The sequence below is a fragment of the Peribacillus sp. NJ4 genome (assembly GCF_030348345.1).
Taxonomy (GTDB): Bacteria; Bacillota; Bacilli; order Bacillales; family DSM-1321; genus Peribacillus.
In genome coordinates, this window is record NZ_JAUCFQ010000001.1 from 80,001 (window position 1) to 137,671 (window position 57,671).

53 protein-coding genes, 4 tRNA genes and 1 rRNA gene (2 of these 58 cut by a window edge) are annotated in these 57,671 nt (G+C 40.2%); 39 read left to right on the forward strand and 19 right to left on the reverse strand.

Going from position 1 to position 57,671, the window contains the following annotated elements:
* The 10 genes from QUF94_RS00425 to dnaA form a co-directional block, all read right to left on the reverse strand.
* A 16S ribosomal RNA gene (locus tag QUF94_RS00425) occupies positions 1-260 on the reverse strand (it extends 1,291 nt beyond the left edge of the window).
* Between the two features lie 488 nt (positions 261-748).
* A complete protein-coding gene (locus QUF94_RS00430) occupies positions 749-1,189 on the reverse strand; it encodes an HD-GYP domain-containing protein (protein ID WP_289314124.1) in 441 nt (146 codons plus the stop codon).
* Positions 1,190-1,540, reverse strand: coding sequence for a hypothetical protein (locus QUF94_RS00435; RefSeq protein WP_289314125.1), 351 nt, complete (start codon positions 1,538-1,540; stop codon positions 1,190-1,192).
* Positions 1,541-1,801: 261 nt separating this feature from the next.
* Positions 1,802-4,363, reverse strand: coding sequence for a DNA gyrase subunit A (gene gyrA / locus QUF94_RS00440; protein ID WP_289314126.1), 2,562 nt, complete (start codon positions 4,361-4,363; stop codon positions 1,802-1,804).
* Between the two features lie 97 nt (positions 4,364-4,460).
* Complete coding sequence (gyrB, locus tag QUF94_RS00445; protein WP_289318248.1) at positions 4,461-6,386, reverse strand: DNA topoisomerase (ATP-hydrolyzing) subunit B; 1,926 nt, start codon at positions 6,384-6,386, stop codon at positions 4,461-4,463.
* 77 nt (positions 6,387-6,463) lie between these two features.
* Positions 6,464-6,727: an extracellular matrix regulator RemB gene (remB, locus tag QUF94_RS00450; protein ID WP_289314127.1), complete on the reverse strand. Its 264-nt coding sequence runs from the start codon at positions 6,725-6,727 to the stop codon at positions 6,464-6,466.
* Between the two features lie 12 nt (positions 6,728-6,739).
* Entirely contained in the window at positions 6,740-7,858 is a 1,119-nt protein-coding gene (gene recF, locus QUF94_RS00455; RefSeq protein ID WP_053348304.1) for a DNA replication/repair protein RecF, read from the reverse strand.
* Between the two features lie 21 nt (positions 7,859-7,879).
* On the reverse strand, positions 7,880-8,092 hold the full coding sequence (gene yaaA, locus QUF94_RS00460; RefSeq protein WP_289314128.1) for a S4 domain-containing protein YaaA: 213 nt from the start codon (positions 8,090-8,092) through the stop codon (positions 7,880-7,882).
* Between the two features lie 220 nt (positions 8,093-8,312).
* The gene (gene dnaN, locus QUF94_RS00465; protein ID WP_289314129.1) at positions 8,313-9,449 is read right to left on the reverse strand and encodes a DNA polymerase III subunit beta; all 1,137 of its coding nucleotides are present in this window, start codon (positions 9,447-9,449) and stop codon (positions 8,313-8,315) included.
* A gap of 193 nt (positions 9,450-9,642) precedes the next feature.
* The gene (dnaA, locus tag QUF94_RS00470) at positions 9,643-10,992 is read right to left on the reverse strand and encodes a chromosomal replication initiator protein DnaA (RefSeq protein WP_289314130.1); all 1,350 of its coding nucleotides are present in this window, start codon (positions 10,990-10,992) and stop codon (positions 9,643-9,645) included.
* A 954-nt stretch (positions 10,993-11,946) separates the two neighbouring features.
* Between dnaA and rpmH the strand changes: the two genes are divergently transcribed.
* From rpmH to rsmG, 7 genes are all read left to right on the forward strand, one after another.
* Positions 11,947-12,081 carry a 50S ribosomal protein L34 gene (gene rpmH / locus QUF94_RS00475; RefSeq protein WP_034316183.1) on the forward strand — a complete coding sequence of 45 codons (135 nt, stop codon included), beginning with the start codon at positions 11,947-11,949 and terminating at the stop codon, positions 12,079-12,081.
* Between the two features lie 80 nt (positions 12,082-12,161).
* Positions 12,162-12,518: a ribonuclease P protein component gene (gene rnpA, locus QUF94_RS00480; RefSeq protein ID WP_063234313.1), complete on the forward strand. Its 357-nt coding sequence runs from the start codon at positions 12,162-12,164 to the stop codon at positions 12,516-12,518.
* 180 nt (positions 12,519-12,698) lie between these two features.
* Positions 12,699-13,487 carry a YidC family membrane integrase SpoIIIJ gene (gene spoIIIJ, locus QUF94_RS00485; protein WP_289314131.1) on the forward strand — a complete coding sequence of 263 codons (789 nt, stop codon included), beginning with the start codon at positions 12,699-12,701 and terminating at the stop codon, positions 13,485-13,487.
* Positions 13,484-14,104 carry an RNA-binding cell elongation regulator Jag/EloR gene (jag, locus tag QUF94_RS00490; protein ID WP_289314132.1) on the forward strand — a complete coding sequence of 207 codons (621 nt, stop codon included), beginning with the start codon at positions 13,484-13,486 and terminating at the stop codon, positions 14,102-14,104. The genes spoIIIJ and jag overlap by 4 nt, the downstream gene beginning before the upstream one ends.
* Positions 14,105-14,450: 346 nt before the next feature.
* Positions 14,451-15,836 carry a tRNA uridine-5-carboxymethylaminomethyl(34) synthesis GTPase MnmE gene (gene mnmE / locus QUF94_RS00495; protein ID WP_289314133.1) on the forward strand — a complete coding sequence of 462 codons (1,386 nt, stop codon included), beginning with the start codon at positions 14,451-14,453 and terminating at the stop codon, positions 15,834-15,836.
* A 21-nt stretch (positions 15,837-15,857) separates the two neighbouring features.
* The gene (mnmG, locus tag QUF94_RS00500) at positions 15,858-17,744 is read left to right on the forward strand and encodes a tRNA uridine-5-carboxymethylaminomethyl(34) synthesis enzyme MnmG (protein WP_289314134.1); all 1,887 of its coding nucleotides are present in this window, start codon (positions 15,858-15,860) and stop codon (positions 17,742-17,744) included.
* Positions 17,745-17,774: 30 nt separating this feature from the next.
* Positions 17,775-18,491 (forward strand): 16S rRNA (guanine(527)-N(7))-methyltransferase RsmG, encoded by a 717-nt coding sequence (rsmG, locus tag QUF94_RS00505; protein ID WP_289314135.1) that lies wholly within the window; start codon positions 17,775-17,777, stop codon positions 18,489-18,491.
* 165 nt (positions 18,492-18,656) lie between these two features.
* Here rsmG and QUF94_RS00510 read toward each other — a convergent pair whose 3' ends face one another.
* Positions 18,657-18,818 carry a hypothetical protein gene (locus QUF94_RS00510; RefSeq protein WP_289314136.1) on the reverse strand — a complete coding sequence of 54 codons (162 nt, stop codon included), beginning with the start codon at positions 18,816-18,818 and terminating at the stop codon, positions 18,657-18,659.
* Between the two features lie 77 nt (positions 18,819-18,895).
* Between QUF94_RS00510 and noc the strand changes: the two genes are divergently transcribed.
* The 4 genes from noc to QUF94_RS00530 all read left to right on the forward strand — a co-directional run bounded on the left by noc (position 18,896) and on the right by QUF94_RS00530 (position 22,410).
* Positions 18,896-19,756, forward strand: a complete 861-nt coding sequence (gene noc / locus QUF94_RS00515) for a nucleoid occlusion protein (RefSeq protein ID WP_289314137.1) — start codon at positions 18,896-18,898, stop codon at positions 19,754-19,756.
* 265 nt (positions 19,757-20,021) lie between these two features.
* Positions 20,022-20,783, forward strand: coding sequence for a ParA family protein (locus QUF94_RS00520; protein ID WP_289314138.1), 762 nt, complete (start codon positions 20,022-20,024; stop codon positions 20,781-20,783).
* Positions 20,776-21,636, forward strand: coding sequence for a ParB/RepB/Spo0J family partition protein (locus QUF94_RS00525; protein ID WP_289314139.1), 861 nt, complete (start codon positions 20,776-20,778; stop codon positions 21,634-21,636). Before QUF94_RS00520 ends, QUF94_RS00525 begins: the two co-directional genes overlap by 8 nt.
* A 72-nt stretch (positions 21,637-21,708) precedes the next feature.
* On the forward strand, positions 21,709-22,410 hold the full coding sequence (locus tag QUF94_RS00530; protein WP_289314140.1) for a DUF554 domain-containing protein: 702 nt from the start codon (positions 21,709-21,711) through the stop codon (positions 22,408-22,410).
* Positions 22,411-22,462: 52 nt separating this feature from the next.
* Here QUF94_RS00530 and yyaC read toward each other — a convergent pair whose 3' ends face one another.
* Positions 22,463-23,098, reverse strand: a complete 636-nt coding sequence (yyaC, locus tag QUF94_RS00535) for a spore protease YyaC (RefSeq protein ID WP_289314141.1) — start codon at positions 23,096-23,098, stop codon at positions 22,463-22,465.
* Positions 23,099-23,485: 387 nt separating this feature from the next.
* On the opposite strand from yyaC, the gene QUF94_RS00540 reads away from it, so the two are divergent.
* From QUF94_RS00540 to rlmN, 26 genes are all read left to right on the forward strand, one after another.
* Positions 23,486-24,322: a mechanosensitive ion channel family protein gene (locus QUF94_RS00540; protein WP_289314142.1), complete on the forward strand. Its 837-nt coding sequence runs from the start codon at positions 23,486-23,488 to the stop codon at positions 24,320-24,322.
* Between the two features lie 22 nt (positions 24,323-24,344).
* Positions 24,345-24,542 carry a DUF951 domain-containing protein gene (locus QUF94_RS00545; protein ID WP_289314143.1) on the forward strand — a complete coding sequence of 66 codons (198 nt, stop codon included), beginning with the start codon at positions 24,345-24,347 and terminating at the stop codon, positions 24,540-24,542.
* A gap of 166 nt (positions 24,543-24,708) precedes the next feature.
* Complete coding sequence (gene ychF / locus QUF94_RS00550) at positions 24,709-25,809, forward strand: redox-regulated ATPase YchF (RefSeq protein ID WP_289314144.1); 1,101 nt, start codon at positions 24,709-24,711, stop codon at positions 25,807-25,809.
* Between the two features lie 205 nt (positions 25,810-26,014).
* Positions 26,015-26,299 (forward strand): 30S ribosomal protein S6, encoded by a 285-nt coding sequence (gene rpsF, locus QUF94_RS00555; protein WP_034316153.1) that lies wholly within the window; start codon positions 26,015-26,017, stop codon positions 26,297-26,299.
* A 69-nt stretch (positions 26,300-26,368) separates the two neighbouring features.
* Complete coding sequence (gene ssb, locus QUF94_RS00560) at positions 26,369-26,899, forward strand: single-stranded DNA-binding protein (RefSeq protein ID WP_289314145.1); 531 nt, start codon at positions 26,369-26,371, stop codon at positions 26,897-26,899.
* Between the two features lie 47 nt (positions 26,900-26,946).
* A complete protein-coding gene (gene rpsR / locus QUF94_RS00565; RefSeq protein ID WP_230161608.1) occupies positions 26,947-27,186 on the forward strand; it encodes a 30S ribosomal protein S18 in 240 nt (79 codons plus the stop codon).
* Positions 27,187-27,430: 244 nt separating this feature from the next.
* Positions 27,431-28,378 (forward strand): YybS family protein, encoded by a 948-nt coding sequence (locus tag QUF94_RS00570; RefSeq protein WP_289314146.1) that lies wholly within the window; start codon positions 27,431-27,433, stop codon positions 28,376-28,378.
* A 38-nt stretch (positions 28,379-28,416) separates the two neighbouring features.
* The gene (locus QUF94_RS00575; RefSeq protein ID WP_289314147.1) at positions 28,417-30,387 is read left to right on the forward strand and encodes a DHH family phosphoesterase; all 1,971 of its coding nucleotides are present in this window, start codon (positions 28,417-28,419) and stop codon (positions 30,385-30,387) included.
* Positions 30,384-30,833 (forward strand): 50S ribosomal protein L9, encoded by a 450-nt coding sequence (rplI, locus tag QUF94_RS00580; protein WP_289314148.1) that lies wholly within the window; start codon positions 30,384-30,386, stop codon positions 30,831-30,833. Before QUF94_RS00575 ends, rplI begins: the two co-directional genes overlap by 4 nt.
* Before the next feature lie 140 nt (positions 30,834-30,973).
* Positions 30,974-32,338, forward strand: coding sequence for a replicative DNA helicase (dnaB, locus tag QUF94_RS00585; RefSeq protein ID WP_289314149.1), 1,365 nt, complete (start codon positions 30,974-30,976; stop codon positions 32,336-32,338).
* 288 nt (positions 32,339-32,626) lie between these two features.
* On the forward strand, positions 32,627-33,919 hold the full coding sequence (locus QUF94_RS00590; RefSeq protein ID WP_289314150.1) for an adenylosuccinate synthase: 1,293 nt from the start codon (positions 32,627-32,629) through the stop codon (positions 33,917-33,919).
* A gap of 296 nt (positions 33,920-34,215) precedes the next feature.
* Positions 34,216-34,291: transfer RNA gene (locus QUF94_RS00595), tRNA-Lys, on the forward strand.
* Between the two features lie 8 nt (positions 34,292-34,299).
* Positions 34,300-34,371 (forward strand) — tRNA-Glu (locus QUF94_RS00600).
* A gap of 23 nt (positions 34,372-34,394) precedes the next feature.
* Positions 34,395-34,470: transfer RNA gene (locus QUF94_RS00605), tRNA-Asp, on the forward strand.
* Between the two features lie 31 nt (positions 34,471-34,501).
* A tRNA-Phe gene (locus tag QUF94_RS00610) sits at positions 34,502-34,574 on the forward strand.
* Between the two features lie 406 nt (positions 34,575-34,980).
* Positions 34,981-36,399, forward strand: coding sequence for a peptidoglycan DD-metalloendopeptidase family protein (locus QUF94_RS00615; RefSeq protein ID WP_289314151.1), 1,419 nt, complete (start codon positions 34,981-34,983; stop codon positions 36,397-36,399).
* A gap of 279 nt (positions 36,400-36,678) precedes the next feature.
* Complete coding sequence (gene yycF / locus QUF94_RS00620) at positions 36,679-37,386, forward strand: response regulator YycF (RefSeq protein WP_034316131.1); 708 nt, start codon at positions 36,679-36,681, stop codon at positions 37,384-37,386.
* A 5-nt stretch (positions 37,387-37,391) separates the two neighbouring features.
* On the forward strand, positions 37,392-39,224 hold the full coding sequence (gene walK, locus QUF94_RS00625) for a cell wall metabolism sensor histidine kinase WalK (RefSeq protein WP_289314152.1): 1,833 nt from the start codon (positions 37,392-37,394) through the stop codon (positions 39,222-39,224).
* The gene (locus QUF94_RS00630) at positions 39,221-40,558 is read left to right on the forward strand and encodes a YycH family regulatory protein (RefSeq protein WP_289314153.1); all 1,338 of its coding nucleotides are present in this window, start codon (positions 39,221-39,223) and stop codon (positions 40,556-40,558) included. Before walK ends, QUF94_RS00630 begins: the two co-directional genes overlap by 4 nt.
* Complete coding sequence (locus QUF94_RS00635) at positions 40,545-41,339, forward strand: two-component system regulatory protein YycI (protein ID WP_289314154.1); 795 nt, start codon at positions 40,545-40,547, stop codon at positions 41,337-41,339. Before QUF94_RS00630 ends, QUF94_RS00635 begins: the two co-directional genes overlap by 14 nt.
* A 6-nt stretch (positions 41,340-41,345) precedes the next feature.
* The gene (locus QUF94_RS00640; RefSeq protein ID WP_289314155.1) at positions 41,346-42,140 is read left to right on the forward strand and encodes an MBL fold metallo-hydrolase; all 795 of its coding nucleotides are present in this window, start codon (positions 41,346-41,348) and stop codon (positions 42,138-42,140) included.
* A 254-nt stretch (positions 42,141-42,394) separates the two neighbouring features.
* On the forward strand, positions 42,395-43,615 hold the full coding sequence (locus tag QUF94_RS00645; protein WP_289314156.1) for a S1C family serine protease: 1,221 nt from the start codon (positions 42,395-42,397) through the stop codon (positions 43,613-43,615).
* A gap of 177 nt (positions 43,616-43,792) precedes the next feature.
* Entirely contained in the window at positions 43,793-43,954 is a 162-nt protein-coding gene (locus QUF94_RS00650) for a CxxH/CxxC protein (RefSeq protein WP_065310847.1), read from the forward strand.
* 122 nt (positions 43,955-44,076) lie between these two features.
* On the forward strand, positions 44,077-44,301 hold the full coding sequence (locus QUF94_RS00655) for a hypothetical protein (protein ID WP_289314157.1): 225 nt from the start codon (positions 44,077-44,079) through the stop codon (positions 44,299-44,301).
* Positions 44,302-44,361: 60 nt separating this feature from the next.
* Entirely contained in the window at positions 44,362-44,841 is a 480-nt protein-coding gene (gene rlmH / locus QUF94_RS00660; RefSeq protein WP_289314158.1) for a 23S rRNA (pseudouridine(1915)-N(3))-methyltransferase RlmH, read from the forward strand.
* A gap of 73 nt (positions 44,842-44,914) precedes the next feature.
* On the forward strand, positions 44,915-45,982 hold the full coding sequence (rlmN, locus tag QUF94_RS00665) for a dual-specificity RNA methyltransferase RlmN (protein WP_289314159.1): 1,068 nt from the start codon (positions 44,915-44,917) through the stop codon (positions 45,980-45,982).
* A gap of 78 nt (positions 45,983-46,060) precedes the next feature.
* On the opposite strand, the gene QUF94_RS00670 is transcribed toward rlmN, so the two are convergent.
* Positions 46,061-46,393: a heme oxygenase gene (locus QUF94_RS00670; RefSeq protein ID WP_289314160.1), complete on the reverse strand. Its 333-nt coding sequence runs from the start codon at positions 46,391-46,393 to the stop codon at positions 46,061-46,063.
* Positions 46,394-46,679: 286 nt separating this feature from the next.
* Here QUF94_RS00670 and QUF94_RS00675 point away from each other — a divergent pair, with 286 nt between their 5' ends.
* Positions 46,680-48,128, forward strand: a complete 1,449-nt coding sequence (locus QUF94_RS00675; protein ID WP_289314161.1) for a DEAD/DEAH box helicase — start codon at positions 46,680-46,682, stop codon at positions 48,126-48,128.
* Positions 48,129-48,507: 379 nt separating this feature from the next.
* On the opposite strand, the gene QUF94_RS00680 is transcribed toward QUF94_RS00675, so the two are convergent.
* Complete coding sequence (locus tag QUF94_RS00680) at positions 48,508-48,822, reverse strand: hypothetical protein (protein ID WP_289314162.1); 315 nt, start codon at positions 48,820-48,822, stop codon at positions 48,508-48,510.
* Positions 48,823-49,353: 531 nt separating this feature from the next.
* Here QUF94_RS00680 and QUF94_RS00685 point away from each other — a divergent pair.
* Positions 49,354-51,423: a catalase gene (locus QUF94_RS00685; protein WP_289314163.1), complete on the forward strand. Its 2,070-nt coding sequence runs from the start codon at positions 49,354-49,356 to the stop codon at positions 51,421-51,423.
* Positions 51,424-51,488: 65 nt separating this feature from the next.
* On the opposite strand, the gene pepT is transcribed toward QUF94_RS00685, so the two are convergent.
* The 5 genes from pepT to QUF94_RS00710 form a co-directional block, all read right to left on the reverse strand.
* Positions 51,489-52,724: a peptidase T gene (pepT, locus tag QUF94_RS00690; protein WP_289314164.1), complete on the reverse strand. Its 1,236-nt coding sequence runs from the start codon at positions 52,722-52,724 to the stop codon at positions 51,489-51,491.
* Between the two features lie 151 nt (positions 52,725-52,875).
* The gene (locus QUF94_RS00695; protein ID WP_289314165.1) at positions 52,876-54,357 is read right to left on the reverse strand and encodes an alpha-amylase; all 1,482 of its coding nucleotides are present in this window, start codon (positions 54,355-54,357) and stop codon (positions 52,876-52,878) included.
* A 372-nt stretch (positions 54,358-54,729) separates the two neighbouring features.
* The gene (locus QUF94_RS00700; protein WP_289314166.1) at positions 54,730-56,436 is read right to left on the reverse strand and encodes a CotH kinase family protein; all 1,707 of its coding nucleotides are present in this window, start codon (positions 56,434-56,436) and stop codon (positions 54,730-54,732) included.
* Between the two features lie 66 nt (positions 56,437-56,502).
* On the reverse strand, positions 56,503-57,195 hold the full coding sequence (locus tag QUF94_RS00705; RefSeq protein ID WP_289314167.1) for a DUF4956 domain-containing protein: 693 nt from the start codon (positions 57,193-57,195) through the stop codon (positions 56,503-56,505).
* A 36-nt stretch (positions 57,196-57,231) separates the two neighbouring features.
* Positions 57,232-57,671, reverse strand: the 3' portion of a protein-coding gene (locus QUF94_RS00710) for a polyphosphate polymerase domain-containing protein (protein ID WP_289314168.1). 244 nt of this gene lie beyond the right edge of the window; only the last 440 of its 684 coding nucleotides appear in the window; the start codon falls outside the window, past its right edge; its stop codon occupies positions 57,232-57,234.

Sequence of the window (57,671 nt, forward strand, 5' to 3'; positions counted from 1 at the left end):
CAACTAGCTAATGCGCCGCGGGCCCATCTATAAGTGACAGCCGAAACCGTCTTTCCATCTTCTCTCATGCGAGAAAAGAACGTATCCGGTATTAGCTCCGGTTTCCCGAAGTTATCCCAGTCTTATAGGCAGGTTGCCCACGTGTTACTCACCCGTCCGCCGCTAATCTCAGGGAGCAAGCTCCCATCGATTCGCTCGACTTGCATGTATTAGGCACGCCGCCAGCGTTCGTCCTGAGCCAGGATCAAACTCTCCGAAGAAATGTTTGACTTGCTCATTTTGCTTTTTTAATAGTGTGTGCTCACTTAAAATTTAACGTTGGCGCTTTGTTTTGTTCAGTTTTCAAAGAGCAATTTGTATCGTTCGTTTAGAAACAACTTTAATAATATATCAACTATATTATTTTTTGTCAACAACTTTATTCTTTCGCTGTCGACTTAGTTATTATATCTAGTATCAGAAATAAAAGCAAGAGTTATTTTAAAATAAATAAAATACATGAATCCATAGATAACAATAAATTTGGTTGTCCACCTAATAGCAAGAAAAAGCTTATCTTTTTAGGAGTAAACTTTTTCTTTAGCATTATAGTATTTCTTCTATATATAATTCACGATTTAACCCTTAATTGATTATTTGATCACTATCTTTCACCTTGATGATCGGTCTTGTTTACGAGCTGGCATCAATAAAAATGATTTCAGCGATGAATCCATTGTTTAGTTTGACCTTGTTTCCCATAGAAAAGTTAGCGAATCCTGATAACAGGGGTATTTACTACTCCAATATCAAATTTACCAAAGTCATCATGGAAGATCATTTCTAAAACCTTGAATGGTGACTGTTTCTTTCTATATGTCCTTTCTGAAGTCATGGCGTGAAAGACATCTGCAACAGCGATGATTTTTGAGAATAAGTTCATGGACTTTGTTTTCAACCTTTGGGGATAACCCGTTCCATCTAATCTTCCATGATGTTCTAGAACGGCTATCTTCACACTATCCTTAATACTTGAACTATCTTTTATCATTTTGTAGCTGAAAATAGGATGATTGTGAATCTCCTCATAATCCTCGGCAGTTAGACTTTCCGTTTTATTTAATAACCTAGGTGGCAGCTTTGCCATCCCGCAGTCTGCCAAACATCCGCCAATTGCGGCCTGGTAGACATCCGCCCTATTACATTTCATTTAATATTCAATATATCCTCCTATCAATCCAATTGAAATGGCATGATGGTATACATAGTCTTCTTTATTGCAATAGTGGTGCAGCATCAAAATGTTTCCTGGTTCCTCTAAAGCTTTGTCCATTAAAGGAACCAGGATTAAACGAATCATGGCCACATCGACTTTACTGCCCGCTTGCCAATTTTTAAATAATCGTTTATATGTTTGTACTGACTCAAGATACAAATCCATAAAATCCGATGACTCTTCCATTTCACCCAAATAAGGATCTATTACTTCTTTCGGTAAAAATTTCTTTCCATCAATCAAAGTTTTTTCAACACTTACCTCATGTATTAAAAAAGCTTGCAAAGCCTCAATTAACCCCTGGGCAATATTGTTTTTTCATACATTATTGGGCGGTCCGAAAGACCTCTAATCTCTTTCGAGAGTATGCAGCCTTCGATTAAATCCCTAAAAAAATTCAATTTATTAGCATTACAATCTTTAATTTACTTCAAATCATAAGAATTTTTACCCACACCCAAGCACTGTAGTATATTTTTTTGTAAAAGCATCTAATACAAAAAAAAAGACCCAGCATAATTGCCAGGGTCTTTTTTTATGGAAGAATTATTCTTCCGTATCTTTTTCAGTTACTTCATTTTCTTCGATTACAGTAGGTTCCGAATCAGAATCAGAATCCGTATCTATTGTTGGACCCTGTTCTGTATCCATATCTATTTCTTCTTCTTCTTCTTCTCTTCCAACGATGGCTACCGTAGAAACATATTCATTATCTGCGGATTCGAGTCGGATGAGCTTAACACCCTGTGTGTTACGTCCCGTTTTAGAAATGCCTTCGACTTCCATTCGGATTAATACACCAGCTGCTGTAATCAGCATCAAATCCTCATCTTCACCCGTTACTGTTTTCACAGCTATAAGTTCACCATTTTTCTCAGTGACATTACATGTTTTTATCCCTTTGCCTCCACGGCTTTGAATACGGTACTCTTCCGCAGAGGTCCGTTTTCCATAGCCGTTTTTCGTAACGATAAGGACTTCTTCATCATCTTCAAGAATTTCCATGCCGACCACTTCATCATTGGCCCTTAAGGAAATCCCTTTCACTCCCGCTGCAGTACGTCCCATTGTCCGTACATCCGTCTCAGGGAAACGAATCATCATCCCGGCTTTCGTTCCAATTATGATTTGCTTCTCTCCATTCGTAAGACGGACAGAAATCAATTCATCATCTTCACGTAAACCTAGGGCAATTAAACCGTTATTACGGATATTTGCAAACGACGACAAAGGTGTACGCTTCGATATCCCATGTCTGGTCGTGAAGAATAAATACCAATCGTCAGCAAATTCCTTCACCGGTATGATTGCATTGACCCACTCACCTTTATCGACTTCCAACAAGTTGATAAGCGGCAACCCTTTTGCCGTCCTACCATATTCAGGTATTTCATATCCTTTGGAACGATAGACCTTACCTTTGTTAGTGAAGAATAATAGAGTGTCATGAGTCGAAGTGGTTAACAAGTGACCGACAAAGTCATCTGTATTCGTTCCCATACCCTGTATCCCGCGCCCTCCGCGTTTTTGACTGCGGTACGTGGTTGCAGGCAAGCGTTTAATATAACCGTTATGCGTCAGTGTCACGATTATATTTTCCTCTGGAATTAAATCCTCATCTTCAAGGCTTTCAAAGCCGGCCAATGTGATTTCAGTTCTCCGTTTATCATCAAAACGTTCTTTAATTTCAAGAAGCTCTTCACGAATAATTTCAAGAACCTTTTCCTCATCAGCAAGAATGGCTTTATATTCTGCAATTATAGCCATTAAAGCCTGATACTCATCTTCTATTTTTTCACGTTCCAGACCTGTCAAACGTTGTAAACGCATATCCAGGATAGCTTGCGCCTGTTTCTCGGAAAGCGAAAATTGTGTCATTAAGCCTTCACGGGCAATTTCCGTCGTTTGGGAACCACGGATTAATGAAATGACCGCATCCAAATTATCAAGTGCAATGCGCAAACCTTCCAAAATATGAGCACGGGCTTCCGCTTTCCGTAATTCAAATTCAGTCCTACGCCGTATGACTACCTGCTGATGCTCTAAGTAATAGTGTAGGCATTGTTTTAAATTCAGCACTTTAGGCTGACCGTCCACCAAAGCAAGTAGATTGATTCCGAAGGTTGTCTGCATTGCAGTATGCTTATACAGGTTGTTTAAAAGGACATTTGCATTAACATCCTTTCGAAGCTCCATTACGATACGCATGCCATTACGATCCGATTCATCCCGTAAATCGGTAATGCCTTCGATTTTCTTATCTCGAGCAAGTTCTGCAATTTTTTCAATCAATCTTGCTTTATTTACTTGATAAGGGATTTCTTTAACAAGGATTACCTGTTTTCCATTAGGTTTTTCTTCAATCTCGACTCTCGCCCGTTGAATGATTGACCCTTTTCCAGTTTCATAGGCCTTCCTGATTCCGCTTCGTCCTAAAATTAAACCGGCGGTCGGGAAATCCGGACCAGGGATATATTCCATCAACTCTGGAATTGTAATTTCAGGATTCTTGCTTAAAGCCAATACGCCGTCGATTACCTCACCTAATTGATGGGGTGGAATATTGGTTGCCATCCCTACTGCTATACCTGATGAACCATTCACTAACAAGTTCGGGAAACGGGCTGGCATAACGGCTGGTTCTCTTTCTGAACCATCGTAGTTATCCTGGAAATTAACCGTATCTTTATTTAAATCGCGAAGTAACTCCATCGAGATCTTCGACATTCTTGCTTCTGTATACCTCATTGCGGCAGCTTGGTCTCCATCAACCGAACCGAAATTCCCGTGACCATCGACAAGCATATAACGATAGTTAAAAGGCTGCGCCATCCGTACCATCGTTTCATATACGGCAGAATCACCATGCGGGTGATATTTACCGATAACTTCCCCTACAATACGGGCTGATTTTTTAAATGGTTTATCCGAAGTCATTCCAAGATCATTCATTGCATAAAGAATTCTTCGGTGTACCGGTTTTAAACCGTCCCTTACATCAGGCAAAGCCCGAGACACGATTACGCTCATCGCGTAATCCAAAAATGATGTCCGCATCTCGGTACTTATATTTATTTCTTTTACACCTGATCTTTCATTTTCTGACATGGAGCCAACCTCCTATAAAAAGCTTATACTCTCATTTAGTTTTAACTGTACGTGCACTATGTAAAGAACAGGATGTAAAAAGCATCCTGTCAAAAAATCAGATATCGAGATTTTTTACATAAATTGCATTTTCTTCAATGAAGTTACGTCGCGGTTCCACCTTGTCACCCATCAACATCTCGAAAGTCTCATCTGCCTCGGCAGCATCTTTCAAACTGACTTGAAGTAGAGTTCTTGTATCTGGGTTCATGGTCGTTTCCCACAATTGCTCTGGATTCATTTCCCCCAGCCCTTTATAACGCTGCAGGTTAGGCTTTGGTGTACTTGGCATACTAGCCATGATTTCTTCAAGCTGCCGATCATTATAGGCATAATCCACTTTTTTCCCTTGCTGAATTTTGAAAAGTGGCGGCTGAGCAATATATATATATCCATACTCGATAATTTTTCTCATATAACGGTAGAAGAATGTCAACATCAACGTTCTGATATGGGCACCATCCACATCCGCATCGGTCATGATAACAATTTTATGGTATCTAGCCTTTTCAATATTGAATTCATCACCAATGCCTGTTCCAAGTGCTGTGATGATCGTACCTATTTCTTCATTGTGCAGGATTCTATCCAATCGTGCTTTTTCAACATTCAGGATTTTACCTCTTAGCGGCAAAATGGCTTGGAAATGGCGGTCCCTTCCTTGTTTAGCAGAGCCTCCCGCCGAGTTTCCTTCAACGATGTACAATTCGCTGATAGCCGGATCCTTAGATGAACAATCTGCCAATTTCCCCGGTAGATTGGATACTTCCAAAGCACTTTTCCTTCGTGTCAATTCACGGGCTTTCTTGGCTGCCATACGGGCTCTTGCTGCCATAAGCCCTTTATCTATAATTTTTCTGGCCACTGCAGGATTTTCGTATAAGAAAGAATCAAGCCGTTCCGAAAGGATGGAATCAGTAACCGTCCTTACTTCAGAGTTTCCCAGTTTGGTTTTCGTCTGACCTTCAAATTGTGGTTCAGGATGCTTAATCGAAATGATTGCCGTTAGACCTTCCCGGACATCTTCACCGGAGAAATTGGAATCGGCTTCTTTTAAAAGACTATTTTTCCGTGCATAATCATTGATGACACGGGTCAAAGCAGTCTTGAATCCTGATTCATGTGTACCGCCTTCATAAGTATGGATATTATTAGCAAAAGAAAAGACATTACTGATATAGCTGTCATTATATTGCAATGCTAATTCAACAGAGATTCCATCTTTCTCGCCTTCCATGAAAATCGGTTCCTCATGAAGGACCTCTTTTGAACGGTTCAAATGCTCGACATAAGATTTGATGCCGCCCTCATAGTGGTATTCCCTGATTTTCTCTTCCTCTTCACGTTTATCTTCAATGATCAGTTTCAAGCCTTTATTCAGGAACGCAAGCTCACGGATACGTGTGGCTAATGTATCAAAATCATATTCCAAGGATTCCGTGAAAATTTGACCATCAGGAATGAAGTGTACAGTCGTACCTGTATGATCGGTTTCCCCGATAACTTTCAAATCTTCTTTAGGAACCCCACGGTTGAATTGCTGATAATGGATTTTTCCTTCACGATGAACATAAACTTCCAATACGGTGGATAAAGCATTTACTACTGAAGCTCCCACACCATGCAGACCACCGGAGACCTTGTAACCTCCGCCGCCAAATTTACCGCCCGCATGAAGGACCGTCATAATTACTTCTACAGCTGGCCGTCCCATTTTTTCATGGATACCTACTGGAATACCCCGACCATTATCGACTACTGTTATGCTATTGTCTTCTTCGATCGTCACTTTGATTTCAGTACAGAAACCAGCTAGTGCCTCATCGATACTATTATCGACAATTTCCCAAACAAGATGGTGAAGTCCTTTTGCAGAGGTAGTACCGATATACATCCCCGGACGTTTACGAACTGCTTCTAAGCCTTCTAAAACCTGTATCTGATTCTCATCGTATGCCTGAGCTTGTACTTCTTTTTGTTCCATTGTCATACGTATCACCTACACTTTTCTTTTGGCATTTATCAATTTTTCAGGAGTAATTATTACGTTATGGCTACAATTCAAAGAATATCTATATCATCGATCAAGAACGATGGCTGCATTGAACGCTTTTTTAAAGTGGACGATGCAAGCGGTGAATAATAGACCTGTTTATCCGTCACCACAATCGATTTAACCGAGTTTTTTGCTAAATGGTAAGTTACATCAGACTTTTTCTCCAGAAATTCACTCATGATTGGAGAAGCCTGGAGCAGCTTCTTATCTAAAATGGCTATGACATCGTCCGTTTTCACAAGAATGTCTTCACCAATATGGAGATACATTCATTCACCTCATCATTTAACCTTTTTTATACTTCCTTGACTAACATAAAAGGTGGACGCTTCTCTTAGGGTTTGATGATCGATTCCATCAACGGAGGGTGTCGTCACAAATGTTTGCACTTTCCCTTGTATCGTATTCAGTAAATGGGATTGACGGAAATCGTCAAGTTCCGATAACACATCATCCAATAATAAAATGGGATACTCGCCGATTTCTTCATGGATCAGCTCAATTTCGGCAAGTTTCAATGACAGGGCAGTTGTACGTTGTTGTCCTTGTGAACCATATGTCTGGACATCACGGTCATTCACAAAAAAAACCAGGTCGTCACGATGAGGACCTACCAGTGTTACACCCCGTTCAATTTCCCTTGTTTTTATTTTATCAAATTTTTCTGTGTATACTTCTATCATTTTCGTCAAATCCATAGATTCTGATACATCAAGCGACGGTTTATATTGGATTTTCAATACTTCTAGATTTCTGGAGATCCCCGAGTGAATCGGCTCTGCCCATTGCTGGAGCTTTAAAAGAAACTCGTACCTTCTTTCGACAATTTTCGCTGCATACTGAATAAATTGGTCAGTTAACACGTCAAGCATTGTCGTATCCGTTTGTTTCCGGGTCTGCAGAAGCTTTAAGTAATGATTTCTTTGTTGAAGTATTTTATGATATTGGCTCATATCATGAAGGTATACGGGAGAAACCTGGCCAATTTCCATATCTATAAAACGGCGTCTGACTAAAGGACTCCCCTTTACAAGGTTTAGATCCTCAGGCGCAAACATGACCACATTCATATTTCCTACATATTGACTCAACTTTCTTTGTTCAATATGGTTGCACTTCGCCTTTTTCCCTTTTTTTGAAATGGTCAGCTCAAGTGGTATTGAGGTATTTCTCTTTCTAACTCTTCCTTCTATTTTAGCATACTCTTCATCCCAGCGAATAAGTTCTTTATCATTTGAGGTACGATGAGATTTTGCCATTGCTAAAACGAAAATGGATTCCATGACATTTGTTTTCCCCTGAGCATTTTCGCCGAGGATTACGTTGACTTTATTTTCAAAAGTCAGATTCAGTTCGGTATAGTTGCGGTAATTTCTCAAACTTATATTTTCAATATACATATTCCGCTCTTCCCTTATGTTTTAGCTTGTAATTGTGTAGGTGCCAAATCCAGGAATTTCTATTTTATCACCTGATCTTAATTTTCTGCCTCTTCTCACGTCTAATTCGCCATTAATGTAAACTTCGTATTCACTTAAGAACCATTTTGACATTCCGCCGCTTTGGATTAAATCGGCCAATTTCAAGAATTGTCCTAGTGTAATATATTCTGTGCTGATTTTTATGGAGTCCATTTCATGCTTCACTCATTTCCAAGTAGTCTTTTAATACTTCATTTTACTAAATTAATCCCATTAAGACAAAGTATAGCTTTTTCAGCTCTTGTTTTTAGCGGTTCTGAGTTCCGTACGGTATTTAAAAAACCCTAAAAACCCTTTGGGAACCTATGTTAAAAATAAAAAAATTAAAGGCCTGCTAAACAAGCCTTTAATTTTTTTGAAATATTATTTTTGCTTAATAAGTCCTTACCGGCAGAATTAATTGCAGCATGGAATCATCATGTAGTGGACGAATGACGAACGGTCGCATTGCACCGGTGAAATTAATTTTTATATCGGAACCTTCCAATGCCTTTAAAGCATCCATTACAAATTTGGCACTGAATGAGATTTTCAGATCTTCACCTTCAATGGCTTCTGCCTGAACCTCTTCAATTACTTTACCAATTTCAGGGGTATTGGAAGAGACTTCGATTATACGGCCTTCCAGGGTTGTCAATTTGACGACATTATTTCTTCCTTCTCTCGCCAATAAAGAAGCCCTATCGATAGCTTGGAGAAAATCTTTAGTATGAACAATCACATCCGTTTTACTATCTGATGGAATCAAGCGTGATGTATCAGGGTAATTCCCTTCAAGAAGTCTTGAGAAAAATAGTAAATTTTCAGCTTTGAAAAGTACTTGGTTGTCGGTAATGACGATCTCAATGAGTTCGTTTGTATCATCAAGGATTTTACTCAACTCATTCAGACTTTTACCTGGGATTACAACGCTATAAGTCCCTGTAATTTTATTTTCTATTTTGGCTGTTCTCATGGCCAGCCTATGGCTATCTGTTGCAATACAGGTCAATTCGTCATCTTGAACCTTTAAGTTTACACCTGTCAAGATGGGACGTGTTTCTGACGTGGACACTGCAAAACCCGTTTGGCGAATAAGGGTCTTTAAAAGATCCGTTGGAAGTTTGAAAATATTTTCTTCTTCAATGATCGGAAGATGTGGATATTCCTCAGGATCTAGTCCATTTAGATTAAATTCAGCTTTACCTGAGCGGATAATCGTTTGAAAGTTGTTTTCCACTTCAATTTCTACAGTATCCATCGGTAGCTTTTTGACAATTTCACTGAAAAAACGGGCATTCAGTACAATACCGCCGCTACTTTTAACTTCAACAATCTCATCTCCGTCAACTTCAGCTGGGATGAATGATTGGATGGAGATATCTGAGTCACTTCCTGTTAGAGTGACACCTTCACTAGTAACGCTTATTTTTATTCCCGTCAGAATCGGAATCGTCGTCCTTGATGTGACTGCTTTCATTACTTCTTGGACACTATGAACTAATCGATCTCTTTGGATTATAAATCTCATGTTTCATCCTCCAATTTTTTTATTGCCGAATAGGCATATTTATTAATAATTTTTATTAAAAAAGATAGTAGTAATAGTAGTAGGGCCTGTTGATATGTGGATAAGTCCACTCAACCTAAGGAAAAACAGTCTATCCACTTGTGGACAGACTGTGTGTAAGTAGTCGTCAGTTATACACAATATCCAGAATCGATTATACCCTCAGCTGGTCCTGTATTTCTTTAACCTGACGTTGAAGCTGGGTATCCGTTTGCATGAGTTTAGAAATCTTTTCATGCGCATGGATAACGGTCGTATGATCGCGACCTCCAAATTCATCTCCTATCTTAGGCAGGGATGAGTCCGTTAATTCCCTGGAAAGATACATGGCAATCTGTCTTGGAAAGGCTACGGATTTAGTCCGTTTTTTCGCCTTGAAATCCTCAAGTTTGACACTATAATGTTCACCGACCGTCTTCTGGATTTCTAAGATGGTGATTATTTTAGGCTTTGAGCTTGGGATGATGTCTTTTAATGCTTCAGCTGCCAAATCGGCATTTATATCTTTATTAATTAATGAAGAATAAGCGACGACACGAATAAGTGCACCCTCAAGTTCACGAATATTGGAATCGATTTGGTTGGCAATATAGAGCATGACTTCATTCGGGATATCAAGACCCTCAGCTTTTGCCTTTTTACGCAAAATGGCAATCCGCGTTTCTAGATCAGGAGGTGTGATATCCGTGATCAAACCCCACTCAAACCTGGAACGGAGGCGATCCTCAAGTGTAGGGATCTCTTTTGGTGGACGGTCACTGGAAATGACGATCTGTTTGCTTTCTTCATGCAACGCATTGAATGTATGGAAAAACTCTTCTTGGGTTTGTTCTTTTCCCGCAAGAAATTGAATATCATCAATTAATAAAACATCTACACTCCGGTATCTATCTCGAAATTCCCCAGCTTTATTATCCCGGATGGAGTTTATGAATTCATTCGTGAATTTTTCAGACGATAAATAAACGACCTTTGCATTTGGATTATGCTCAAGAACATAATGCCCGATTGCATGCATTAAATGAGTTTTCCCAAGGCCTACGCCTCCGTATATAAATAAGGGATTATAAGCTTTGGCTGGAGCTTCTGCGACAGCGAGAGACGCGGCATGGGCAAAACGATTGCCGGAGCCGATGACAAATGTATCGAAGGTATTTTTTGCATTCAGCATATGCTGTGGAAATGCAGCATGCTCTTTATCCCGTTTCTTAATCTTTTTAGGCTGAACAGGAACGGTAAAATCATCATCTTCTTGATTGGGGGGAATGATGAATTTTGCTTCCAATTCCTCACCTGTAAGCTCAAACAATACATCAGAAATAAGATGGGAATAGCGTTCTTCAAGCCAATCCCTGGCAAATTCATTGGGAGCGGTGACTGTTAATGTATCACCCTGCAGTAAATAGGCCTTGGTGGATTTAAGCCAAGTTTCAAAGCTTGGTTTACTGATTTTTTTTTCGATTTTTCCGAGCGCCTGGTTCCAGAGGCTATCGATATTATCCAAACTTATCCCTCCTTTGCAAAATATTTTTAATAATAGTTTCTAAAATGTATAGGCACAAATAAACTCATCGATTGCCGTCTTTATATAAATTTTGACAGCAAAGGTTCGGTGAGCTGTATAAGGGATTTTTGTGTTGTGTAATGTGAAGTCCCTAAAACTATATCTTGCGCTGTACAACCTTTGTACAGACTACATCTGGTAAGCCGGTGTAGATTTGGATGTTTATTCATCAACAGGTATTTTGAGAAATATATAATAAAGAAGAAAAAAGGGTTTTCGACAATATCCACCATCTGTGGACAGATTAATATACACAGGTCGAATAAGCTATCCACATGTTATACACAGTCTGTGGATAACCGTTACCTGTTGATAAAGTTATTCAGAGTGAAAACACAAATATAATATCAGAAATTCAGGCGTCTTGCAATGGGTTAGAAAACTTTATCCACAACTTACCGAGCCTGTGGGAAAAACTTTTCCACAGGCTATTGTTATGTGCAAAAGTCTATAAATTGGGTTGTGGATAGAAAAAAACATGTCGAATTTTATCCACAGACCATGATTATGAGTTGGATTAATTTAATTTTATTTTTGGATGAACTAAGTTGTTCAAGCTGGAAAACCTACATTGATAAAAATCGAATGATACATATTGAAGATGGTTTAGGTTCGTCCAAATTATGTCGAATGCTAGTCGGTCAATTGAAGATACCTCGGGAATCTCATATATTTATTCGTGGATGAATCGATGGAAATTTTCCTCTCCCCAAAAATTTCTATATCAGTTCGGAGCAAAATCATTTACAATAGGCTAGGTAGTAAAAAAAGACCTACTGGACATTGAGCATTAAAAAGAAATATTTTTTTGGATGAGGTTGACAAGTAGAAACCTCCATCTATATAATTGTAAAGACTGTCTTTAACTGTTATTCCTCAGGGAGGTGTCATATAATGAAAAGAACTTATCAACCGAATAACCGCAAACATAGTAAAGTTCACGGTTTCCGTGCACGTATGAGCACGAAAAACGGACGTAGAGTAATCGCAGCACGTCGCCGTAAGGGCAGAAAAGTATTATCTGCATAGACCACTGAAAAGTCTCAGTGGTCTTTTTTCGCAAAATAAGGGATTTACTGAGACTCAATTCATGTAATGAAGGTGTAAAAATGAAAAAAAAGTTAAGGATTAAGAAAGAGGATGAATTTCAGCTTGTTTTTAAAAAAGGTGAATCTTCTGCTAATCGGCAATTCGTTGTCTATGTCCTTGAAAAGCCAGGTCAGGATTATTTTCGGATCGGCCTTTCAGTCAGTAAAAAAATCGGGAACGCCGTTGTAAGGAACCAAATTAAAAGATACATACGGCAAGCGTTTTTGGAATTGAAAGAAGATATAGAAGAGGGTAAGGATTATATTGTGATTGCTCGAAAACCAGCGGCGGAGATGGACTTTTTCCAGGTGAAAAGCAGCTTGATCCACGTCCTGAAACGTTCTAAATCACTAAACTTTAAAATGAAAAAACAATAAAATCCCCTTTATATCGAATACTAAGCATTCCTCGGATCATGTAGTTACTTGAGAAAAGATAATATAGAAAATTCCTATTGGAACTGTAGAAAAATGCGGATTACTTATTCTTGAAATCTGCTAATAAACAGTTCACAATTGTTTCAAAAAAGATTGATTGCAGTTAGGAGGAAATTACGGTTGAAAAAACGAATATTACTCATTATTGGACTAGCCTCGATAATGATGCTGTTAGCAGGGTGTACGGAAATTAAAGAACCTATTACTGCGGATAGTGAAGGTTTTTGGAATTCATACATTGTCTATCCATTATCAGCCCTGATCATTTGGCTTTCTGAAGCATTTGGCGAGAATTATGGTTTGGGAATCATCGGTGTTACATTAATCATTCGCTTAGCATTACTTCCACTAATGATCAAACAGGTGAAAAGCTCGAAAGCAATGCAGGCCATTCAGCCTGAGATGAAAGAACTTCAAGCAAAATACAGCTCAAAAGATGCTGCCACACAACAAAAACTACAACAAGAAACAATGGCTTTATTTTCAAAATATAATGTGAATCCATTGGCGGGATGTTTGCCGATAGTGGTGCAAATGCCGATTTTGATCGGATTTTACCATGCCATCAGCCGTACGGAAGAAATTGCTTTACATAGTTTTCTTTGGTTTGATTTAGGTTCCCCGGATCCTTTTTATGTTTTACCGGTTGTTGCTGGTATTACGACTTTTATCCAGCAAAAAATGTCCATGGCTGGAATGAACTCCAATCCACAAATGGCGGCACAAATGACGATGATGCTTTACATCATGCCAATTATGATTGTTGTTTTTGCTATTAATTTCCCCGCTGCTCTTTCTCTTTACTGGGTAGTAGGTAACCTTTTTGGTATCGTTCAAACATATTTCATTAAAGGTCCGGATCTTAGAAAAGCAGCTGCGGAAAACGCGGGAGGGGCAAAGAAAAAGTGAAAAAGGTAACTGCTACAGGACAATCTGTCGAAGAAGCAGTAAATTTAGCTTTAGCTCAACTGAACAGCACTAAGGATCGCGTGGAGATAGAAATAGAAGATGAAGGCAAAAAAGGATTTTTTGGTTTATTTGGTGCAAGGAAGGCAATTGTCCATGTGACATTGCCTGCCGATCCCATTGAAGAGACACTTGAATTTTTGAAGAATGTCAGCGTGGAAATGGGAGTCAATGCAGAAATTGATGTCCACCGTAAAGGTAAGAACGTAACATTCCATTTATCAGGTGAGAAAATAGCATTATTAATTGGAAAAAGGGGTCAAACACTAAATTCCCTTCAGTATTTAGCGCAGCTGGTTGCAAATCGATATTCGAAGCAGTTTTTGAATATTACTGTGGATGCAGAAGATTATCGAAATCGCCGCAATGAAACTTTAATCCAATTGGCTGAAAGAATGGCAATTAAAGCCAAGAAAACAGGTAAGGCTGTTTCACTGGAGCCGATGCCTTCCTATGAACGTAAGGTCATCCATAATGCTCTCCTGCATTATCCAAAAATAAAAACAACTTCAAGTGGGACGGAACCATATCGCCATTTGGTCATTACTCCACTCAAATGAACCTTCTGCTTTAAAGCAGGGGTTCTTTTTTTTAGGACATAATATCGATGTGTGTCGAATATCTTTTTATATAAGGATAATTCAACAATAACTGACAACTCTTTTTATATTCCCATGATATAGAAAAGGGAATGGAATAAAGGGAGGCTGGCGATATTTGTTATTCACATGTGGATAAGTTAAAATGAATGTTACAGAATATGGATTCATTGCATGTGGATAACCCTTGAAAGGAAGGAGTATCTACTTTTTTTCATGAATATACTGTGGTATTGTAGTAATTTAGGGATTCGACGATTTTATTATCAGAAAAAAATAGAAACATCAATATATAAGAGGTGAAAGCATGGAATTCGATACAATCACCGCTATCTCTACTCCCTTAGGGGAAGGGGCAATCGCCATCGTTAGAATCAGCGGTGATGAGGCCATAGAAATAGCCGATAGGATCTTTAAAGGACCAGGTGGAAAAGGATTGCTTGAAGTGAAATCACATACGATTCATTATGGCCACCTAATCCAGCCTAAAACAGGTGAAATCATAGAGGAAGTCATGGTTTCGGTCATGAAGGGTCCAAAGACATTTACAAGAGAAGATGTAGTTGAAATAAATTGTCACGGTGGAATCGTTTCGGTCAATCGGGTATTACAGCTCATTCTCTCACAAGGTGCTCGTTTAGCAGAACCTGGTGAATTTACGAAACGGGCTTTTTTGAATGGCAGGATCGATCTTTCTCAAGCTGAGGCCGTTATGGATTTAATCCGGGCTAAAACGGATAAAGCCATGAATGTTGCATTAGGTCAAATGGAAGGCCGGCTTTCGAAATTAATCCAAAACCTACGTCAAGAAATTTTACAGACCCTCGCTCAAGTCGAGGTAAATATAGATTATCCGGAATATGATGATGTCGAAGAAATGACGCATCGTTTATTTTTGGAAAAAGGCAGTTATGTGAAGACTGAAATAGAGAAACTGCTTCACACGGCCCAACAAGGGAAAATCTTGCGGGATGGGCTTGCGACGGTTATCATAGGGCGCCCTAATGTTGGAAAATCTTCTTTGCTGAACAGCTTGGTTCATGAGAATAAAGCGATTGTCACTGATATCCCAGGTACAACACGTGATGTAATTGAAGAGTATGTCAATGTTCGCGGTGTACCGCTTAAACTTGTCGATACAGCAGGAATACGCGAAACGGAAGATATCGTTGAACGAATTGGAGTTGAACGGTCCCGTGCAGTATTAAAAGAGGCTGATCTAATATTACTTGTATTGAACTATTCTGATGATTTTACAACGGAAGATGAAAAACTATTCCAAGCGGTTGAGGGAATGGATGTTATCGTTATCATCAATAAAACCGACCTTCCACAGAAAATCGATTTGGCAAAGGTTAAGGAAAAGGCGGCATCCCATAAGGTTGTTTCCACTTCTTTACTTGAGGATAAAGGGGTCGATGAATTGGAAGAAGCCATCGCTTCACTATTTTTTGAGGGTTCTTTAGAAACGGGAGACCTGACCTATGTTTCCAATGCCAGGCATATAGCCTTGCTAGGACAGGCATTACAGTCAATCGAAGACGCAATCGAAGCTATTGAAATGGGTACGCCGGTTGATTTGGTTCAAATTGATTTCACGAAAGCATGGGAGCTTCTTGGAGAAATCATTGGTGAAAGCGTTCAGGATAATTTAATCAACCAATTGTTCTCACAATTTTGTTTAGGAAAATAAGCGTAAAAGGAGGAAAAGGATATGCAATACGAAGCAGGTAGCTATGATGTCATTGTTATTGGTGCTGGTCATGCTGGTAGTGAAGCTGGCCTTGCAGCTGCAAGAGTCGGAGCTAAAACGTTGATGATCACCATTAACTTGGATATGGTCGCCTTTATGCCATGCAATCCGTCCGTTGGTGGGCCGGCAAAAGGTATAGTTGTTAGGGAAATTGACGCTTTAGGCGGTGAAATGGGAAAAAATATCGATAAGACCCATATCCAAATGAGGATGCTGAATACTGCTAAAGGTCCGGCTGTTCGAGCGTTGCGGGCGCAGGCAGATAAATTTCTCTATCAACAAGAAATGAAAAAGACGATAGAAGACCAAGAAAATTTGACATTGATTCAGGGAATGGTAGAAGAATTAATTGTTGAAAATGACGTTTGTACGGGTGTAATCACTAAAACGGGTGCGGTGTATCGTGCGAAAACTGTCGTAATAACGACGGGAACATATTTACGCGGTGAAATCATATTAGGGGAACTGAAATATTCAAGCGGTCCTAATAATCAACAGCCTTCCATCAGGCTATCTGAACATTTAGAGCAGTTAGGATTTGATTTGGTCCGTTTTAAAACGGGAACACCACCACGTGTCAATAGTTCTTCCATAGATTACAGCAAAACGGAAATTCAGCCTGGTGATGAAGTGCCACGTGCATTTTCTTATGAAACCACAAAGTTCATCACTGATCAATTACCTTGCTGGTTAACGTATACGAATGAGGGGACACATCAGCTCATTGATGATAATCTACACCGTTCACCAATGTATTCCGGAATGATAAAGGGAACTGGACCTCGTTATTGTCCTTCGATAGAAGATAAAGTCGTCCGTTTTAATGATAAACCACGGCATCAAATCTTCCTGGAACCTGAAGGTCGCAATACAAAGGAAGTTTATGTGCAAGGTTTATCTACCAGTTTGCCTGAAGATGTACAAGTGAAAATCCTACAAACCATTCCAGGCCTCGAAAAGGCGGAAATGATGCGTGCTGGATATGCAATAGAATATGATGCTATCGTTCCTACGCAGCTTTGGCCTACACTGGAAACGAAAAAAATCAAAAATCTGTATACTGCTGGCCAAATTAATGGGACATCCGGCTACGAGGAAGCAGCAGGACAAGGATTGATGGCCGGTATTAATGCAGGATTGAACGCAATAGGTAAAGAAGAACTGATTTTAAGCCGTTCGGATGCCTATATTGGTGTTCTCATTGATGACCTTGTAACGAAAGGTACGAATGAACCATACCGATTGCTTACTTCACGAGCAGAATATCGTTTATTATTGCGTCATGATAATGCCGATTTGCGCTTAACGGAAATTGGATTCAATATCGGAATGATCCAAGAAGAACGCTACAATCGTTTCCTTTTGAAAAAAGAAGCGGTTGAAATGGAAAAGGAACGACTAAAATCAAATTTCATCAAACCGACTAAAGAGGTACAAGAAATCATTACAGCAAGTGGCGGCAGTGAGTTGAAGGATGGAATCCGTGCCTCTGATTTATTGAAACGGCCTGAAATGGATTATTCCCATATTCAAAAGTTGGCGCCAAGTGATGTCGAACTGAGCGATGAAGTGACGGAACAGGTCGAAATCCAGATCAAGTATGAAGGTTATATCGAAAAATCTCTACAGCAAGTCGATCGCCTGAAAAAAATGGAGAATAAAAAGATTCCAGAGAATATCGATTATGATGCAATTTCTGGTCTAGCAACGGAAGCACGTCAAAAATTAAAGCAGGTCCACCCGCTATCAGTAGCTCAGGCTTCAAGAATTTCCGGTGTGAATCCCGCTGATGTTTCCATTTTGCTTGTTTATTTGGAACAAGGTAAAATTGCCAGAGTATCTCAGTAATGGAAATACCCGAAAAGGATTGAAGAAAACATGAATATTGAACAGTTCCAACAAGCACTGCAGGAGAAAGGGATCGAGCTTTCTCCTCACCAGCTTGATCAGTTTGACACTTATTATCGATTATTGGTGGAATGGAACGAAAAGATGAACTTAACAGCCATCACTAATAAGGAAGAAGTTTATCTAAAGCATTTTTATGATTCAATCAGCGCATCCTTCTATTTCGACTTTAACAAGTCATATCGAATTTGCGATGTTGGGGCTGGAGCCGGATTTCCGAGTATTCCATTGAAGATTTGTTTCCCTGATATCCACGTATCGATTGTGGATTCTTTGAATAAGCGAATCTCTTTTTTGAATCACCTTGCTGAGTCCTTGCAATTAAAGGGAGTTTCCTTCTATCATGACCGGGCGGAAACCTTCGCCCAAAAACCGGAGCATCGCGAATCCTATGATATTGTCATGGCAAGAGCGGTAGCCAGGATGTCCGTTTTAAGTGAACTATGTTTGCCGCTTGTTAAGCCAAACGGGACGTTCATTGCCATGAAAGCGGCTAGTGCACAAGATGAAATGGATACAGGGAAAAAGGCCATTTTTACATTAGGCGGAGAAATTGAAGAAATTCATCCTTTCACATTGCCAGAGGAAAATAGTGAAAGAAACATCATTACTGTAAAAAAAGTGAAGAAGACTCCTAAAAAATACCCAAGAAAACCAGGGACACCGAATAAGCAGCCTATTGAATAACCTCTATTATATGGAGATGGTTTCATATTAAGCGTAAATGATTCGGATATATGGCTGGTACTTGCCCTAATTTTCTTTTACTATAAATGTATGACCTTATTATCAATATTGTATTTGCCAACAAGAAGGCAATTTTTCGGTACAATGTCAAACGTGTGCCAGATTTTACAGCTGGGCTAGAGAGTCGGCGATTTTTCTTTTTGATTCAGGGAAATAATCTTGGGCAAGCCGGCGATATTTATAATAACTGGCCGTCAATTCCTCATTATTGCCTTGATGACGCCAGTCGACATGTTTTTCACAGTGAAGGACCATATGTATAACCATGTCGGGAAATGTATGCAGGACTTGTCCTTTAAATAGAGAATATGTTATTTGGGAGTTTTAAAAGGTGGTGTAGGAAGATGAAGCATCCTTTTTCGCGGTTCTTTGGGTTTGGCGAAAAAGAAGAACAGCAACTAGAGATGGAGACACCTAGCAATAATAATGAAGAGATAAGAAAAATTTCCATTTCTGATATTGTGCCTAATCGATTTCAACCAAGGACCGTTTTTAATGACGATAAAATTGCTGAATTGGCTCAAACGATTCATACACATGGAATCATTCAACCAATTGTAGTAAGGGCTTATGGACAGGGGAAATATGAAATCATTGCTGGTGAGCGTCGTTTTCGAGCCATGCAAAAGCTTGGCTGGGAATTGGCACCTGCAATAATCAAAGATTTCACCGATACAGAAACGGCTTCCGTTGCGCTGATAGAAAACCTTCAGCGTGAAGAACTGACACCGATTGAAGAAGCTTTGGCTTACGGTAAACTATTGGAGCTGCATAGTTTAACCCAAGAAGCCCTGGCACAAAGACTGGGAATAGGACAATCTACCGTGGCGAATAAGCTTCGGTTGCTTAAGCTGCCCCAAGAGGTTCAAGATGCACTTCTTCAAAAGCAAATTACGGAACGCCATGCCCGCTCGTTGATACCGTTAAAAAGTCCTGAAAAGCAGCTTAAACTGCTTTTGGAGATCATTGAAAAGGGATTAAACGTCAAGCAGACCGAAGAGCAGGTCGTCAAGCTCTTAACGGGTACTGTGCAAAAGCCGAAACCTAAGCGGAAAGCGTTTAGTAAAGACATGAGGATTGCCGTGAATACTATACGCCAATCACTCAGTATGGTTACAGACAATGGAATAAATTTGGATGCAGAGGAAGAAGAATTCGAGGAGTATTATCAATTCACGATTAAAATACCTAAGAAAAAAACTTGATTCCCTATCCTTAACCCTGCTTGGTAGTCTCCGATTACCAAGCTTTTTTTATTTTGTCGCCAACACTGGCATTTGCCATCTCAAAAAGGTTTCAATTTTTCCCGGTATTTAATGCTGTTTTAGATATATTTCAATTTTTAAGAGGAATTTAAGAAAACGATTTCTTCCACTAACATTCATGATAAAATAGAAAGAAATAAATGGATTTACGGTAAAAGTTAATAGATATATAGCATGATGAAGATAGTTGAAAGCAGGTGAATTCGTGGGTAAGATTCTCGCCATTGCCAATCAAAAAGGCGGTGTTGGAAAAACGACAACTTCTGTCAGTCTAAGTGCTTGTCTTGCATACATAGGACAGAAAGTCTTAATGGTCGATATCGATCCGCAGGGAAATGCTACAAGCGGGGCAGGTATCGATAAAGCAGATGTGGAACAATGTATTTATGATGTATTGGTTGATGATGTCGAGGCCAGTACCGTCATCATGGAAACAAAGGTAGAAAATTTATATGCTATACCTGCGACCATTCAACTTGCAGGTGCTGAAATTGAACTTGTTCCAACCATCTCAAGGGAAGTCCGATTAAAAAGGGCATTGGAAGAGGTGCAAAGCCAATATGATTACATTGTGATTGACTGCCCTCCATCATTGGGTTTGCTCACGCTTAATGCATTAACGGCAGCTGATGCCGTTTTGATTCCTGTACAATGTGAATATTATGCCCTGGAGGGATTGAGCCAACTTTTGAATACGGTCCGTCTCGTCCAAAAGCATTTGAACCATGATTTGAAAATCGAGGGTGTGCTATTGACGATGTTGGATGCCAGAACAAACTTAGGTATCCAGGTTATAGAAGAAGTCAAAAAATACTTTCAGGATAAAGTCTATCAAACCATCATCCCCCGCAATGTCCGTTTGAGTGAAGCACCGAGCCATGGGGAACCAATAATTATATATGATCCAAAGTCACGAGGAGCGGAGGTCTATCTAGAACTGGCAAAGGAAGTGGTATCAAATGGCTAAAGGACTTGGCAAAGGACTTAACGCACTTTTCAACAATGGGGAGATCAGTAAAGATGAAATCGTGCGCGAAATCAAATTAAGGGAATTAAGGCCAAATCCTTATCAGCCCCGAAAGAGCTTCAGACTTGAAGCTATAGAGGAATTAAAGCAATCTATCATGGAACACGGGATATTACAGCCGATTATTGCCCGGAAAAGCATTAAGGGATATGAAATCGTGGCTGGGGAAAGGCGTTATCGTGCTGCCAAGGAAGCGGGTTTAAAGACAGTTCCGGTTGTTGTGAGGGAATTGAATGAACAGCAGATGATGGAACTGGCGATTTTGGAAAACCTGCAACGGGAAGATTTAAATCCGATTGAGGAAGCGGCTGCTTATCAAACACTTCTTGAAAAATTGGAATTTACCCAGGAGCAGTTGGCCAATCGCTTGGGTAAAAGCCGACCCCATATCGCGAATTATGTAAGATTACTGTCTTTGCCTGAAGGGATTAGGAATTATATCTCCGATGGGGAAATTTCCATGGGGCATGGCCGAGCATTACTGGGTTTAAAGAAAAAAGAGATGCTAAAGCCAGTAGTGGATAAAATCCTCAAAGAAGGAATGAATGTCAGACAGCTAGAGCAATATATACATCAATTGAATGATACCGTTTCACGTGAAACCAAACCTAAGAAACAAGAGAAAAAAGATATATTCATAAAGCAGCGGGAGTCAAGTCTGCGTGAAAGACTAGGAACGAGTGTAACGATAAAACAAAGTAAGAAAAAAGGGAAAATAGAAATCGAATTCTTTTCAAAAGAAGATCTAGAGAGAATTTTGGACTTGATCGATCAAGAGAACCTTTCCTCTTAGATTGCCTTTATGAAAAGATAGTGGCAACAGAAGTTAGATCTATTTTTCACTGTAGAAAATTAGGTGGATGAGATGGTATTATTAGGGGCTTTGGTGAATGGTGCCTGCATTTTAATCGGTTCGATTTTGGGAAGGTTTTTACAACATATACCTGAAAAGATAAAAGAAACGGTCATGAGCGGGATCGGTTTAGCCGTCATGGTCTTAGGCTTGCAGATGGGGCTGAAAAGTGATCAGTTCCTCATTGTCATTTTAAGTATTGTTGGAGGGGCAGTCCTTGGCGAATGGATGGATCTTGAGGCAAGGCTTAATTCTTTAGGCAATTGGATTGAACGCAGGATGAAAGCGACTGAAGGAACTTCGATATCTCAGGGGTTTGTAACGGCTACGCTCATATTTGGCATTGGGGCGATGGCCATTATCGGTGCCCTGGATAGTGGTATCCGGAATGATCATGACGTTTTGATAACAAAAGCGATCATCGATGGATTTACAGCACTGGTCCTCGCCAGTACGCTTGGCATAGGTGTACTTTTTTCAGCATTTCCAATCATTCTTTATGAGGGGTTTTTAGCAATTTTTTCAAGACAGATCAATACGATGATCCCAACCGCTTTAATGGATTCCTTCATATTGGAAATGACGGCAACTGGAGGAGTCATGATTTTAGCCATTGGTTTGAATATTATCGGTGTCACCAAAATAAGGGTGGCGAATCTGCTTCCAGGCATAATGATTACCGTCATTCTGGTTACTATCATGTATTATGTATAAAAAAGAAGGAAGGGGTAAACCCTTCCTTCTTTTTTATAATCAGAAATACCAATCAAAGGGATTTTTCTTGCTTGAATGACCATGTGAAAGGAGTGATGGAAGGTTTTACTGGATAATGATCTTGTGCTTCGGAAATTCCTTCGGCGATGGTTTTGGCCATCTTCAGCACCAGATTAAGACGAGTGTTTTGTAAAACCATGAACTCCATGAATCCACTTACATTCACGATTCCTGTAATATGGGCATTTCCAACGGAAGGAAGTTCTTTATTGACTCCGGCACCTGGTTTCACTGGTCCTTGACCGATTTGAACAATACCCACACTTTTCATTTTGCCTAAACAAGCGTCGATTCCGACAATAAAGGCATTGGTATGAATCTTTTTTATTTCATTTAATTTTTCCTGTAAATTCATCGCATGAATAGGGTCATCCAGAGTACCGTATACATGGAATGTAGAAGAACTGCTTCCAGCTTTTTCACTAAGCAGAGTGCCGACAAGTGGTCCGAGGGAATCGCCTGTAGAACGGTCTGTGCCTATACAGACGATGACGATTGGTTGAAGCTTTCCAGTTGGTAGAAGGTTGATTAATTCCTGGGAAATTTGTTTGGATGCATCCGTATCTTCATGCAGGATGCGACTCAATCTATTTTTATTATTATTAAATAGACTAGAATTCAGATTCATCGGCTCCACTCCTTTACTTTATTTGGTATTACAGTATACGGATAATAAGGGAAAAATATACGGTATTTAACGTAATGGATGAGGGAATTTTTTGTAGAACATGCAAACAGGTGAAGGGGAAATGGATTGACGTTCTTCCTCTACCAATTGCTTTCATTTATACATTCTAGTAAAAAAATACTTGATTAATTCGGAAAAAACTTCTAATTCTTTTACCTATATACCCATATTTTTTTTGTACAGAAACCCTTATTTATTGATAAAATAGAGAAAACTTCTCTTATTCAGGGTTATCTCACAGCAGTAGGGGTAGAGGACTACGTCTATATGGAAAAGTCATAGAGAAGATATAAAAGTTTTGCAGTTTGCATTAGGCAGGAGGAAAAGATGGATCGCATTTATGATAACGTTACAAAAGAGGTATTGGATGAAAAGGTATGGCTGCTGATGGGCGAGGGCATTATTAAAATCTTCCTTGTTCTGTTATTATCGCGTATTATTATTTCAATAGGAAAGACGGTTATAAGTAAATTTTTCGCGGTTCGCTTAAGAAGTCCTATTCGTGTTTCAGAGCGTAGAGAAACGACACTCATTAAGTTACTGGAAAATATTTTAACTTACGTTATCAATTTCATTGCCTTGATAATGATTCTTGAAATTTTCTCATTCGATGTAAAGGCCTTACTGGCTGGAGCTGGTATTCTTGGTTTGGCAGTTGGGTTTGGTGCTCAAAGTTTGGTCAAGGATATAATTACAGGGTTTTTCGTTATTTTTGAAGATCATTTCTCGGTTGGGGATTATATTAAAATAAATAATTTTGAAGGGGAAGTCATTGAAATCGGGCTTCGTACTACGAAAATTAAAAGTGGTGCAGGGGAATTGCACTTCATACCCAACGGCAGCATCATCCAGGTTACGAATTATTCCATTTTAAACAGTATGGCTGTGGTTGATGTGACCATACCTAACGATGGGTCGGTCGAGCTTGCTGAGAAGGTGCTCATTGAACTCTTAAGCAGTATGGAAGGCAAATATGAAGCCTTGATTAAAGCACCTGAATTTTTGGGAATCGAAACAATAAGTGCTGAAGAAATCGTCCTTCGGATTACAGCGGAAACAAAGCCGATGCATCACATCGAAATCAGTAGGATATTAAGAAAAGAAATAAGTGCTGCGCTTGATTTAAGTGGGATTAAATCTACGTACAATGGCAGCGAGTCATAGGAATTAGGGGGGGCTCATGGTTATGGAGGAGAAAGAATTTGGGCTTAAGGATGTAGTGGAAATGAAAAAGCCGCATCCCTGTGGAATAAACAAGTGGAAAATTATTAGGCTTGGTATGGATATCCGGATAAAATGTGAGGGTTGCGGTCATAGCGTAATGCTGCCTCGACGTGAATTCGCGAAGAAAATGAAAAAAGTTCTGCAAAAGCATGAGGAGTGATCATGCTTTTTTTTTGGAATGAAAGTAGTCCTGCCATCTCAATGATTTACTTGTCTTTTTAGGGAGCGAAATCTATAATTGGGAAAGGTTTAGGTAATTGGATGGTCTTTATAGAAGATCAGTCTTTTTCCATATGTACGAATTATCTTGAAGGAGTGAAATATAAATGGCTTTAACAGCTGGTATAGTTGGTTTGCCTAACGTAGGTAAATCCACTTTATTTAATGCAATTACTCAGGCAGGTGCGGAATCTGCCAACTATCCTTTCTGTACGATTGATCCAAACGTCGGGATTGTGGAAGTGCCGGATCACCGTCTGCAAAAATTGACTGAATTGGTTAAACCGAAAAAGACGGTTCCGACAGCATTTGAATTCACGGATATCGCCGGGATTGTAAAAGGAGCAAGTAAAGGAGAAGGACTGGGTAATAAATTCCTTTCCCATATCCGTCAAGTGGATGCCATTTGTCAGGTCGTCCGATGTTTCGCAGACGATAACATTACTCATGTTTCCGGAAAAGTAAATCCAATCGATGATATCGAAGTCATCAACCTTGAATTGATCCTTGCCGATTTGGAATCCGTTGACAAACGCATCGACCGTGTCGGAAAAATGGCCAAGCAAAAAGATAAAGGCGCAGTGGCTGAACATGAAATCCTTGTGGCTTTAAAAGAGGCATTGGAAGATGAAAAACCAGCCCGTTCAGTTGAATTCACTGAAGAACAGCAAAAAATCGTGAAGGGCATGCATTTACTTACAGCGAAGCCGACGCTTTATGTGGCGAATGTGAGCGAAGATGAAGTGGCTAATGCTGACGATAATGAATATGTTCAGCAAGTTCGTGAATATGCTGCTAAGGAAAATGCCGAAGTAATCGTAATTTGTGCCAAAATCGAAGAAGAAATTGCAGAGCTTGAAGGTGAAGAAAAGGAAATGTTCCTATCTGAACTTGGCATCGAGGAGTCAGGTCTTGACCAGTTGATCCGTGCTTCATATAATCTGCTTGGATTGGCAACATACTTTACGGCTGGTGTACAGGAAGTGCGTGCATGGACATTCCGGAAAGGTATGAAGGCCCCTCAATGTGCAGGCGTCATTCACACGGACTTCGAACGTGGTTTCATCCGTGCCGAAATCGTTTCTTATACGGATTTGCTTGAAGCGGGTAGTCATGGTGCTGCAAAAGAAGCAGGAAAAGTTCGTTTGGAAGGAAAAGAATACATCGTTAACGATGGCGATGTAATCCATTTCCGTTTTAACGTTTAAGATTCAACTCCAGTCTGAAAGATCCTACAGCTCCATATGTAGGGTCTTTTTTGAGTCTTTAATCATTAGATTTCAATTAATTGTAATAAGTCGAACCGTTCGTTGCAAAGCCTCTTTAACTATGCTATAATTTTATCTTGTGAGTAATTATAAATAATTGCTCCTTGCCCAATTGGGCCGCTTAGACCAAAAGGAGGTGACAGTGATGAGAAAATACGAAATTATGTATATCATCCGTCCAAACATTGAGGAAGAAGCTAAAAAAGCTTTAGTTGAACGTTTCAACACAATCCTTTCTGATAATGGTGCGGAAGTAGAAGCAAAAGAATGGGGTAAACGCCGTCTTGCATACGAAATCAATGATTTCCGTGACGGTTACTACATGCTTCTTAAAGTTAACGCTGAAAGTGCTGCGATTCAAGAATTCGATCGTCTTGCTAAAATCAGTGAAGACATTATTCGCCACATGGCTACTAGAGAAGAAGTATAATCACATTTTTAATATAAATTCTAATCTTGTTTCACATGAAACAGGCTTGAAACCTAGGGGTTGATTCTGATGATGAATCGCGTAGTTTTGGTAGGACGCTTAACTAAAGATCCTGAATTACGATATACACCTAATGGAGTTCCCGTAGCTACCTTTACTTTAGCTGTGAACCGTAGTTTTACGAATCAGCAGGGTGAACGTGAAGCGGATTTCATTAACTGTGTTGTTTGGCGTAAACCGGCAGAAAATGTAGCTAACTTCTTGAAAAAGGGCAGTTTAGCTGGCGTGGATGGACGTGTCCAAACACGTAATTATGAAGGACAAGACGGCAAACGCGTATATGTGACGGAGATTCTGGCTGAGAGCGTTCAATTCCTTGAACCACGAAGCAGTTCAGCGGGTGAAAGAAATGAAGGCGGTTCTTACGGTGGAGGTCAAAAAAGTTATGGCAATAATAATAACGGAAATGACAACAATTCGTATGGACAAAATCCTAATCAGAATCAACGGAGCAATAACAACTACACTCGTGTAGATGATGATCCATTTGCAAATGACGGTAAAACAATCGACATTTCAGATGACGATCTTCCGTTTTAAACAGCCGTTTAAAATGAAAATTGAAAAAGCAGGGAGGGAAATTTATTATGGCAATGGGTGGACGTAAAGGACGCGGTAAGCGTAAAAAGGTTTGTTATTTCACATCTAACGGAATCACTAAAATTGATTACAAAGATGTAGATCTTCTTAAAAAATTCGTCTCAGAACGCGGTAAAATTTTACCACGTCGTGTAACTGGCACTAGCGCTAAATATCAACGTAGATTAACGATTGCTATTAAACGCTCACGTACTATGGCATTACTTCCATATGTATCTGGTGAATAATAAAAAGGCACATTGAGGAGTTTTCCTTAATGTGCCTTTTTTATAAAATCGGCTCTTATGCCTGAAAACCGCTGAATTGCGGTTTTTTTATTTTCAAAAGTAATTCATATGGCCATTTTCCTTAGAAAAAGTAATCATATCCTAAAAAAGAATGTGATGTTTGAAATATCCTGGCCGTAACGGATACAATAAAAGATGGAGATAAGACATTAATTTTAATCTTAACAGGGGGGTGAAAACAAAGATGAATAGCGGAAGACGAATTGCGGAGGGTGGAGCCCTTTTGGCACTATATTGCATTTTATTGTTCATCACCATTCAAGTACCATTAGTGAGTATCTTCACCACTTTCTTTTTACCCATTCCATTCATACTGTTCACAGTCAAACAAAAGTTATCGTGGAGTCTGGGTTACTTATTTATAGCCTCGCTGTTGTCAATCCTCATTGGGACGCTATTGTCTGTTCCGCTTACCTTACTTATGGGGGCAACCGGAATTGCGATCGGTTATTTTTTGAAAAAGGACAAATCGATGGCAACTATGTTCATAAGTGCAGTACTTGTCTTCCTGGGAGGCATTTTATTAATATATGCAGCTTCAGTGTTGATAATGGATGTTAATTACATAGAAGAATCGATGGATATGGTTGAAGAGTCCGTTGAAAATACAGTGGGCATCATGGATTCTTTTGGCCAGGCACCGACGGAACAAGTCAAAAAGCAGGTGTATGAAACAGTCGATATGTTAAACACACTGATGCCAAGTTTGTTCGTTCTGATGTCAGTCATCATGGTTTTATTGATTTTCTTCGCTGCGCATCCAATTGTGAAGAGGTTCAGTGATAAAACGTTAAAATGGCCCCATTTTCGAGATCTGCGACTCCCGAAAAGTCTTTTATGGTATTATTTAATTACGATGCTTCTTGCTCTTTTTGTGAATACGGACAAGAACAGTTTTGTATATATGGCCATAACGAACATATTTTTCATCTTGCAGTTCTTCATTTTATTACAAGGATATTCCCTGATATTTTATATCGCTCATGTGAAGTCATGGGCTAAAGCCATACCTGTTTTAATCGTGGTTTTTTCTTTGCTGCTGCCGATTCCGATTATTACAACAGCCGTACGATTTTTAGGTATAATAGATTTAGGCTTTCCTTTTAGGGAGACAATCAAGAAAAAGGAATAGACTTTTTTGTAAAACAGATGCTTTTAGGAGCTGAAACTATGCCATCTTATTTGAAAGAATACTCGATTAAGTCCCCGTTGTATGGGATGCTGGCCGCGGGCGTTTTACTTTTGGGCGTACTGGCTTATTATAATTGGGTTATTGCACTTGTTGGACTATTGATTCTTGCTGGTTTATTTTATTTAACATTAAGAATGGTAGAAAAAAAGCAACGTAAGACAGAAGAGTATATAACGACTTTATCTTACCGATTAAAGAAGGTCGGCGAGGAAGCGTTATTGGAAATGCCAATTGGGATCATGCTCTTTAATGAGGATTATTACATTGAATGGACCAATCCATTCCTGGCTTCCTGTTTTAGTGAAGACTCCTTGGCAGGAAGATCGCTCTATGATGTCGCGGACTCGATCGTTCCATTAATTAAGCAAGAGATCGAGACAGAGACACTTACGCTCCACGATCGGAAATTCAAAGTGGTCCATAAGCGTGAGGAAAGGCTTCTTTACTTTTTTGATGTGACGGAGCAAGTTGAAATCGAGAAATTATATGAAGATGAGCGAACGGCAATTGCGATCATTCTCCTTGATAACTATGATGATTTGACACAGGGTATGGATGATCAGCGTAAAAGCAGCATTAATAGCCTGGTCACCTCACTTCTTGATAAATGGGCAAGGGATAATGGCGTTTTCTTTAAACGGGTTTCCTCGGAACGATTCATCGCTGTCTTTAATGAGCATATCCTTCAGCAGCTTGAGAAGGGGAAATTCTCGATTTTGGATGAAATCAGGGAAACGACAGCCAAGCAAAATGTACCATTGACCTTGAGCATCGGGGTCGGCTCGGCCGTGTCATCCTTACCGGAACTAGGTACGCTTGCACAGTCCAGCTTGGATCTCGCTCTAGGTCGGGGCGGTGATCAGGTAGCAATAAAGCAAGCGAATGGAAAAGTGAAATTCTATGGCGGTAAAACCAATCCGATGGAAAAACGCACAAGGGTCCGTGCACGTGTGATTTCCCATGCATTGAAGGATATAGTCCTTGATAGCGATAAAGTCATTGTCATGGGCCATAAAAACCCGGATATGGACGCAATCGGTTCAGCGATAGGCATCTTGAAAGTTGCCCAAATGAATGAACGTGAAGGCTATATTGTCATAAACACCCAGCAGCTTGATAGCAGTGTCCTCCGTTTAATGGAGGAAATCAAAAATAAAAAAGAGCTTTATGCCCGGTTTATAACTCCTGATGATGCATTTGAAATGATTACGGATGAGACATTGCTGGTTGTGGTCGATACACATAAACCTTCCATGGTAATTGAAGAGCGGTTATTGAATAGGATCGATAAAGTTGTAGTCATCGACCATCATCGCCGGGGTGAAGAGTTCATCAAAAACTCATTGCTCGTCTATATGGAGCCATATGCGTCTTCAACAGCTGAACTTGTAACCGAACTGCTTGAATATCAGCCGAAACGCAGCAAGATTGATATGCTGGAATCGACGGCGCTTCTTGCGGGTATCATCGTCGATACGAAAAGCTTCACCTTAAGGACGGGTTCACGTACTTTCGATGCAGCCTCTTATCTTAGGGCACATGGAGCTGATACGGTACTTGTCCAGAAATTCTTAAAAGAAGACGTGGACACCTATATTAAACGGTCAAAGCTCATTGAAGAGGTAATCTTTTATAAAAAGGGAATTGCCATTGCCTCGGCAAAAACCGATCAGGTCCATAATCAGGTGCTCATAGCTCAGGCTGCTGACACCCTATTGACCATGGATGGCGTTGTCGCTTCCTTTGTAATGGCTAAGCGATCTGATGATACAGTAGGCATAAGTGCGCGTTCTCTTGGTGATATCAATGTACAGGTGATCATGGAAATGTTGAATGGGGGCGGCCATTTGACAAATGCCGCTACTCAACAGGCATGCTCCATTGATGAAGCCGAAAGTCGATTGAAAGTAGCTATTGATGAATATTTAGAAGGGGGACAAAAAGAATGAAAGTAATATTTTTAAAAGACGTTAAAGGTAAAGGGAAAAAAGGGGAAGTTAAAAATGTTGCAGATGGATATGCGCATAATTTCCTGCTTAAACAAGGATTGGCTGTTGAAGCAAATAATACAAATGTGAAAACTTTGGAAGCACAGAAGAATAAAGAAGAATCACTTGCTGCCGAAGAACTGCAACATGCAGAAGAATTGAAAGTCCAACTGGAGAAATTAACGGTTGAGCTATCGGCCAAAGCCGGTGAGGGCGGGCGTTTATTCGGTTCCATCACGACTAAACAAATTGCATCAGAGCTTCAGAAGAAACATGGTATCAAGATTGATAAACGCAAAATGGAGCTTGCTGACGGTATCCGTTCTTTAGGACACACCAAGCTTCCAGTCAAGCTTCATCCTGAAGTCACTGCGACACTTACTGTGCATGTGAAAGAAATTAACTAATTTTAGTTGTTTCATATCTGTGAAAAATTGATAAAATAGAGGTAGACGAAAAATGTGATTGGGCATGTTGTCCTTTCACTTTTTTCTTTTTCACTAGAAACATATAAAAGGTATCCTCTTAGAATGGGAGGTTTTAAGATATGATAGAACAATTTCAGGATAGGATTCCCCCTCAAAATATAGAAGCCGAACAGGCTGTACTAGGTGCCATTTTTCTTGAGCCCTCTTCATTGACCGTTACATCGGAAGTTTTGATTCCAGAGGATTTTTACAGAAGCTCTCATCAAAAAATCTTTAATGTGATGCTTAAATTGAATGACGAAGGAAAAGCTGTCGATTTGATTACGGTGACAGAGGAACTGGCTGCGACCAAAAACCTTGAAGAAGTTGGCGGAGTTTCTTATTTAAGTGAATTGGCCGGATCGGTGCCTACCGCGGCCAATATTGAATATTATGCCCGTATCGTCGAGGAGAAGTCATTGCTTCGCCGTTTGATCAGGACAGCGACCAACATCGCCCAGGAAGGCTACAGTCGCGAGGACGAGGTCGAGGAGCTGCTCGGGGAAGCAGAAAAAACGATCATGGAAGTGGCCCAGCGTAAGAATTCCGGGTCTTTTCAAAATATTAAGGATGTATTGGTGCGGACGTACGATAACATAGAAGTTTTGACTACCCGTAAAGGGGATGTCACGGGAATACCGACCGGGTTTGCTGAACTGGATCGAATGACTGCCGGGTTCCAACGTAATGACCTCATCATAGTGGGCGCCCGTCCCTCGGTTGGTAAAACCGCCTTTGCATTGAATATCGCACAAAACGTTGCAACCAAAACGGATGAGAATGTAGCGATTTTCAGTCTTGAAATGGGTGCAGAGCAGCTCGTTATGCGTATGCTCTGTGCTGAAGGAAATATCAACGCCCAGAATTTACGGACAGGTTCCTTAACTGATGAGGATTGGCGTAAATTGACGATGGCGATGGGAAGCTTGTCGAATGCCGGCATTTATATCGATGATACGCCGGGTGTGAGGATTGGCGAAATCCGTTCAAAATGCCGTCGTTTGAAGCAGGAGCATGGCCTTGGCATGATATTGATCGATTACTTGCAGTTGATTCAAGGCGATGGTCGTTCAGGCGACAATCGTCAGCAAGAGGTATCCGAGATTTCACGTTCACTCAAAGCGCTCGCCCGTGAACTTCAAGTGCCCGTCATCGCCCTTTCCCAGCTATCGCGGGGAGTGGAGCAGCGCCAGGATAAGCGCCCGATGATGTCCGATATCCGGGAATCAGGGAGTATCGAGCAAGATGCTGATATCGTGGCATTCTTATACCGTGATGATTATTATGACAAGGAATCCGAGAATAAAAACATCATTGAAATCATTATAGCGAAACAGCGTAATGGTCCAGTAGGAACGGTTTCGCTTGCATTCGTAAAAGAATACAATAAATTCGTTAACCTCGAACGTCGCTTCGATGATGATTCGATGTCTCCCGGGGCATAGAGAACAGCCTGCCATTCATGGAATGGCAAGCTGTTTTTATTTTGGGAAAAAGAACGGGGCTGGTGATAATAATAAAAGAAATCAAAGGGCAGAATAATTATTGACAATCCAAAACCAATTTTAAAACGGAAAGGATTTTTTTATATTTACGAACAAATAATTTATTAAAATGTGTATTGTTCGGATTTTGTATTGACTTCCAGTTTGGATTATTGATAAAATAGGTTTGTTTGATAAGAACCGGTTAAAAATCGGTATTACGTGAACCTTTGGAGGTGCTTTATTCAGATGTCATCAGTTGTAGTAGTCGGTACACAATGGGGAGACGAAGGTAAAGGTAAAATAACAGATTTTCTATCCCAGAATGCGGAAGCCATCGCTCGTTATCAAGGTGGGAATAATGCAGGGCATACAATAAAATTTAACGGCGTTACCTATAAACTGCATTTAATTCCGTCAGGGATTTTTTATAGTGATAAAATTTGTGTCATTGGAAATGGTATGGTGGTTGATCCAAAAGCTCTTGTAGAGGAGCTTGCTTATTTACATAGTCACGGTGTAAGTACGGATAATCTTCGTATCTCAAACCGTGCACATGTCATTCTTCCTTACCATATCAAATTGGATGAAGTCGAAGAAGACCGTAAAGGCGCCAACAAAATCGGAACGACAAAAAAAGGTATCGGCCCTGCTTATATGGACAAAGCTGCTCGTAACGGAATCCGCATGGCAGATCTTTTGGATCGTGAGATTTTCGAGGAAAAATTGTCTCAAAATCTTGTCGAAAAAAACCGTATGTTTGAACGTTTCTATGAAACGGAAGGTTTCAAGATCGAAGATATCATGGAAGAATACTATGAGTACGGACAACAAATTCAGAAATATGTTTGTGATACATCCGTTGTATTGAATGACGCACTTGATGAAGGAAAACGGGTATTATTCGAAGGGGCACAAGGTGTCATGCTTGATATCGATCAAGGAACATACCCATTCGTCACTTCATCTAACCCGGTTGCAGGTGGGGTTACCATCGGTTCTGGCGTAGGCCCTACTAAAATCAACCATGTAGTTGGAGTATGTAAAGCATATACAAGCCGTGTGGGTGATGGTCCCTTCCCTACAGAATTGCATGATGAAATCGGTAACCAAATCCGTGAAGTTGGCCGTGAATATGGTACAACTACAGGCAGACCGCGCCGTGTCGGCTGGTTTGACGCTGTTGTCGTCCGTCATGCTCGCCGTGTCAGCGGGATTACCGATTTATCATTGAACTCGATTGACGTATTATCAGGTCTTGATACGGTCAAAATTTGTGTAGCTTATGAATACAAAGGCGAGATCATTCATGAGGTACCAGCGACCTTGAAAGCGATTGGCGAATGTAAACCAGTCTATGAAGAGCTACCAGGCTGGCCAGAAGACATCACAGGGTGCAAATCATTGGATGAGCTTCCAGAGAACGCACGCCACTATGTAGAGCGCGTATCTCAATTGGTAGGCATTCCTTTGACTACTTTCTCTGTCGGTCCTGACCGTAACCAAACAAATGTCGTGAGAAGCCCTTGGCGTCTAGCGTAATTCATGAAAAAGGAGCTGGCTTTTTTGCCAGCTTCTTCTTTCTTTATTAGGGTGCATGCATTCTGATGTCACGTTCGTAAGGCACGGGATACAGAATTAATGGAGTGAAACAGTAGTGAAAAAGGAAAAAGATAATAAAATTTTAATTTTATTTCAAAAAACTATTGCCTAAACTATATTAACCATGATATTATCAAAAGCGTCGTCACAATAGAACAAGCCATTAACAACAGCAAGCGAGTAGCTGCATTGGAGATGTTAAGTTTACATCCGGCGAAGTTACATTTCATTAGAACGAGCCATTAGCTCAGTTGGTAGAGCATCTGACTTTTAATCAGAGGGTCGAAGGTTCGAATCCTTCATGGCTCACCATTTTTTTCGGCCCATTGGTCAAGCGGTTAAGACACCGCCCTTTCACGGCGGTAACACGGGTTCGAATCCCGTATGGGTCACTTCTTTATATAAATGCTTTACTGGTCCCGTGGTGTAGCGGTTAACATGCCTGCCTGTCACGCAGGAGATCGCGGGTTCGATTCCCGTCGGGACCGCCATTTTATTTTTTTATTCTAAAATAGAATATTTGGCTCAGTAGCTCAGTCGGTAGAGCAAAGGACTGAAAATCCTTGTGTCGGCGGTTCGATTCCGTCCTGAGCCATCCTTTTTAAAAACGCCTTTCCTTTAAGGCGTTTTTTTGTTTTATATCAGACGTATTTTAAATGAAATCTTGTTAATAGATTGTTAACGATTTGTAACATACCAATTTTGGCCAATTTGTCATATAACTCGCTTTTAACCATACGGGGCTTATATCCACTCCTTTTTTCGTAATTTACCGAACTATCCTCATAAACATATTTATTGGTACTTGTTGTCACCATTTATACAGTTCTATTACATTATGAAGTCTATTTCTTGTTTTTTTTCTTATTATGGTAGAGTTATGAGTGGAAAAATCATTAAATCAGTCATATGTATATGGATATTTAAAATGGACTAATAAATCTCACAATAAATTCGATTAGTTTCTTAATTGGTGACTGAGCCGTTAAGGAGGACAATATATGTTTAGCTCAAAAGGTAAGGGGATCATCCTGTTGATGGTTTCCGTCATTTTATTGCTTGCAGGAAATCGGGCAACGGCTGCAGGGATATCGGAAACTAACACCATTCAGCATGTTTACATTAACGATGAGTTCGTCGGAAGTGTGACGGATGAAACGGAAATAGAGAAGGTCGTAGCCGAAAAGGTAGAAGAAGCACAGGAAGATTATCCTGACTTTACATTCGATAGGGAAACACAGCTGACGTTTGTACCTGAAGAGGTATTCGATGTAGAGGTTAAAGAGGATCAGGCTGTAAAGGGTATTCAAGATCAGTTGAATGTGAAGGCAGAGGCGTATGAAATCGATATAGATAATCAAGCGGTCGCCTATGTTGCGTCAAAGGATGATGCTGAGGACGTTTTGGAGAAAATCACTTTATTATATGTAAATGAAGAGGAATACTCCGAATATGAATCAATTAAAAAAGAAAGCGAAACGGATGCGGGAGCGTTAAAAGAACCGGGAAGCAGAATTCTGGACATCGAATTTTCAGTTCCCGTCACGTTTAAAGAAACAATGGTCGATCCAGATGAAATCAAGACCGTCGATAAAACCCTTTCCATGATTGAAGAAGGAAAGGAAGAAAAGACGATCTATGAGGCTAAGGAAGATGAGGATCTTGAATCAATTGCCACTAAGCATGATATGGACCTAGATCAACTGTTGGAGCTAAATCCAGGACAGGAAGAGGACAAAGGTATTAAAGAGGGAGAGCGTCTCTATGTGACCCAGCGTACGCCCTATGTGAACGTAATGGTAGAAAGAGAAGTTTTTAAGGAAGAGAGGATTCCTTTTGAAAAGAAAGTGAAGGAGGATGACGAACTTCCAAAGGGCGAACTCATTACTGAACAAATAGGCAATGAGGGGATTCGGGCATACACCTATGCAGTATCTGAAACAAACGGTAAGAAAATCAGCGAAACGATCGTAAAAAAGGAAGTCACGGAAAAAGCCAAAACAGAAATCACCAGAAAAGGCACGAAGGTCATTCCTTCACAGGGAAGCGGTACATATTCATGGCCTGCAGACGGGGGTTATATTTCCAGTAAGCAGGGCCAGCGTTGGGGGAAACTCCATAAAGGCATTGATATCGCCCGGCCAACCACCAGAACCATAACGGCAGCAGATCATGGAATAATCGAAACTGCCGGAAACTCCGGAGGGTATGGAAATAAGATAACGATCAATCATAATAATGGGTATAAGACAGTGTATGCCCATTTGGATTCAATAGATGTAAAAGCAGGACAAAAGATTGAAAAAGGCATGAAAATAGGCATGATGGGTTCAACAGGGCACTCAACCGGTGTCCATCTCCATTTTGAAATATATAAAAATGGGTCTCTTGTAAATCCGCTAAACTATATAAGTCAGTAATCGATGGAAGTCTTCGAAAAATATTCGAAGACTTCTTCTGCTTCATATATAGATGAGAATAATAGGAAAAAGGTGATTTAATGCCTATAAAATGATAAAGTAGAATAGATACAATTTGCTTTCATTCCGGTGTTCAGCCCCTTTTATTGGGTATATATATATAATTTTGTTGAATCAGGTTGTTAGATTGGTGCAAACAGAAGGAAAAGTGAATAAGGTCCCGGATAAGGACACGGTTTTTAATAGATTCAGTTTAGTTATTAAAAAGGAGATAAGTACATGGATAAGAAGATTCTGGTAGTGGATGACGAAAAGCCAATTGCTGACATATTACAATTCAATCTAAAAAAAGAAGGCTATGAAGTTTTTTGTGCTTATGACGGCAATGAAGCCCTCAAGATGGTAGAAGAGCGGCAACCTGATTTGATTTTACTTGATATCATGCTACCGCAGCGCGATGGAATGGAAGTTTGCAGGGAAGTAAGGAAGAAGTATGAAACGCCAATCATCATGTTAACGGCTAAGGATTCAGAGATAGATAAGGTCTTAGGCTTAGAGCTTGGAGCAGATGACTATGTGACAAAGCCATTTAGTACCCGGGAAATAATTGCCCGCGTTAAGGCGAACTTAAGACGTCAGCAAGCTGTCCCGGTCCCAGATCAAGAAAATGAACCGAAGGAAATTACGATAGGAACGCTCACTATCCATCCGGATGCCTATGTGGTATCCAAGCGGGGCGATACGATTGAATTAACGCATCGCGAATTTGAATTGCTTCATTACTTAGCGAAGCATATCGGTCAGGTCATGACAAGGGAGCACTTATTACAAACCGTGTGGGGCTATGATTATTTTGGTGATGTACGGACAGTCGATGTAACGGTCAGGCGTCTTCGTGAGAAGATTGAAGACAATCCAAGCCATCCTGGTTGGATTGTAACTAGAAGAGGGGTCGGTTATTACCTGCGTAACCCTGAACAGGAGTAGTCCTTATGAAAAAGGTTGGTTTTTTTCGCTCAATTCATTTTAAATTTGTTCTGATTTATGTTTTGCTCATTTTCGTAGCGATGCAAATAATCGGGGTATATTTTGTTGGGGAATTGGAAGAAAATCTTGTCGGGAACTTCACGAAATCAATAAAAGGTCACGTTAACCTTCTTACCTACAGTATTGGTGAAGAAATGGAAAAAGAGAGGGGAGAGGAAGATCCAACCCTCGAAGAAGCGATTTATACGATATTGAAAGACCGGGATAACTCATCGAATGATATTTCGGAAGTACGTGTCATCGACACCCGCAGCAGGCGTGTGATCGGAACTTCAGCCCCAAGTAACCAAGGTATCGTAGGAAAGAAGACAACGGAAGTCCTTATTAAAAATACGCTGATTTATGGAAAAGAAGATAGTGATGTTTTTCGAGATCAGAAAACCGGCAGGCGGCTCTGGGTCCTTTCGACACCCATTGAAGCAAATGGGGAGGTCATTGGTGCCGTTTATGTAATAGCAGAGATGGAAAATGTCTTTGAGCAGATGGATGAAATCAATAGTATCTTCATGACGGGCACAGCCATTGCCCTAGTGATTACGGCCATCTTAGGGATCCTGCTCGCACGAACGATCACCAGGCCCATGTCTGATATGAGAAAACAGGCCCTGGTGATGGCGAAAGGGAATTTCTCCAGAAAAGTTAGGGTATATGGCGATGATGAAATTGGTCAGCTTGCCGTCACTTTCAATAATTTGACCAAAAAGCTTCAAGAATCGCAATCAAGTACAGAAGGAGAGCGGCGTAAGCTTTCATCTGTCCTTGCCAATATGACGGATGGCGTAATTTCAACGGACAGGCGCGGTCGGGTGAACTTGATTAATGAACCGGCGGCACAATTATTGAATGTCTCGCGTGAAACCGTCATGAATCAACCGATCATTGAGGTTTTGGGTCTTGAAGAAGAATATAAATTCGAGGATTTACTGGAAGAGCGAGAGTCCGTGATCCTTGATTACAGCAAAAAAAATCGGCCATTCATTTTGAGGGGAAACTTTTCGGTCATTCAAAAGGAAACGGGATTCGTTAATGGCTTGATTACTGTTTTGCATGATATTACAGAGCAGGAAAAGATCGAGGGTGAACGCAGGGAATTTGTTGCCAACGTTTCACATGAACTGCGAACTCCGCTTACAACGATGAGAAGTTACCTGGAGGCATTGGCTGAAGGGGCATGGAAGGACGAGGAAATCGCTCCATCCTTTTTAAGTGTGACCCAAAATGAAACAGAGCGAATGATCAGGCTTGTTAATGATCTGTTACAGCTTTCGAAAATGGACAGTAAAGATTACAGGCTTAAAACAGGCTGGGTGAATTTCAATAAATTCTATGACCATATCATCGATCGTTTTGAAATGACGAAAAATGATGATATCACGTTTAAGCGTGATTTGCCTAAGGAAGCTTATTTTGTGGATATTGATGAGGATAAAATCACCCAGGTTCTCTATAATGTAATCTCCAACTCATTAAAGTACTCACCTGAAGGGGGTCAAGTGACTTTCCGTGTCAGGGCATCGGATGGCTTTATCATTGTGAGCATTACAGATCAAGGAGTGGGTATCCCGAAAAACGTCATTGATAAAATATTCGACCGCTTCTACCGTGTGGATAAAGCAAGGTCGCGGAACTTAGGCGGGACCGGGCTTGGTTTAGCGATCGCAAAAGAAATGGTCGTGGCGCATGGCGGGAAAATATGGGCGGAAAGTGTGGATGGAAAAGGAACTACCGTGTTCTTTACACTTCCTTACGAACAGGAAGAAGAGGATGATTGGTCATGAATTTTGAACGTGCAAAAAGCATCATACTGATTATTTTGGTTGGGACAAGCATTTTTTTGACTTGGAGCATTTGGACGTACGAGCCTGAATATGATAAATTTGGTGACCAATCGAATTATATAAAGATTAAAAGCGATGTCCAGATTGTTAGTGATGTCATTAAACCTGTCAGTATCCTTTTTCATGGAAATGGTCGACATTTCCAGACTTCCAATCCGGTAGAGATAAATAGAATGGAAAAAGAATTTTCGCAATGGAATTTTACCGGCGTAAAAGAGATATCCGTAAAAAGGCTGCAAAGGAAATTTGATGATTTTGTCCACGAAGATGGGTCGATTGAAATCGAATATTCCGATGAGGTTCCCATCTCCCTCTATAAAACGGTATTGGGTATTACGGATACGGAAGTGCCTGGATTTTCATTCGATAGAATCATCATTAAACAAAAGGATATCAGTGGTAATGAATCTGCCGTTTATTTTGTTTCCTACGATCAAGGGAAAATCTATCAAGGTATGGTCGACTCTAAAAGACTAAGGCGTTTTATGGATTTGTTTTATACGGGTTCTTACGATAGGCACCCTGAATATACGGCCGAAACCATAAACAGCAAAAGGACATTGTTCGTTCCTGAAAAACCAGTGACGATCAGCAAATTTCAATATTATATCGACTATTTGGATATTGGAGACCTTAAAAACGCTCTATTTAATAATCCGAAGTATGTACGACAGGAATCCGTTTCGGTCGGTGAGGAATACACGGATGGAACAAGACTCATGACGGTCAATAAAGAGAATTACCTAATTTCTTATATCAATCCGGCACAAAAGATCAAGTTATTTGGCAGTTCCAGTGACCTTCTCCAAAAAGGCATAGAGTTCATCAATGATCATGCTGGTTGGGAAGATAACAATTACCGCTTTGCCTATATGTCGGAGAATGAGCAACGAGTGGTATTCCGCTTATTCGTAAATGGTTATCCGGCCTTCAATGAATCCGGAATGACCGAAATCGAGCAAATTTGGGGAAAAGAAGAAATTTATAGCTACGAGCGCCCATACTTTTCACTTGCCTCAGTCCTTCCGTCTGAAGGGTCGGAAATGACTTTAAAAAGTGGTAGAGAAGTCTTGAATCAGTTGAAATCGAAAGATAATATCGACTTCAAGAGCGTGGAGGACATCTCGATTGGCTATAAACTGCATAAATCCCTTGATTCCAAACTTGTCACACTAGTTACGCTTGAACCCACTTGGTATTATCGTATCGGCGATAAATGGTTTATTGTGCCTTTTGAAGAAGATGCGGGAGGCGATCAAAGTGGATTGGAATAATACAAAGTCAATATTCATCATGGTTTTCTTCGTTTTGAATATTTTTCTTCTTTATCAATTTCTGGAAAAGATAAATGACTACCAAATTGAAAATTTCACAGAGTCCACAACGGAAGAACTCTTGAAGGAAGATGAGATTTCAATTGAAATCCCACTTCCGAAACAAAAGAATGATCAATTCCTGATTGCCAACAGCAAGACTTTCGAGAAGAAAGATATACAGTACCTGAAAAATCAAAAAGCAAAAATCATAGATGATAAGAAGCTTGTAGGTACATTTAAAACACCAGTTGGCATGAAAGCGGAAATTCATGCAGCAGACGTTGATATATTCCTGAAGGAGTATATATTAAATGGAAATGAGTATCGTTTTTGGAGCTATGATCAAATCAACCAGACCATCACCTGCTATCAGGTGGCAGATAAAAAGATGTTTTATAATAATAGTAAGGGGAAGGTCACTCTATATCTGAACAAGAAGGGTGAAATCGTTTCCTATGAACAGATGTATTTAGAGGGAATTGAAAAATTCAATAAACCTAAAGAATTGAAATCTGCCTTAAATGCTATTGGAGCATTGTATAGAAATGGTGATATTAATCCCAAAAACACAGTCACGAATGTAGAACTGGGTTTTTATAATTCGCTGCAGACGACATCTGTGTCACATTTACTTGTACCAACATGGTGGGTGGTCATTGATGATGAAACGGATCTCTTCGTGAATGCTTTTGATGGAGAGGTCATTGAATTGAATACAGAAGAAAAAATACTGGAGTGAGTATAGATGACTATGCATTTTAGTGTTCTCGCAAGCGGGAGTACAGGAAATGCCTTATTCGTGGAAACGGAGGATCAATCATTCCTTGTCGACGCCGGTTTAAGCGGTAAGGCCTTGGAAGCATTGTTTCAGGATATAGGCCGTGATATGTCGAAGTTATCCGGTATCCTTGTTACCCATGAACACAGCGACCATATTAAAGGACTTGGCGTGGTTGCCAGAAAACATAAACTCCCGATATATGCTAATGCAAAGACATGGAATGCCATGGATCGATCAATCGGTGAAATTGCAACCGAACAAAAGTTCACATTTGAAATGGAACAGGTCAAAACATTCGGAAGTCTTAATATAGAATCTTTCGGCGTTTCACATGATGCGGCAGAGCCGATGTTTTACGTCTTTCATCATGAAGATAAGAAACTCGTGGTCATTACTGATACAGGGTACGTAAGTGATCGCATGAAAGGAATCATCTCGAATGCCGATGCATATGTATTCGAAAGTAACCATGATGTGTCCATGCTCAGGATGGGAAAATATCCATGGAGCATTAAGCGCCGGATTTTAAGTGATGTCGGACATGTTTGTAATGAAGATGCCGCCCTTGCAATGAGTGAAGTGGCCGGTGATAAGACCAAGCGGATTTACTTGGCCCACTTAAGCCTTGATAACAATATGAAGGATCTAGCGAGAATGTCGGTAGAACAGACGTTAAAGACAAAGGGGATCATCGTTGGTGATCAATTTTCCTTATATGATACTGACCCGAAAAGACCAACTGAACTTGTTACCTTATAAAAAAAAGGAATGGATGAGGGATACCTTGTTCATTCTTTTTATTTTTAAAATTTCGATTCGTAAGTTACTATTCGGATTAAAAGGGGTATCGTTTGGTTAGAACTGTATAGGAAAAAGAAAAGTATTTTAAGTTTTCCCTAAAATAAAGGCATGCTTTTTTTTAGAAAAATTTCGGTAATTGAGTATAATTGAGGGAGGATACCAAACAATAGAATTGCTATAATTCATTCCTAAAATGAGAGGATGGAACGGTCTTGGGTTATTATGATCAGAATGAGGAGAACCAAAATAAACGGAAAAAGAGCCATACGAGCTATTTTCTAGCTGGCTTGGGGGGCGCCATCATCGGGGCCTTACTTATTTTATTAGCCTTTCCAGGAAGTGGACTTTTAACTAACGAGGATAACGAAATTAAAACGGAAAAATCAACGGGAGGTGAGTCCACGGAGCAGTCCCAGCAAAACCTTACAGTTGATGTAACAAGTGCCGTCACCAATGCCGTTGATAAAGCCAGCGACGCAGTGGTAGGCATCACGAACATTCAGGAAACGGACTTCTGGGGTCAAGGGAGCAATGCTGAGGACAGTTCAGCTGAAGCTGGCACTGGTTCTGGTGTTGTCTACAAAAAAGATGGCGGCAAGGCCTATATTGTCACGAATAATCATGTCATTGAAGGTGCCAATGAACTGGAAGTGACATTAAGTGATGGCACTAAATTGCCAGCAGAACTACAAGGCAGTGACCCATGGACAGATTTAGCCGTCATTGTCGTTAGTGGTGATAAAATCAAAACCATTGCAGAATTCGGAAAATCCAACAAATTGAAACCTGGTGAGCCTGTGATTGCCATTGGTAACCCATTAGGCCTCCAATTCTCTGGATCCATCACACAAGGGATCATCTCTGGTGTGGAGCGTACGATAGAGGTGGATATCAATGAGGACGGACAAGTCGATTGGAATGCGGAGGTCATCCAGACCGATGCGGCGATTAACCCAGGTAACAGCGGGGGAGCACTCGTTAATATGTCAGGGCAGGTCATTGGAATAAATTCCATGAAGATTGCAGAAAATGCAGTGGAAGGAATCGGTCTTTCCATCCCAATTGATTCAGTTATTCCAATTATTAATGATATAGAAGAATTTGGTGAAGTGAAACGTGCCTTCTTGGGTGTAAACTTGGCATCTGTAGAAGAAATTTCCCAATACCATCAGCAAAATACATTAAAGTTGCCAAGGAAAGTTACTGCAGGCGTTGCAATTACAGGCGTTCAAAGCAACTCTCCAGCATCAAAAGCAGGATTGAAGGAATTTGATGTCATTGTTGGAATGGATAATGAAAAAATCCATGATGTCGTCGAATTAAGAAAATACCTTTACAATGAAAAGAAAATCGGTGATAAAGTTAAAATCATTTATTACCGTGACGGAAAGAAGGCAACTACGGAAGTCACGCTTTCAAGCAGCGAAATCTAAAACGCAAACGGACAGGGGGCGGGCAATGCTTCCTGTCCTTTATATTTCCTTGCGATTTTCTTATTTTTTGTTACGATTACCTGTGGATATATAATGAAATTAATTGAGTTCACCCAACCTGTGGATAATTGGGAACAGAAGTACTTGGAATAATGAGAGAGAAAGGAGATATGAAAGATGAAATTATATTGCTGTCAGGAGCATGTTGACATGGCGCTGGATGAAGTGGTATACGAATGTGAAACCTATCCTGTTTTAACACTGGTTCCTGAAGAAAATCAGTTATCAACAACCTGTGAATATTGTCGAAACGTGGCAATATATCTAGTAGGGAACTAATATTCCCATACAAGATGTGGATAGATTTTGTGGATATGTGGATAACTATTGTGGATAACATGTTTGTAACCTGTTCTTAACTTGTTCTTAACATTTTTCGAACAATAAACCTGAGGGTGGAATTGTTTAGATTCAAGCTTTTTGTTGTTCAAAATAATAGCTCTGTTGGAAAGTGGTTCCTTGGAAATCCACCATTATTCTTTATCGGATCTGAACTTGATCAATCCAAATTTTTTACCGTTGCCGCTTTCAGGGGCAGCGGTTTTTATTTGAAGGGTCATGGAACCCCTTCATTAAAAATTGGAAAGGATATGCTTGTTTTGCTTATAGGTCACTCTAAGGTATGATAATAGGTAGGCAAATCCGACAACTGATAGTAAAACCATAATGAAAGTTAGAGGATATATATGAAAATAACGATTATTACTGTTGGCAAGCTAAAGGAAAAATACTTAAAGCAAGGTATTGCTGAATATACAAAAAGGTTAAGTGCCTATGCTAATATAGAACTTGTTGAAGTACCTGATGAAAAAGCTCCGGAGAACCTGAGTGCAGCGGACATGGACATTGTAAAGCAAAAGGAGGGTGAACGGATCCTGGCCAAAGTCAGCCCGGACACCTACGTGATAACGCTTGAGATCAATGGAAAACAACTTACTTCAGAGCAGCTGGCCACTCATATGGATCAGCTCGCCACTTATGGAAAGAGCAAAATTGCCTTTATTATTGGCGGGTCGCTTGGGCTTGGCAACGAGGTGTTATCAAGAAGTGATTATGCCCTTTCCTTCTCGAAAATGACTTTTCCGCATCAATTGATGAAACTGGTTCTAGTGGAGCAAATATATCGGGCTTTTCGGATAAATAGAAATGAACCATATCATAAATAAAAGAACTGATTCCGGGGAAATTCCCCGTAAGGTTAACATATTAAATCTTAATGTAATGAAAAGAGGGTAACGAATGAGTAAAGAGTCCATTTATGGTTTAACATTCGAACAATTGACAGCATGGCTTTTGGACCATGGCCATAAAAAATTCAGAGCTTCACAAGTCTGGGAGTGGCTGTATAGGACACGTGTGACGAGTTTCTCTGAAATGACTGATGTTAATAAAGAGTGCCTACAACTACTTGAAGATCACTTTGTCATCCAGACTTTGACTGAGCACGTTAAGCAAGAATCGGCTGATGGTACGATTAAGTTCTTGTTTAAATTACAGGATGGAAACCTTATCGAAACGGTTATGATGAGGCATAAATACGGGATTTCGGTTTGTGTCACCACCCAAGTGGGCTGCAATATTGGCTGCAGTTTCTGTGCAAGTGGATTATTGGCCAAAAGCCGTGATTTATCCAGCGGGGAAATAGTGGAACAAATCATGAACGTACAACTGCATCTGGATAAATTGGAACAAGAAGATGCTGTAAGCCATGTTGTTGTAATGGGGATTGGCGAACCGTTCGATAACTTTGAAAATATGATAGACTTTTTGAAGGTGATCATGGACCATAAGGGTCTTGCTATCGCTGCAAGGCGTATTACTGTCTCGACGAGCGGTCTTGCGAATAAGATTTATGAATTCACCGATACTCAATTACAGGTGAATCTGGCAATCTCATTACATGCTCCGAATAATGAGCTCAGGACACGGATCATGAAAATAAACCGAGGTATTCCAATTGAAAAACTTATGAAATCACTCGATTATTATTTAGAGAAAACGAATAGGAGAATTACGATTGAATATATCCTATTGAAAGATGTCAATGATCATCAAGAAGAAGCCGAGCAACTTGCCGAGCTTCTTGATGACAAAAAACATCGTCTCTATGTCAACCTGATTCCATATAATCCTGTAGATGAACATAGTCAGTACCAAAGAAGTGAAAAAGAGTCCGTTCTCTCGTTCTATGATACGCTGAAAAAGAGAGGCGTAAATTGCAAAATCCGGCAAGAACATGGAACGGATATTGATGCTGCTTGCGGCCAGCTTAGAAGTAAACAAATCAAGAAAGCTGAAGCCCAATAATTTACTAAGAGAGACCCAAGCCATAAACCCCATCAAAAAGAGGCCGCATATTTTGCGGCCTCTTTTGGTGTGATTTTATTATTTAGCTATTTCTTTTACTGAGGCGACTTCATACGTAGTAAGCTCGCTGCCTAGAATTGGAGATTCTTTTTTAGCTTCACCGGAACTAGGTTCAGGCCGTTTATGTGCAGCTTTGAATGCATCGCTATTTCTCCAAGCAGTAAAGTTATCAAGGTTTTCCCAATACATATTAACGCTCAATTCATCGTGATCCGATAAGTTCTGCGTTAATAATACTTCAACTTTTACGAAGCCTTCCGTTGTATCAAGTGGACCTGGTGCAGTAAATCCTGGGGCCATGACTGCCCCCATCCCTTTTTTGACTCTGATTCTATTCGTTACGATTATCATAAATCAGCACTCCTTTTGGACATCGGTTTTTAATCTACACCCTGTTTCCCGCTTTAATCTCATACATATTTTAGCATATTGAAAGAAGCATGGTCCATTTTGATTAATCAAGATCATTAGCATCCTTTTTAATGATAATGAAGTTTCATTATATTGAAATAAGGCAATTGAATTTGGTTATTACAAGGTTTATCGATGTATATCGCGTATAATAGAACCTTGTATAAGGAAATTACGATTATGGAAACAATAAAGCAACATACTAAACAACAAAAGAGGCTGTTATATGAATGAATTAAGTTTTACTGATTATACATTAAGCGATGAAATTGTAAGGGCATTAGAAAGCTTGGGATATCAACATCCAACCGAAGTACAGCGTGAAGTGATTCCAGTGGCGCTGAAAAAGCGGGATCTTGTCGTTAAATCCCAAACGGGAAGTGGCAAGACCGCTTCATTCGGCATACCGATATGCGAAATGGTCGATTGGGAGGAGAATAAGCCTCAAGCGCTTATTTTAACACCGACACGTGAGCTTGCTGTACAGGTAAAAGAGGATATCACGAATATAGGAAGATTCAAAAGGATAAAGGCTACTGCGGTTTATGGAAAACATCCATTCGCACTGCAAAAAGCGGAATTGAAACAAAAAAGCCATGTAGTCGTTGGAACACCGGGGCGTGTTCTGGATCATATCGAGAAAGGGACATTCGCCTTGGAACGCTTAACTCATTTAGTTATTGATGAAGCGGATGAAATGCTGAATATGGGCTTCATTGAACAAGTGGAAGCCATTATTAAAGAGCTTCCGAAAGATAGGGTAACCATGCTGTTCTCTGCCACATTACCTGAGAGTATAAAAAAGCTTTGTAAGCAATATATGAAAGATCCTTTGGATATTGAAATCAAAGCAAAGGGTTTAACGACTGAGAAAATAGAACATGCACTTATTGAAGTGAAAGAAGATGATAAGTTTTCCCTGCTTAGAGACGTCACCATCACGGAAAACCCCGATAGCTGCATCATTTTCTGTCGGACGAAAGATCGGGTGGACCAAGTATGCGAACAGCTAATGGATCTGGAATATCCTTGTGATATGATTCACGGCGGCATGCTTCAGGAAGATCGCCTTGCAGTGATGAATGAATTCAGAAGAGGAGAATTCCGCTATTTGGTTGCGACGGATGTTGCTGCACGTGGAATTGACATCGATAATATAACCCACGTGATTAACTATGACCTGCCATTGGAAAAGGAAAGTTACGTACATCGAACTGGAAGAACGGGCCGTGCCGGGAAAAAAGGAAAAGCCATTACTTTTGTGACGCCGTACGAAGACAAATTCCTTACTGAGATTCAAGGCTATATCGGCTTTGAAATCCCTAAGATGCCTGTTCCGACAAAAGAGGATGTCTCCAATAAAAAAATGGATTTCGAAGCGAAACTGGAAGCTCGTCCAAAGATAAAAAAAGATAAAAGTGAAAAATTGAATAAACAAATCATGAAGCTGTATTTCAATGGCGGAAAGAAAAAGAAAATCAGGGCTGTTGATTTTGTCGGAACTATCGCAAAAATTGATGGTGTGAATGCTGAGGACATCGGGATCATTACAATTCAGGATAATGTTTCTTATGTGGAAATATTGAATGAAAAGGGACCGCTTGTCTTGAAAGTGATGAAAAATACGAAAGTAAAAGGCAAACTTTTGAAGGTTTCAGAGGCCTTTAAGAACTAAAAGTGTTGAATGGAAAAGAAGCGGGAGCTTATCTAACCAAGGTTAACCAATTAAAATTGGTTAACTTCTATACCTGGAACAAAAAAAGTGGTGGAAGTTTTGAGAGTAAACTTCCACCACTTTTTTATTGCTAACTTATATTTCATTTCAAAAAAAGCTTCTTTTATTTTTTTTGAAACTTTATAAATTCTAAATACATCATTGGGAAAACAATTATAAACATTATTATAAAACCTATTATTATTCCTACCAAACTTTTATCCTTAGTTATGGACATAGATACATAATAGAACGCTACACTCATAATAATTAAATATAATAAATATCTTAAATACTTCATTTTGTTATATCAATCCACCCATTATTTTTATACCAATCCTTAGAATCTAAAAATTTTGCTATTGCTACACCAACATCTGCATAGTCTAAAGTAAAACTGACAGCACCACCAATTACCGTTGCTATAGCCACTCCTCTTACCGTTTGAATTCCAAGCTTCTTTGCTTGAGCTGTAGCTATCCTGATAGTTTTCTTCTAATTGCTCTTGAGCAGCCTTTAAATCATTAAATGTTTCTGAATTTCCATCAAAAATACCCATAAGTGCTTCTTCTAATAACTCTACTTCCTCAGTACCAGAGATTGCTGCTGCTTCTTCAATTGTTTTTATAAATTCCTTTTTTTCAACTTCATTCATTTTTGATATATCTAAATTATCAACTGAAGCTTCAAAATCAAAATTTTCATCTAGTATTTCATGGTTAAATTCATCAGCACCATTATCTGTGTTTACTCCTAAATCTTCAATCTCTGTATCACTTAACTTATCTAAATCATTTATTAGGTTATTAAATTACAATAACTATAATAATCCATTTGGACTAAAAAATGGAACTAAATTTCTATTTACAATAAAAAAATGAATGAAAAATATTAATATTAGGTATCTAGTCTATATAAAATTGCTCTTTCATAATGATAATAATTGGAAAACCCTTAGATAGACTTAGTTTTTTATCTGTTTTGATAACCTCCCCTCAAAATGGTCGTCCTCACTGGAATCATTTTTTTGTTTTATGAGGACGGGAAGATTCTTTTTCTGAATTCTGTTTACCCGTCAAAATAGAGTGGTATATGAGGAAGGATAACGCAATTATACGAATTTAAAGTAAATACATACAACACGAATTAAACTGAAATTTTTAGACATGGAGGGGAATGAACAGGGATGACAAAGGCAAATGAAAGCGGAAGAATCGATGAACAGAGTAAGCAACGGCAGTTGGAACAATATCGAGTGGACGATAATGGGAAAAAGATGACGACTAACCAAGGTTTACGTATTTCCGAGGATGAACATTCTTTGAAAGCGGGAACCCGCGGTCCCACTTTGATGGAGGACTTTCATTTTCGTGAAAAAATGACTCATTTTGACCATGAGCGTATTCCTGAGCGGATTGTGCATGCACGTGGTTCTGGAGCACATGGATATTTTCAGGTATATGAGCCGATGGCCGAATATACAAAGGCCAAGTTTCTACAAGACCCTTCAGTCAAGACGCCAGTATTCGTTCGTTACTCCACGGTAGCAGGTTCCCGCGGATCGGCAGACTCGGTTCGTGATGTCAGGGGATTCTCGACAAAGTTTTATACCGAGGAAGGAAACTATGATTTGGTTGGAAATAATATTCCGGTATTTTTTATCCAGGATGCCATTAAGTTCCCTGATTTAATTCATGCCGTTAAACCTGAACCTCATAACGAAATACCTCAGGCTGCGTCTGCCCATGATACTTTTTGGGATTTCGTCGCCAACAATGAAGAAACGGCACATATGGTTATGTGGCATCTTTCTGATAGGGCCATACCAAGAAGTTTCCGGATGATGGAAGGGTTTGGTGTCCACACATTCCGATTTGTGAATGAAGAAGGTGTGGCCCATTTCGTTAAATTCCATTGGAAGCCTGTACTGGGAGTTAAATCCCTTGTTTGGGATGAGGCGCAGAAAATTGCAGGGAAAAATCCTGATTTTCACCGCCAAGATCTGTGGGAAGCAATAGATACTGGAAATTATCCTGAATTTGAATTTGGCGTGCAAATGATTAAGGAAGAAGATGAATTCAAATTCGACTTTGATATCCTCGATCCCACTAAACTATGGCCGGAAGAACAAATCCCGGTGAAAATAATCGGGAAAATGGTTTTGAACCAAAATACGGATAACTTTTTTGCAGAGACGGAACAGATAGCTTTCCATCCGGGACATGTTGTACCGGGTATTGATTTTTCAAATGATCCGCTGCTTCAGGGTCGTTTATTCTCATACACCGATACCCAGCTATCCCGATTGGGAGGCCCGAACTTCCACGAGCTTCCCATTAATAGGACTGTTGCCCCTGTTCATAATAATCAACGCGATGGCATGCATCGAATGTCAATAAATCCAGGGCCGGTCAGTTATCATAAAAACTCCCTTGCAGGTAACTCTCCTGAACCTGCTTCAGAAGAGGAAGGCGGCTATGCACATTACCAGGAAAAAGTCGATGGCAGGAAGGTCCGTCAACGCAGTGAAAGTTTCAAGGATCATTACAGCCAAGCAAAACTATTCTGGAATAGCATGACGGAAGTGGAGAAGGAGCATATTATTCAAGCTTTCCACTTTGAAGTGGGAAAAGTGAAAAGTAAGGACGTTCAGCAGCAAATTGTCGAGATGTTCAGTAATGTTGATGTAGAACTGGCAGAAACAATCGCCATTGGAGTGGGGGTGAATCCTCCAACAAACAAGGGTGAAGTCAAAATGGATTTGGCTTCTCCGGCTTTAAGCCAAGAGCAAATGAAAGTGAACACGGCCGCAACAAGAAAAGTGGCAATCTTGGCCGCGGATGGTTTTAACGGATCAGAGGTTAATCAAGTTTTGGAATCCTTTAAATCGGCAGGTATAACTGCTGAAATCATCAGTAATAATCGTGGAGTGATTACAAGTTCAAAAGGACAGCAAGTTGAGGTGAATCAGACATTCCAGACAGCCGATTCGGTACTTTTCGATGCTGTATATGTGGCAGGAGGCCAGGAGAGTGTCGATACGCTAAAGGCATCCAAGGAACCAATTTACTTTGTTGATGAAGCTTACAATCATTTCAAGGCGATTGGTGTAGGAAAAGAAGGAGCCGAAATCTTAACGAAGGCAGGCATAGGTTCCATTGAGCCAGCCGGTGGCATTGTAGCTGTTTCGGAGAAAAATGGTGTAGCTGCCTTTATCGAGGCAATTGCCAAACACCGTCACTGGACACGCGCTTAATTTTTGAAAAAAAACCCCAGACTTGGAGTCTGGGGTTTTTTTCAATAAAGACAGTTCGTATCAAGCTACTTCGCTTTTTCTTCAAGAAGCGATGCAATGCCAACAATCACCTTTGTGGCCAGGACCATATTATCGACGGAAATAAATTCATATTTGCCATGAAAGTTCTCGCCGCCCGTAAAGATGTTGGGTGTTGGCAGTCCCATATACGATAATTGAGATCCGTCCGTACCACCGCGTATTGGCGAGATTTTTGGTTTTATACCGAGTTTCTCCATTGCTTCATGGGCAATATCCACGATTTCCTTCACGGGTTCAATTTTTTCCTTCATGTTGAAATATTGGTCCTGTAATTCAAGTTGGATACGATTCTGCCCGTATTTTTCTTTTAAATCTTCGATGACTTTCGTTATATATTCCTTACGTTCATTAAATTTTTGGCGGTCGAAATCCCTGATGATGTAAGAGAGCTTGGTCTCTTCCACATCGCCGTGAAAAGAAAGAAGATGATAAAATCCTTCGTAACCCTCCGTATATTCCGGTGCTTCTGCCACTGGGAGCTTATTATGGAATTCCATGGCGATTTTAGCTGAGTTCACCATTTTTCCTTTAGCCGTACCAGGGTGAATATTCGTACCTTTGATCAGGATCTTGGCCGATGCGGCATTGAAGCTCTCATATTCAAGTTCCCCAAGTGGGCCGCCGTCCACGGTGTAGGCAAATTGGGCATCAAAAGCATCTACATCAAACTTATGTGGTCCCCTGCCGATTTCCTCATCGGGAGTGAAGGCAACACGAATTTTTCCATGCTTGATTTCCGGATGCTGTATCAAATAATCCATGGCAGTCATGATTTCGGCAATGCCAGCCTTATTATCTGCTCCCAACAGGGTTGTTCCATCCGTTGTAATCAAGGTATGCCCTTTGTAGTTCTTGAGCGAAGGGAAATCATTAGGTGAGAGGATGACATCCAATTTTTCATGTAAAGTAAGATCTTTGCCATCATAGTTGTCAACGATCTGTGGTTTTACATCTTTTCCGGTGAAATCCGTTGCTGTATCGACATGAGCCAAAAATCCAACTGTCGGGATATCCTTTTTTGAATTGGCTGGCAAGGTTGCCATGACATAGCCATTCTGATCAATTGTCACTTCCTTCATCCCAATGGATTGAAGTTCCTGGACCAATGTATTTGCCAAGGTCAACTGTCCGGGTGTAGAGGGGCATGATGGATTTGCCTCATTCGATTGGGTATCCACTTTCACATAAGAAGTGAATCTTTCAATGATTTCATTTTTCACTTTCCTTCAACTCCTTTTTCCCTTATCTTACCATGATTGGTCGTGATGGAAAAATTATCTTTCACTAGGATGGTGGAGGAATTTCAGATCTTTGTCACCAGCAAAGAACAGCATATCTCCAATCGACATGCTGTTCCGGTGCTATCTCATTTTAGAGTGGTGTTGCTTTAAGCGGTGCATCATTCAAGGCCCATACGGATACGCTTTTCCCATGAACGGGAAAGGTCGCGTAACCATCTTCTTCAATGGTAATGTGGTCATCTCGATGACAGGTTAAATCACTCCAGATTTCACCAGCCCGATGTTTACCGACGAACATCCTTTTTTCACTGTTGTGATCACCATTGGAGATAACGACGGCACACCCCGAGCCTGCTAGCTCTTCAACCCCGAGCCGGACCCAGCCAATCGTATTATGATCATCAAAATAGTCCGTCTGTTCCCCGTAAGCTTTTTCATACCTTGCATATAAGAGGCGATCGAGAATATCCTGTTTACCAGGTACCGGAGAAGGCCCGCCGATTCCATAATAGTCCCCGTAAAAGACACAGGGATAACCGCAAAGCCTAAGCAGGATAAGGGCATATGCCGATGGTTTAAACCAGTCCTTTACCCAGGATTCCAGTGATTCATGAGGTTGGGAGTCATGGTTGTCGACAAAAGTGACGGCCTGCGCCGGATTGGTTTGGACGAGGGTATCATCAAAGATGGTTGAGAGGTCGAAGTCAGTTCCTGCTTTTGAAGCCTCATGAAATTTATAATGCAGGGAAACATCGAACAAGTTGAGGTCATGATTGGTTTGCTCTAAGTAAGTTTGACAAGCTTTAACATCCGCCTTCCAAAATTCGCCGACCATGAAGAAATGTTCCTTTGTATAAGGAATGAGTTCTTGTAGAAACTCATTGATGAATTCATAATCAATATGTTTAACGGCGTCCAAACGAAAACCATCACACTTTAACGTATCAACCATCCATTTTCCCCAGTTAATCATTTCCCGACGAACTTCCGGCAGACTGTAATCGATGTTGGCAAACATTAAATAATCATAGTTTCCGAATTCATCGATGACATGCTTACTCCAGTGCTTATTTTCGCCTGTGATTCGATATACACCCATTTTGTCGTTTTCGGCATCGTAGTCAGTCCCATTAAAATGAGTATGGTTCCACTTAAAATCAGAGTATTTATTTTTACGGCCTGGAAAATCGAATGTTGTCCAGCCTTCAATTTCAAAAGGTTCTGAAATATCTTCCATACGATTGTCTGGATTGACTTCAATGACTTCTATTTTTTCGGTTCCATCTGCTCCTGCCTTGTGATTCATGACTAAATCGATATAAACGCAAAGTCCGTAGTTATGACAGGTGGCTATTGCTTGAAGCAATTCATCTTTGGTTCCGTATTTGGTACGAACGGTTCCTTTTTGGTCAAATTCCCCCAAATCGTATCCATCATATATTCCATACCCGTTATCCCCAATGGATTGCCCTTTGGTAACCGGCGGAAGCCAGACGCAATCAATTCCTAAATCCTTCAACTTGGAGGCTGCATATTTCAATCTTTCCCAATGAGAACCATCTGCCTCAAGATGCCACTCGAAAAATTGCATCATCGTATGATTTCTTTTCATCCGTTCCCCCCCTGACACCGACACGTTTTGATAAAATTGAAGCAGAACGATCGGATAAAGTAATAGTGGAAATCTTTACCCTCTAAATTCAAATGATAAACAAGTAAACAAATCCCTCTGAATAGAGTTTCATTTACCTCTCTATTTTACTATTTTATACCAAATAAGGGTATTTTATATTGATTAGCAATTAAAAATTATTAAAAGGTGGAGGAATAACCCGGTTAAAGTATTAGGAAGGCGGAAAAACGATATAGTTTAAGTTCTTGGTCTAAAGTCATCGACGAAAATAATGGATGGCTTTACGCCAAAGCAATAAAAAAGGTATCCCGAATATTTTGGGATACCTTTTTCGTATTGGAAGGGCATGGTCTATCCTTTTTTACCTCTCCGTTTAAAGAAGTGGGCAAAGACAATTGCACCAAATAATAAGAGTAGGAGCACGGAAGATAGAATGATCGTATTTTTGGATGAGCTGCTGTTATCTGTCCCTTGTTGCCCCATGTTCCCGTTCATACCAGGAGGTGCTCCATTCTCGTCATTCACCATGTTAGGGGACTGCAAGGCAGCCCCATTCTCGCCGCCGCCCATGTTTGGTGGTGGCTGGCCTGCATTTGCGTTATCGCCCCTATTAGGAGCTCTGCCGCCCATACTGCTTTCTGTTTCAGCCTCCACAACCAGATCTCCAGAAAGCTGTGCTAAGATAGACTCAGCTCGTTGGGCAGCGAAATCAACCAGGGTTTCCTCGCCTGACGTCGCTTCTGTATACTCGTCCATTGTATAGAATTTAGTCAGGTCCTTTTTCACATATGGTGTGATTAATGTAGAAATATCAGTTGTCATTGCTGTCATATTTTCTTCAGAGAAAAAATCTGTGGCAATGCCGTCTAGATAATCATAATATTTTTCACGGTACCCATCGTTGGAAAGCAGGGCATTCAATAAAGGACGATCTTCAAGGGTTGTACCTGATACAGGTTCGGTAATGCTGAAGTTGATATTACTTTCATTCATGAAATTTGAACTCATATCCATCATTCCGCCACCGTTCTTATTCGGTGCTTCTCCAAGGGGCTCCGTGTCATCCTTGTTAGCAGTATCGTTACTCTCAGCTGCCACTTCATTTTCTTTATCAGATGCGCCTTCCTGGCGTCCCCCGCCTCCGGAAAAGCCTCCAAATGACATATTATAGTCCCAGGGCAGCATGGAAAAGACGCCATTTTCCTCATATAAATAGTAGTTATGCTTTAATGTGCCTTGATAATGATCGAGGTTGACGAGGGCTGTATTGGCTGCAAAGTAGCGCAATGTTTCATCTACATCCAAAACTTCTTCTAAATCCCCGCCATTATTGATGGCATCAAGCATCTTGATCATCGCAGATTGATCAGAACTTTCATTTGTTTTTAAATTCAACCCTGTATAATCATCAATATCTTCACTAATCCATTTTAAATCACTTCCGGTGCCATCAGGATAATAAAGGTCACCGTTGCCAGATGGAAAGTTATTATTCAAAAATGTTTCATTAATAGATTCAACGCCTAAATATAAGCCCCATTCTTTTCCATTGATGGTCACGTACATATAGGAATGTCCGGGAGTTGCTATGCCCATCTTTTCCATTAGCTCATATGAAAGGTACTCCCTCATATACGTGGGATCACTATAATTATTATTTAAATCAAATTCTTTCAGGCCATGTAAATTTTGATCTGACTGATAGTAATTAAAATCTATATTCCAGCTGTAGCGTTCCGAATCTTCCATTTGGACAACAGAGTTTAAGGAAAGGTTCCCTTTGGTTCGAAACCCTACATTTTCAACTTTTTCCCCATTAATGGTCACATCTGATGCAACAACTTCCTTTTCAGAGGGGTTATCCAGGATTGAATCCAAATCATCATCAGCCAATGTTATATCAACGGTTGTCACCTTGCTTTGGTCAAACACGGACCCCGTATATGTATTTCCTTTAGTGGCCTTTTCAATTGTCAGATTGGGAAGGAAAGACATCACTGCTATAAAGATGGCGATAAGTAACCCAATCGACGCTACGACGTATCTTGTCTTTAACATGCCAGGCTCCTTTCTTCTGCATTCTTATATAGCGGACAAGCCATGGAATCTTATGTCCGCCATCTCTTAAGCAGTGAAGTTGCCATCATAACTCAACATGATGGCAGAATGAACGCTATTCATGTCCTTGACTTGATTAATGAATTCCGCATTATTATCTTTTAATCGAATTTCATATGTCACTTCAAGATTATTATCCGGCATGACCGACTTTGATTTGATGGAATGCTTTTTCACTTTATTGGATATCATTTCGTCTAACGTTTTTTCAATTGAGGCATCTGTATATTTAACGATAAATAAATAAGGATTTTCTACAGTGATCCGGTTCGCAAATATGAGCATGACAATACCTATTAAAATAGCACCGATGATAACCAGTGGAATTAGTCCTGCCCCGCATAAAATCCCGGAAGCGGCTGCCCAGAATAGGAAGATCAAGTCCATGGGATCTTTAATTGGCGTTCTGAATCGAACGATGGAGAGGGCACCGACCATACCAAGGGAGATAACGATATTAGTTGAAATACCCATGATGATCAAAGCCGTTGCCATTGTCATGATGATGAGGGAAATATTGAAATTGTGTGAGTACATCACACCGGAAAAGGTCTTCTTATAAATGACGTAAATAAACAAACCGATGGCAAATGCCAACAGTAACCCAATTAGGGAGTCAATGATTGAAAAGCTCTCTGTCTTGTCTAAAAAGCTTGATTTGAAAATATCATTAAAAGTGCTAGTTGTCGTCGTATCCATTTGCCATTCCTCCAAATATTATGTGTTTAGCTGAAATCAGCCATATCTTCTGCTTAGTTGATATTTTGAAAAAGCCGTTTTTCTAGTATCGATGATGGATAACAATTGTTTGATGATATCCGGAAGAAACTCGTCAAACTTTATTTCCAGGATGACCCAATCCGGGTCTAGTGCATCGACGACGATTAATTCGGGATTCAGGAAGTCCGTATCCCGATAGCTGGTTTTCACATTGCTGTCGAAGGTGACCCGCACATTTCCATACTCATAGATAAATACCTCCCTTTCATAGTCGACGACTGTTGTCGGCTTGATTTGGAAAAGGGTCATTTGAATGTATAAGTCCCTAAGGATATCCCTTGAATCTTCGGACATCCAATTTATATCCCCTGAACGAATTCGTTCGTATTCTTCGGCAGACAACCCGCACTTCTGTTTATAGGTAAGGTTATCCCGCTTACTCTTTTTTTCTAGAT

Coding starts and splice junctions, on each gene's coding strand:
- QUF94_RS00430 (WP_289314124.1), bottom strand. CDS start 1,189: ATGAAATGTAATAGGGCGGATGTCTACCAGGCCGCAATTGGCGGATGT.
- gyrA (WP_289314126.1), bottom strand. CDS start 4,363: ATGTCAGAAAATGAAAGATCAGGTGTAAAAGAAATAAATATAAGTACC.
- gyrB (WP_289318248.1), bottom strand. CDS start 6,386: ATGGAACAAAAAGAAGTACAAGCTCAGGCATACGATGAGAATCAGATA.
- remB (WP_289314127.1), bottom strand. CDS start 6,727: ATGTATCTCCATATTGGTGAAGACATTCTTGTGAAAACGGACGATGTC.
- recF (WP_053348304.1), bottom strand. CDS start 7,858: ATGTATATTGAAAATATAAGTTTGAGAAATTACCGCAACTATACCGAA.
- yaaA (WP_289314128.1), bottom strand. CDS start 8,092: ATGGACTCCATAAAAATCAGCACAGAATATATTACACTAGGACAATTC.
- dnaN (WP_289314129.1), bottom strand. CDS start 9,449: ATGAGATTTATAATCCAAAGAGATCGATTAGTTCATAGTGTCCAAGAA.
- rpmH (WP_034316183.1), top strand. CDS start 11,947: ATGAAAAGAACTTATCAACCGAATAACCGCAAACATAGTAAAGTTCAC.
- rnpA (WP_063234313.1), top strand. CDS start 12,162: ATGAAAAAAAAGTTAAGGATTAAGAAAGAGGATGAATTTCAGCTTGTT.
- mnmE (WP_289314133.1), top strand. CDS start 14,451: ATGGAATTCGATACAATCACCGCTATCTCTACTCCCTTAGGGGAAGGG.
- mnmG (WP_289314134.1), top strand. CDS start 15,858: ATGCAATACGAAGCAGGTAGCTATGATGTCATTGTTATTGGTGCTGGT.
- rsmG (WP_289314135.1), top strand. CDS start 17,775: ATGAATATTGAACAGTTCCAACAAGCACTGCAGGAGAAAGGGATCGAG.
- QUF94_RS00510 (WP_289314136.1), bottom strand. CDS start 18,818: ATGGTTATACATATGGTCCTTCACTGTGAAAAACATGTCGACTGGCGT.
- noc (WP_289314137.1), top strand. CDS start 18,896: ATGAAGCATCCTTTTTCGCGGTTCTTTGGGTTTGGCGAAAAAGAAGAA.
- QUF94_RS00525 (WP_289314139.1), top strand. CDS start 20,776: ATGGCTAAAGGACTTGGCAAAGGACTTAACGCACTTTTCAACAATGGG.
- QUF94_RS00530 (WP_289314140.1), top strand. CDS start 21,709: ATGGTATTATTAGGGGCTTTGGTGAATGGTGCCTGCATTTTAATCGGT.
- yyaC (WP_289314141.1), bottom strand. CDS start 23,098: ATGAATCTGAATTCTAGTCTATTTAATAATAATAAAAATAGATTGAGT.
- QUF94_RS00540 (WP_289314142.1), top strand. CDS start 23,486: ATGGATCGCATTTATGATAACGTTACAAAAGAGGTATTGGATGAAAAG.
- QUF94_RS00545 (WP_289314143.1), top strand. CDS start 24,345: ATGGAGGAGAAAGAATTTGGGCTTAAGGATGTAGTGGAAATGAAAAAG.
- ychF (WP_289314144.1), top strand. CDS start 24,709: ATGGCTTTAACAGCTGGTATAGTTGGTTTGCCTAACGTAGGTAAATCC.
- rpsF (WP_034316153.1), top strand. CDS start 26,015: ATGAGAAAATACGAAATTATGTATATCATCCGTCCAAACATTGAGGAA.
- ssb (WP_289314145.1), top strand. CDS start 26,369: ATGATGAATCGCGTAGTTTTGGTAGGACGCTTAACTAAAGATCCTGAA.
- rpsR (WP_230161608.1), top strand. CDS start 26,947: ATGGCAATGGGTGGACGTAAAGGACGCGGTAAGCGTAAAAAGGTTTGT.
- QUF94_RS00570 (WP_289314146.1), top strand. CDS start 27,431: ATGAATAGCGGAAGACGAATTGCGGAGGGTGGAGCCCTTTTGGCACTA.
- QUF94_RS00575 (WP_289314147.1), top strand. CDS start 28,417: ATGCCATCTTATTTGAAAGAATACTCGATTAAGTCCCCGTTGTATGGG.
- rplI (WP_289314148.1), top strand. CDS start 30,384: ATGAAAGTAATATTTTTAAAAGACGTTAAAGGTAAAGGGAAAAAAGGG.
- dnaB (WP_289314149.1), top strand. CDS start 30,974: ATGATAGAACAATTTCAGGATAGGATTCCCCCTCAAAATATAGAAGCC.
- QUF94_RS00590 (WP_289314150.1), top strand. CDS start 32,627: ATGTCATCAGTTGTAGTAGTCGGTACACAATGGGGAGACGAAGGTAAA.
- QUF94_RS00615 (WP_289314151.1), top strand. CDS start 34,981: ATGTTTAGCTCAAAAGGTAAGGGGATCATCCTGTTGATGGTTTCCGTC.
- yycF (WP_034316131.1), top strand. CDS start 36,679: ATGGATAAGAAGATTCTGGTAGTGGATGACGAAAAGCCAATTGCTGAC.
- walK (WP_289314152.1), top strand. CDS start 37,392: ATGAAAAAGGTTGGTTTTTTTCGCTCAATTCATTTTAAATTTGTTCTG.
- QUF94_RS00630 (WP_289314153.1), top strand. CDS start 39,221: ATGAATTTTGAACGTGCAAAAAGCATCATACTGATTATTTTGGTTGGG.
- QUF94_RS00640 (WP_289314155.1), top strand. CDS start 41,346: ATGACTATGCATTTTAGTGTTCTCGCAAGCGGGAGTACAGGAAATGCC.
- QUF94_RS00650 (WP_065310847.1), top strand. CDS start 43,793: ATGAAATTATATTGCTGTCAGGAGCATGTTGACATGGCGCTGGATGAA.
- rlmH (WP_289314158.1), top strand. CDS start 44,362: ATGAAAATAACGATTATTACTGTTGGCAAGCTAAAGGAAAAATACTTA.
- rlmN (WP_289314159.1), top strand. CDS start 44,915: ATGAGTAAAGAGTCCATTTATGGTTTAACATTCGAACAATTGACAGCA.
- QUF94_RS00670 (WP_289314160.1), bottom strand. CDS start 46,393: ATGATAATCGTAACGAATAGAATCAGAGTCAAAAAAGGGATGGGGGCA.
- QUF94_RS00675 (WP_289314161.1), top strand. CDS start 46,680: ATGAATGAATTAAGTTTTACTGATTATACATTAAGCGATGAAATTGTA.
- QUF94_RS00680 (WP_289314162.1), bottom strand. CDS start 48,822: ATGAATGAAGTTGAAAAAAAGGAATTTATAAAAACAATTGAAGAAGCA.
- QUF94_RS00685 (WP_289314163.1), top strand. CDS start 49,354: ATGACAAAGGCAAATGAAAGCGGAAGAATCGATGAACAGAGTAAGCAA.
- QUF94_RS00695 (WP_289314165.1), bottom strand. CDS start 54,357: ATGAAAAGAAATCATACGATGATGCAATTTTTCGAGTGGCATCTTGAG.
- QUF94_RS00700 (WP_289314166.1), bottom strand. CDS start 56,436: ATGTTAAAGACAAGATACGTCGTAGCGTCGATTGGGTTACTTATCGCC.
- QUF94_RS00705 (WP_289314167.1), bottom strand. CDS start 57,195: ATGGATACGACGACAACTAGCACTTTTAATGATATTTTCAAATCAAGC.